Source organism: Kitasatospora cinereorecta, from assembly GCF_024172095.1.
GTDB lineage: Bacteria > Actinomycetota > Actinomycetes > Streptomycetales > Streptomycetaceae > Kitasatospora > Kitasatospora cinereorecta.
Genome location: NZ_JAMZDX010000009.1, coordinates 279775 through 337445 on the forward strand (window position 1 = coordinate 279775; position 57671 = coordinate 337445).

52 protein-coding genes and 2 pseudogenes (2 of these 54 only partly in view) are annotated in these 57671 nt (G+C 71.9%); 26 read left to right on the forward strand and 28 right to left on the reverse strand.

Going from position 1 to position 57671, the window contains the following annotated elements:
- The 3 genes from FHR36_RS38640 to FHR36_RS38650 all read left to right on the forward strand — a co-directional run.
- A protein-coding gene (locus tag FHR36_RS38640) for a hypothetical protein (RefSeq protein WP_253804940.1) crosses the window boundary here: on the forward strand, positions 1 to 430 show its 3' portion. 35 nt of this gene lie to the left of the window's left edge; only the last 430 of its 465 coding nucleotides appear in the window; its start codon lies off the left edge, out of view; the stop codon is at positions 428 to 430.
- A 369-nt stretch (positions 431 to 799) separates the two neighbouring features.
- On the forward strand, positions 800 to 1615 hold the full coding sequence (locus tag FHR36_RS38645; protein ID WP_253804941.1) for an alpha/beta fold hydrolase: 816 nt from the start codon (positions 800 to 802) through the stop codon (positions 1613 to 1615).
- A 424-nt stretch (positions 1616 to 2039) separates the two neighbouring features.
- Positions 2040 to 2306: a hypothetical protein gene (locus FHR36_RS38650; protein ID WP_253804942.1), complete on the forward strand. Its 267-nt coding sequence runs from the start codon at positions 2040 to 2042 to the stop codon at positions 2304 to 2306.
- Positions 2307 to 2367: 61 nt separating this feature from the next.
- Here FHR36_RS38650 and FHR36_RS38655 read toward each other — a convergent pair whose 3' ends face one another.
- The gene (locus FHR36_RS38655) at positions 2368 to 3474 is read right to left on the reverse strand and encodes a trypsin-like serine peptidase (protein WP_253804943.1); all 1107 of its coding nucleotides are present in this window, start codon (positions 3472 to 3474) and stop codon (positions 2368 to 2370) included.
- A 1419-nt stretch (positions 3475 to 4893) separates the two neighbouring features.
- Here FHR36_RS38655 and FHR36_RS38660 point away from each other — a divergent pair.
- Both FHR36_RS38660 and FHR36_RS38665 read left to right on the forward strand, forming a co-directional pair.
- Positions 4894 to 5691, forward strand: a complete 798-nt coding sequence (locus FHR36_RS38660; RefSeq protein ID WP_253804944.1) for a polysaccharide deacetylase family protein — start codon at positions 4894 to 4896, stop codon at positions 5689 to 5691.
- Positions 5691 to 6932, forward strand: a complete 1242-nt coding sequence (locus FHR36_RS38665) for a YncE family protein (protein ID WP_407660899.1) — start codon at positions 5691 to 5693, stop codon at positions 6930 to 6932. The genes FHR36_RS38660 and FHR36_RS38665 overlap by 1 nt, the downstream gene beginning before the upstream one ends.
- Positions 6933 to 7095: 163 nt before the next feature.
- Here FHR36_RS38665 and FHR36_RS38670 read toward each other — a convergent pair whose 3' ends face one another.
- Positions 7096 to 7920 carry a CPBP family intramembrane glutamic endopeptidase gene (locus tag FHR36_RS38670; protein WP_253804945.1) on the reverse strand — a complete coding sequence of 275 codons (825 nt, stop codon included), beginning with the start codon at positions 7918 to 7920 and terminating at the stop codon, positions 7096 to 7098.
- A gap of 136 nt (positions 7921 to 8056) precedes the next feature.
- Here FHR36_RS38670 and FHR36_RS38675 point away from each other — a divergent pair, with 136 nt between their 5' ends.
- The 9 genes from FHR36_RS38675 to FHR36_RS38715 all read left to right on the forward strand — a co-directional run bounded on the left by FHR36_RS38675 (position 8057) and on the right by FHR36_RS38715 (position 16554).
- Positions 8057 to 9313 (forward strand): sensor histidine kinase, encoded by a 1257-nt coding sequence (locus tag FHR36_RS38675; protein ID WP_253804946.1) that lies wholly within the window; start codon positions 8057 to 8059, stop codon positions 9311 to 9313.
- On the forward strand, positions 9310 to 9981 hold the full coding sequence (locus tag FHR36_RS38680) for a response regulator (RefSeq protein ID WP_253804947.1): 672 nt from the start codon (positions 9310 to 9312) through the stop codon (positions 9979 to 9981). Before FHR36_RS38675 ends, FHR36_RS38680 begins: the two co-directional genes overlap by 4 nt.
- A 252-nt stretch (positions 9982 to 10233) precedes the next feature.
- Entirely contained in the window at positions 10234 to 10977 is a 744-nt protein-coding gene (locus FHR36_RS38685) for an ATP-binding cassette domain-containing protein (RefSeq protein ID WP_253804948.1), read from the forward strand.
- Between the two features lie 2 nt (positions 10978 to 10979).
- Positions 10980 to 12329: a DUF7224 domain-containing protein gene (locus FHR36_RS38690; protein WP_253804949.1), complete on the forward strand. Its 1350-nt coding sequence runs from the start codon at positions 10980 to 10982 to the stop codon at positions 12327 to 12329.
- A gap of 17 nt (positions 12330 to 12346) precedes the next feature.
- The gene (locus FHR36_RS38695) at positions 12347 to 12841 is read left to right on the forward strand and encodes a hypothetical protein (protein WP_253804950.1); all 495 of its coding nucleotides are present in this window, start codon (positions 12347 to 12349) and stop codon (positions 12839 to 12841) included.
- 206 nt (positions 12842 to 13047) lie between these two features.
- Positions 13048 to 13437, forward strand: coding sequence for a hypothetical protein (locus FHR36_RS38700; RefSeq protein ID WP_425557973.1), 390 nt, complete (start codon positions 13048 to 13050; stop codon positions 13435 to 13437).
- Complete coding sequence (locus FHR36_RS38705; protein WP_253804951.1) at positions 13418 to 14317, forward strand: phosphotransferase; 900 nt, start codon at positions 13418 to 13420, stop codon at positions 14315 to 14317. The genes FHR36_RS38700 and FHR36_RS38705 overlap by 20 nt, the downstream gene beginning before the upstream one ends.
- A gap of 291 nt (positions 14318 to 14608) precedes the next feature.
- Positions 14609 to 15553 carry an SDR family oxidoreductase gene (locus tag FHR36_RS38710; protein ID WP_253804952.1) on the forward strand — a complete coding sequence of 315 codons (945 nt, stop codon included), beginning with the start codon at positions 14609 to 14611 and terminating at the stop codon, positions 15551 to 15553.
- Positions 15550 to 16554: a 3-oxoacyl-ACP synthase III family protein gene (locus FHR36_RS38715; protein ID WP_253804953.1), complete on the forward strand. Its 1005-nt coding sequence runs from the start codon at positions 15550 to 15552 to the stop codon at positions 16552 to 16554. Before FHR36_RS38710 ends, FHR36_RS38715 begins: the two co-directional genes overlap by 4 nt.
- Before the next feature lie 222 nt (positions 16555 to 16776).
- Here the strand turns inward: FHR36_RS38715 and FHR36_RS38720 are convergent, their stop codons facing one another.
- Together FHR36_RS38720 and FHR36_RS38725 are read right to left on the reverse strand one after the other, a co-directional pair.
- The gene (locus FHR36_RS38720) at positions 16777 to 17022 is read right to left on the reverse strand and encodes a hypothetical protein (RefSeq protein ID WP_253804954.1); all 246 of its coding nucleotides are present in this window, start codon (positions 17020 to 17022) and stop codon (positions 16777 to 16779) included.
- A 361-nt stretch (positions 17023 to 17383) separates the two neighbouring features.
- Complete coding sequence (locus FHR36_RS38725; protein WP_253804955.1) at positions 17384 to 17803, reverse strand: hypothetical protein; 420 nt, start codon at positions 17801 to 17803, stop codon at positions 17384 to 17386.
- 440 nt (positions 17804 to 18243) lie between these two features.
- Here FHR36_RS38725 and FHR36_RS38730 point away from each other — a divergent pair, with 440 nt between their 5' ends.
- Positions 18244 to 18486, forward strand: coding sequence for a hypothetical protein (locus FHR36_RS38730; RefSeq protein WP_253804956.1), 243 nt, complete (start codon positions 18244 to 18246; stop codon positions 18484 to 18486).
- Between the two features lie 684 nt (positions 18487 to 19170).
- Here the strand turns inward: FHR36_RS38730 and FHR36_RS38735 are convergent.
- The 4 genes from FHR36_RS38735 to FHR36_RS38750 form a co-directional block, all read right to left on the reverse strand.
- Positions 19171 to 19842 (reverse strand): VC0807 family protein, encoded by a 672-nt coding sequence (locus tag FHR36_RS38735; RefSeq protein ID WP_253804957.1) that lies wholly within the window; start codon positions 19840 to 19842, stop codon positions 19171 to 19173.
- 580 nt (positions 19843 to 20422) lie between these two features.
- Entirely contained in the window at positions 20423 to 20965 is a 543-nt protein-coding gene (locus FHR36_RS38740) for a hypothetical protein (RefSeq protein WP_253804958.1), read from the reverse strand.
- 244 nt (positions 20966 to 21209) lie between these two features.
- Positions 21210 to 24830, reverse strand: a complete 3621-nt coding sequence (locus tag FHR36_RS38745) for a WGR and DUF4132 domain-containing protein (RefSeq protein ID WP_253804959.1) — start codon at positions 24828 to 24830, stop codon at positions 21210 to 21212.
- 995 nt (positions 24831 to 25825) lie between these two features.
- On the reverse strand, positions 25826 to 26995 hold the full coding sequence (locus FHR36_RS38750) for a hypothetical protein (RefSeq protein WP_253804960.1): 1170 nt from the start codon (positions 26993 to 26995) through the stop codon (positions 25826 to 25828).
- A gap of 449 nt (positions 26996 to 27444) precedes the next feature.
- Here FHR36_RS38750 and FHR36_RS38755 point away from each other — a divergent pair, with 449 nt between their 5' ends.
- The 7 genes from FHR36_RS38755 to FHR36_RS38785 all read left to right on the forward strand — a co-directional run bounded on the left by FHR36_RS38755 (position 27445) and on the right by FHR36_RS38785 (position 34690).
- Entirely contained in the window at positions 27445 to 28065 is a 621-nt protein-coding gene (locus FHR36_RS38755; RefSeq protein WP_253804961.1) for a thioredoxin domain-containing protein, read from the forward strand.
- A gap of 8 nt (positions 28066 to 28073) precedes the next feature.
- A complete protein-coding gene (locus FHR36_RS38760) occupies positions 28074 to 28646 on the forward strand; it encodes a hypothetical protein (protein WP_253804962.1) in 573 nt (190 codons plus the stop codon).
- Between the two features lie 103 nt (positions 28647 to 28749).
- On the forward strand, positions 28750 to 29280 hold the full coding sequence (locus tag FHR36_RS38765) for a hypothetical protein (RefSeq protein WP_253804963.1): 531 nt from the start codon (positions 28750 to 28752) through the stop codon (positions 29278 to 29280).
- A 159-nt stretch (positions 29281 to 29439) separates the two neighbouring features.
- Positions 29440 to 29745, forward strand: coding sequence for a hypothetical protein (locus FHR36_RS38770; RefSeq protein ID WP_253804964.1), 306 nt, complete (start codon positions 29440 to 29442; stop codon positions 29743 to 29745).
- Positions 29746 to 29935: 190 nt separating this feature from the next.
- Positions 29936 to 31834, forward strand: coding sequence for a serine/threonine-protein kinase (locus FHR36_RS38775; RefSeq protein ID WP_253804965.1), 1899 nt, complete (start codon positions 29936 to 29938; stop codon positions 31832 to 31834).
- Positions 31835 to 32450: 616 nt separating this feature from the next.
- Positions 32451 to 33062 carry a hypothetical protein gene (locus FHR36_RS38780; protein WP_253804966.1) on the forward strand — a complete coding sequence of 204 codons (612 nt, stop codon included), beginning with the start codon at positions 32451 to 32453 and terminating at the stop codon, positions 33060 to 33062.
- 356 nt (positions 33063 to 33418) lie between these two features.
- Positions 33419 to 34690 (forward strand): hypothetical protein, encoded by a 1272-nt coding sequence (locus FHR36_RS38785; RefSeq protein WP_253804967.1) that lies wholly within the window; start codon positions 33419 to 33421, stop codon positions 34688 to 34690.
- Positions 34691 to 34841: 151 nt separating this feature from the next.
- On the opposite strand, the gene FHR36_RS38790 is transcribed toward FHR36_RS38785, so the two are convergent.
- From FHR36_RS38790 to FHR36_RS38805, 5 genes and pseudogenes are all read right to left on the reverse strand, one after another.
- Positions 34842 to 35243, reverse strand: a complete 402-nt coding sequence (locus tag FHR36_RS38790) for a DUF6000 family protein (protein WP_253804968.1) — start codon at positions 35241 to 35243, stop codon at positions 34842 to 34844.
- Positions 35201 to 35620: a hypothetical protein gene (locus FHR36_RS38795; protein WP_253804969.1), complete on the reverse strand. Its 420-nt coding sequence runs from the start codon at positions 35618 to 35620 to the stop codon at positions 35201 to 35203. Before FHR36_RS38795 ends, FHR36_RS38790 begins: the two co-directional genes overlap by 43 nt.
- Positions 35617 to 35871, reverse strand: a complete 255-nt coding sequence (locus FHR36_RS38800) for a hypothetical protein (RefSeq protein ID WP_253804970.1) — start codon at positions 35869 to 35871, stop codon at positions 35617 to 35619. Before FHR36_RS38800 ends, FHR36_RS38795 begins: the two co-directional genes overlap by 4 nt.
- 172 nt (positions 35872 to 36043) lie before the next feature.
- Positions 36044 to 36316: pseudogene (locus tag FHR36_RS40490) on the reverse strand (transposase family protein); the annotation flags it as partial.
- Between the two features lie 164 nt (positions 36317 to 36480).
- Positions 36481 to 36969 (reverse strand): YfbM family protein, encoded by a 489-nt coding sequence (locus FHR36_RS38805; protein WP_253804971.1) that lies wholly within the window; start codon positions 36967 to 36969, stop codon positions 36481 to 36483.
- Between the two features lie 123 nt (positions 36970 to 37092).
- Here FHR36_RS38805 and FHR36_RS38810 point away from each other — a divergent pair, with 123 nt between their 5' ends.
- Positions 37093 to 37389 carry a hypothetical protein gene (locus FHR36_RS38810; protein ID WP_253804972.1) on the forward strand — a complete coding sequence of 99 codons (297 nt, stop codon included), beginning with the start codon at positions 37093 to 37095 and terminating at the stop codon, positions 37387 to 37389.
- A 203-nt stretch (positions 37390 to 37592) separates the two neighbouring features.
- Here FHR36_RS38810 and FHR36_RS38815 read toward each other — a convergent pair.
- Together FHR36_RS38815 and FHR36_RS38820 are read right to left on the reverse strand one after the other, a co-directional pair.
- Positions 37593 to 37790, reverse strand: a pseudogene (locus tag FHR36_RS38815) (NAD(P)-dependent dehydrogenase); the annotation flags it as partial.
- Between the two features lie 826 nt (positions 37791 to 38616).
- Complete coding sequence (locus FHR36_RS38820; RefSeq protein WP_407660900.1) at positions 38617 to 39852, reverse strand: ice-binding family protein; 1236 nt, start codon at positions 39850 to 39852, stop codon at positions 38617 to 38619.
- A gap of 584 nt (positions 39853 to 40436) precedes the next feature.
- Here FHR36_RS38820 and FHR36_RS38825 point away from each other — a divergent pair.
- The 3 genes from FHR36_RS38825 (at position 40437) to FHR36_RS38835 (ending at position 43715) form a co-directional block, all read left to right on the forward strand.
- Positions 40437 to 40901, forward strand: a complete 465-nt coding sequence (locus FHR36_RS38825) for a class F sortase (protein ID WP_253804973.1) — start codon at positions 40437 to 40439, stop codon at positions 40899 to 40901.
- 1063 nt (positions 40902 to 41964) lie between these two features.
- On the forward strand, positions 41965 to 42312 hold the full coding sequence (locus FHR36_RS38830) for a MerR family transcriptional regulator (RefSeq protein ID WP_380232999.1): 348 nt from the start codon (positions 41965 to 41967) through the stop codon (positions 42310 to 42312).
- A 680-nt stretch (positions 42313 to 42992) separates the two neighbouring features.
- Positions 42993 to 43715, forward strand: coding sequence for a phosphatase PAP2 family protein (locus FHR36_RS38835; RefSeq protein ID WP_253804974.1), 723 nt, complete (start codon positions 42993 to 42995; stop codon positions 43713 to 43715).
- Here FHR36_RS38835 and FHR36_RS38840 read toward each other — a convergent pair.
- The 13 genes from FHR36_RS38840 to FHR36_RS38900 all read right to left on the reverse strand — a co-directional run.
- Positions 43687 to 44988, reverse strand: coding sequence for a glutamate-1-semialdehyde 2,1-aminomutase (locus tag FHR36_RS38840; protein WP_253805026.1), 1302 nt, complete (start codon positions 44986 to 44988; stop codon positions 43687 to 43689). The genes FHR36_RS38835 and FHR36_RS38840 overlap by 29 nt on opposite strands.
- A gap of 71 nt (positions 44989 to 45059) precedes the next feature.
- Positions 45060 to 45617, reverse strand: a complete 558-nt coding sequence (gene rfbC / locus FHR36_RS38845) for a dTDP-4-dehydrorhamnose 3,5-epimerase (protein ID WP_253804975.1) — start codon at positions 45615 to 45617, stop codon at positions 45060 to 45062.
- Positions 45614 to 46888, reverse strand: coding sequence for a polysaccharide pyruvyl transferase family protein (locus tag FHR36_RS38850; protein ID WP_253804976.1), 1275 nt, complete (start codon positions 46886 to 46888; stop codon positions 45614 to 45616). Before FHR36_RS38850 ends, rfbC begins: the two co-directional genes overlap by 4 nt.
- Positions 46885 to 47832 carry a glycosyltransferase family 2 protein gene (locus FHR36_RS38855; RefSeq protein WP_253804977.1) on the reverse strand — a complete coding sequence of 316 codons (948 nt, stop codon included), beginning with the start codon at positions 47830 to 47832 and terminating at the stop codon, positions 46885 to 46887. Before FHR36_RS38855 ends, FHR36_RS38850 begins: the two co-directional genes overlap by 4 nt.
- A complete protein-coding gene (locus FHR36_RS38860; protein WP_407660901.1) occupies positions 47829 to 49127 on the reverse strand; it encodes an MATE family efflux transporter in 1299 nt (432 codons plus the stop codon). The genes FHR36_RS38855 and FHR36_RS38860 overlap by 4 nt, the downstream gene beginning before the upstream one ends.
- Positions 49124 to 50407, reverse strand: a complete 1284-nt coding sequence (locus FHR36_RS38865; protein WP_253804978.1) for a DUF4910 domain-containing protein — start codon at positions 50405 to 50407, stop codon at positions 49124 to 49126. The genes FHR36_RS38860 and FHR36_RS38865 overlap by 4 nt, the downstream gene beginning before the upstream one ends.
- Positions 50395 to 51420, reverse strand: coding sequence for an NAD-dependent epimerase/dehydratase family protein (locus tag FHR36_RS38870; protein ID WP_253804979.1), 1026 nt, complete (start codon positions 51418 to 51420; stop codon positions 50395 to 50397). The genes FHR36_RS38865 and FHR36_RS38870 overlap by 13 nt, the downstream gene beginning before the upstream one ends.
- Positions 51421 to 51423: 3 nt before the next feature.
- Positions 51424 to 52071: a PIG-L deacetylase family protein gene (locus tag FHR36_RS38875; RefSeq protein ID WP_253804980.1), complete on the reverse strand. Its 648-nt coding sequence runs from the start codon at positions 52069 to 52071 to the stop codon at positions 51424 to 51426.
- On the reverse strand, positions 52068 to 52892 hold the full coding sequence (locus tag FHR36_RS38880; protein WP_253804981.1) for a glycosyltransferase family protein: 825 nt from the start codon (positions 52890 to 52892) through the stop codon (positions 52068 to 52070). The genes FHR36_RS38875 and FHR36_RS38880 overlap by 4 nt, the downstream gene beginning before the upstream one ends.
- Positions 52889 to 54124, reverse strand: coding sequence for a class I SAM-dependent methyltransferase (locus FHR36_RS38885; RefSeq protein ID WP_253804982.1), 1236 nt, complete (start codon positions 54122 to 54124; stop codon positions 52889 to 52891). Before FHR36_RS38885 ends, FHR36_RS38880 begins: the two co-directional genes overlap by 4 nt.
- Complete coding sequence (locus FHR36_RS38890; RefSeq protein ID WP_253804983.1) at positions 54125 to 55396, reverse strand: glycosyltransferase; 1272 nt, start codon at positions 55394 to 55396, stop codon at positions 54125 to 54127.
- Position 55397: 1 nt separating this feature from the next.
- Positions 55398 to 56657 carry an O-antigen ligase domain-containing protein gene (locus FHR36_RS38895; protein WP_407660902.1) on the reverse strand — a complete coding sequence of 420 codons (1260 nt, stop codon included), beginning with the start codon at positions 56655 to 56657 and terminating at the stop codon, positions 55398 to 55400.
- Position 56658: 1 nt separating this feature from the next.
- Positions 56659 to 57671: the 3' portion of a right-handed parallel beta-helix repeat-containing protein gene (locus FHR36_RS38900; RefSeq protein WP_253804984.1), read on the reverse strand. The gene runs 529 nt beyond the window's last position; the window shows 1013 of its 1542 coding nt (coding positions 530–1542); its start codon lies beyond the right edge, outside the window; the stop codon is at positions 56659 to 56661.

Below are 57671 nucleotides of genomic sequence, written 5' to 3' on the forward strand. Positions count from 1 at the left end.
GGCCGCTCTGGTCGGCGCCTCGCTGATCGGATTCGCCGGATCCGCCCAGGCCGCCGGCGGTTGCCGCTACGACTACGCATCCGTGGGCTACGGATACCGGCTCGAACCCTGCATCGAGACCGGCCCCGGTGGCCCGGAGAATTTCAATGCCGAGATCAACGTCCGGGTCGACCCGTACTCCACGGATGTCCAGATCTGCGGGGAGCTGGTATCCGTTTCGGGTTGGGGCAACATCGACGGCGTGGAGCACTGCGCTCCTTTCGCCGGGACCCGGAGTGCGGGTGCCGTGTTCACCACCGCGTACACCAACAACGAGCACTGCCCGCTTCACACCGGCAACGCCTTGTACGTCTACAAGGGGTACATCAAGGAGAGCGGCCACGTGATCGGCGACATCGAGAGCCCCATCTTCACCTGCCCCGGGGTCTGAAACGGTCCGGTGGGTCGGGCTGCCGCCACCGGTGATCGGGTTGTCAGGGGATTGAGGGGCGTGCGTCTGCCCGTCCGGTAGGACGGCAGGCCGTCGAGGATGCTCGCGTCGTCGCTCCCAAGGGCATGCCGAGCCTCGCCCGCTCCGGTCCAGGCCGATGGAGCGGGCGAGGCTCGGCCGTTCGGTGCCGTCCCCCGGCGCCCCCTGAGCAGCACCGCCCCTTCCGGACCCGGCCTGACCGGGTGGCCCGGCCGGCGCGCAGACGTGACGATGAGGGGACGCGGCCGCTCCCGCAGCGGGCTGCCCGCTTCGGGCACTTTCGCCATGGCGTCGGCCCGGCGTGCGGGACGCGTGTGGAGAGGGCACCCGATGGATCCGGATCCGGCAGACGTTGCGTGGGACCTGCTCGTCTCGGGGCTGGCCGATGCCCGGCAGAGCGTCCTGCTGCTCCCGGGTGGGCTGGTCCCCGCCCGGTTGTACGCCGAGGTGATGGCCGAGCCCTCGCTCGCCCGGACCCGGCTGGTCGCCGCGACCCTGCCGGGACACTGCGGGACGGCACCGGTGGAGGACTTCGCGATCGGTACCCTGGCGCGACACGCCGCCCGGCTGGCCGACGAGCAGGCCACCGACGCGGTGGTGGGATACAGCATGGGCGCCACGGTCGCGGCCGAGATGGTTGCGACCGGCGCGTTCACCGGACCGACCGTGCTGGTGGGCATCAGCCTGTCGCCCGCCGACGAACCCGCGTTCTTCCGGGCCCTCTGCCGGCTGGGCGACGTCCTCGGCCCACTGCCCTCCGCCGCACTGCTGAAGCTCATGGGCCCCTTCTCGAAGGGCATGCGGGTGCCGCCCGAGCGCCGGGCCGAACTGCTCGGCGAGCTGCGGAACAACGATCCGCACACCGTGCGCCGGATTCTCAGCGGCTACCTGGACCACCTCGGCGCGCACGAGCAGCCGGCCGTGCGCCTGTGTGCGGCCGGCGTACCGGTCTGGGTCGTGCACGCGGAGAAGGGCGACGGCGGACTCACCGCCGACGAGCGCCGCACGTTGGAGGCCTGCCCGCACGCGACGGTGGTCACGATCCCCGGCACCAGCTTCTTCCTCCCCAACGAGGAGCCGCGCCAGATCGCGGAGGTCGTGGCGGAGGCGCTGGCGGTCGGGGGAGCGGGTCCGGACCCGGGCTGACCCGGCGTCCGCTCCACCATGGCCGCGGTTGTGCCTTGCCGAGCCGGACGACAGCACTTCGTCACCTACGCCCGAACCCGGCCTCGGTGCCGCCATGTCCGGTTCGAACGCACCGTGCCCGTCGACACCCGATCGCAGTCTTGGCCTCCCGTATCACGGTTACGACCGGCGCTGTGGTTGTCTGACCAGCGCGCCGTTCGGTGCGTCAACAGCCCGGCCACACGGATCACGTGGCCATCTGGCCCGGGTGGACACCCCGGTACTGTCAGCGTGCACCGGATCACGATGCTTCTGCTCGCCGAGCGCGGGTCGGAGGGTGCGCAGCGGGTCGGCAGGCGGTTCGCCGGTTCCGGCGGTTGCTCGGGGCGGGGAGAGCCGGTGGTCATCCGGCGATCGGTGCTAGCGTGCTTGGGGAGCACTGGAGTTGACGCTTTCGGCGACGCGAATGGGGGCTGTGATGGCGATCGGTAGGGCCGGTGCGGTGTTTCTGGCGCTGGGTGTGGTCGGGGTGGCGGTCGGCGGTGTGACGGCGATGGCCTTTGGCCGTGACTCGGGCGCGGTGGTCGTGCAGGAGGACGGTCTGGTGTCACCGGATCTGGCGCAGATCGGCAGCGATCCGGCGGCTCTGGAGGCATACCTTCGTGCGCACCCGGTGTCGACGCCCATGATGGGTGAGCAGCGCACTCGGTAGACCGCCAGGTATGGGGCTGGGGCCCACTCCCGTGTTGCGGGGAGTGGGCCCCGCGACTGGCTCAGTGGGTGTTCAGCCAGTTGATGACACCGGCAGCGTCGGAGCCGTGGTTCGAAGAGAACAGGTAGTTGTCGGTCCAGTTGCCGTTCGAGTCTGCGTGGCGGTGGCTGTTTGTCCCGATGATCTGAGAGTTGCCGCCGAGGTCGGTCACGATGGGTCCGCCGCTGGAGCCGTGTCCCATGTCGCAGTTCATCTGGAGTCGGTCATCCAGCGGGTTCCAGTTGCCGGCGTCGGTAACGTTCCCGTGGCAGTACATCATCTGTTCGCCGTCATGGACGTCGGCGCCGCTGCGGTTGTAGGCGTCTACGGGGTAGCCCAGCGAAGTGACTCCGGAGAAGTCGGTGTCGCCGTTGAACCGGTATCCGTAGGCGCCGATCCAGTCCTGAAGGTTCCCGTAGTCGGCGCTCGGGTTGGCTATGCCGCCGCCCATGTCACCCCAGGTGCTGTCGGAGTCGTTGGCCCAGTCCGATGAGACGATGACCTTGCCGAGTACCCACCATCCGTAGATTGCCTTGTGATCGTAGCCGGGAATGAAGATAAAGTTCTTGTAGAACGTTCCGCCCTTGCCCTGGTGAAGGCAGTGGCCGGCGGTCCACACCGAGTTCTTGTTCGGCGCGACGATGGCTGCTGCCGTGCAGCTCCCTTGGCGTCCATCCGAGGTGTAGAAGAGCAGCTTGCCCGCGATAGCGGTCTGCCAGGTCGGGATGTTCGATGCGAGCTCGGAGTGGGAGGTGTCGCCGATCGTGGGACCGGCCCCCGCGGCAGCGAGCGAGGCAGGTGTTGCGGTCTTCTGTAGCCGGAGGGGCGCGACGGCATCGGCCGAGAGCGGCGCGAGGCTCTTCGCGGTACGCCCGTTGCCGGCGGAGCCGGCCGTCTCGTGCGCCTTCCTGATGCTGGCGTCGGTGATATCAGGACTTGGGAGCGGGTTCGCCAGGGCACTGGCAATCCGCTCAGGCGTCCAGTGCGAGCGGACTTCGGCGTCCGACTGTGTGATCTGCATGTATGTCAATCCGTCAGGGGTTGTTCCGATGACAGGCTGCGGCTCTGCGGGGGTTGCCTGGGCGAGGCCGGCGCCGGAAAGGGCGAGCAGTGCTGCCGTCGCCGCCACGATGGCTCGTCGAAGTATCAACTCAACTCCGTAGTGCGGGAGTCCGTGAGTGGCCTGTGCACTCAGTGGGCGGACAGTCGCAGAACGTACGAGCATCTCGCCAGCATGTTCGATCGAACACGGAGTTGTGGCTTGGACGGAGCATCGTTCGTCTGGAAACCGATTGGCGATTTCACAGGATGCCGCCGCAATCGGGACCTTCCGCGTGTCCTGGCGCGTAGCAGCACCTATCCCCGCACATCAGCTCGCAGATCTCGACCAGGGACGCCGATGGATGCGGCGCGGCCACTGGGGCGCGGTGCCGGTGATGACCTGCTTGCTGTACACGCTGGTCTTCGTGCCCGCCGCGGTGGCCCTGCGGCAGGGCGACGGCGCCGCTGAGGGAGGTCTCCGCTTTTTCGGCCGCGGCCGGCTCGCCACCCTTGGCGGGTCACCCTCCCGCTCACCCGGCCCGCGCCGGCCGGATTCTGCCTGCCCGCCCTCGTGCTGGTAGCGCTGGCCCTGCCGCTCGCTGGGCCGGCCGCCGGGCGCGTCACCCGGCGCGGCGCCCCCACCCCGCGCCCCACCGCCCGTTCTGCTCGGCGGCTGGACAGTCCCGGCGCTCGGTGCCCTGGTCGTCCTGGTCGGCGTCTCGCTCGGGGTGCCGCTGTGCGCGCCGGCGTACTGGCTGATCAAGGGCAGCTCCACCACCCTGCCCTCCGCCTCCGTCTTCGGCGCCACCCTCGGGTATGCCCTTGGCTCCGCCGTCCCCGACGCCCCTGTACGGCCGGACGCGCGGCACCCGGCCGCCACCCGCCGACAACGCGCGTCGGTGCCCGTCAGCCTCACAATGGCGGGCGGCGGAGGCGGCTGGAGGTTGACTGGGGGTCACCCCTGGGAGAAGGGCGCAGGAGCCGCCCACGGGGCCGGCGAGCCGGCCGACGATGAGCAGGGGCAGGTGCAGCGCCCCGCTGGCAGGGGCTTCAGTGCCCAGGCGGCCGCTGTCGCCGAGCCCAGGTCGCAGCGCGTCGCGGGCGTGGGGGTCGACCACGTGTGGCGTGTCGCCCAGGGAGCGGGCCTGACGGCGGATCCGGGCGTCCGGCGGGCCCGGACGGGCTCCTGCCCGGTCGTGGTCACGTGGGTCGGAATGCTCATGCCGCCCTCCGAAAGCCGTTGGCCTGGTGCCGGTCGCGAACGTGGACGTCCACCGGACGCCGGCGTGTTCGGCCGGGACCTCGGTGGGACGGCCGATCAGGTCGTCCGGCCGTCCTGTCGTCCACGCTAGTGGCGGCGAATCGGCCGACCGTGGTACCGCGGGCGCGACCCCGGCGGTGGAGCGGCACCTCGGTACTACGCCGGACGGGGGAGCGGGGCGCCGTAGTTGCCCGCAGACAACCGGCGTCGCGTTGCGTCCGCCGGAATATGGCATAGCTTCCGCATGTGACATCTGTCGACCGGCGCAGCGTTCTCCGTGCAGCTGCCCTCGGCGCCGGCGCCGCGGCCGTCGCAGCCTGCGGCGCCGATGTTCGGCCGCCCGTACCCGGCGTCGTCGTCCCGCCGTCGTCGGAGCCCCCCACCCCCACCGCCCGCTCCGCCGACCCCTCCGCGGGCGGGCCGCTTGTGCCGCTGCCGGCCGGTCTGCCGTTCCAGCTCACCTCCGGCCCGCCCGACCGGGACCGGGTGGCCCTCACCTTCCACGGCCAGGGGAGTCCGGAGATCGCGACCGCGCTGCTCGGCGAGGTGGCCTCGGCGGGTGCCCGGATCACCGTGCTGGCGGTGGGGACCTGGCTGGACGAGCAGCCGCAGCTCGCCCGCCGGATCCTCGACGGCGGCCACGAGCTGGGGAACCACACCCTGAACCACGGCGACATGTCGGCGCTGGACCCGGAGCGGGCCTACGCCGAGATCGCCGGCTGCGCGGAGCGGCTGGAGAGGCTCACCGGGTCGAAGGGCCGCTGGTTCCGCCCCTCCCGCGCCCGCGACTGCACCCCCACGGTCGCCGCCCAGGCCCTCCGGGCCGGCTACGAGCACTGCCTCGGCTACGACCTGGACTCGCGCGACTTCACCGACCCCGGCGCGTCCGCCGTCCGCGACACCGTGCTGGGCCGGGTCCGGCCCGGCTCGATCGTGAGCCTGCACTTCGGGCATCAGGGGACGGTCGCGGCGCTTCCCGCCATTCTCGACGGACTGACCGCGCGCAACCTGCGCCCGGTCACGGCAACGGAGTTGTTCAGCTGATGGCCATCACCCAGCATGCCCGCGCAGGGAAGACCCTGGCGGCCCTGTCCCTGGCGGCGTGCTGCGCGCTCGCCCCGGCCGCCTGCGGCGCGCCGCCGGCCGCACCGTCCGGGGCGCCCTCCGTCGCCGGGGCGCCCTCCGCCCCCGAGGGGTCCGCCGGGGGCTCGGCGGCCGGGTCGCCCACCGGGTCGCCTGCCGCCGCGGCGCCCGCCGGACTTCCCGGCATGCCGGCGCCGCTGGACCCCGGCGACCTGTACGCCGCCGACCGCCCGGGCCTGCTGTCACCCGTCGTGCAGTCCTTCCCGTCCAGGGTCTACGTGCCCAACACCGAGTCCGACACCGTCAGCGTGATCGACCCGGCGACGTACCAGGTGGTCGAAACCCTGCACGTCGGACGGCAGCCGCAGCACGTCGTGCCGTCCTGGGACCTCAGGACCCTGTGGGTCAACAACGACCTCGGCAACAGCCTCACCCCGATCGACCCGGCCACCGGAGCGGCCGGCCGGCCGGTCGACGTGCACGACCCGTACAACCTGTACTTCACACCGGACGGCAAGTACGCCGTCGTGATGGCCTCCAAGGACCGGCAGCTGGTCTTCAGGGACGCCCACACCATGGCGGTCGTCAAGTCCGTCCCGGTGGATTGCGCGGGCGTCAACCACGCCGATTTCTCTCCGGACGGCCGCTACTTCGTGGTGTCCTGCGAGTTCTCCGGCGACCTGCTCAAGGTGGACACCGCCTCGATGACGGTCCTCGCCGAGCAGAAGCTCCCGATGGACGGTGCCATGCCGCAGGACGTCAAGATCGCACCGGACGGCCGCACCTGGTACATCGCCGACATGATGGCCAACGGCCTGTGGGTGCTGAACGGCGACACCTTCGCCACCCCGACCCTGCTGCCCACCGGCAAGGGCGCGCACGGACTGTACGTCAGCCGGGACTCCAAGAAGATGTACGTCTCCAACCGGGGCGAGGGCTCCATCTCGCTCCTCGACTTCGCCACGGGCACGGCCGATGTGAAGTGGCGGATCCCCGGCGGCGGCAGCCCCGACATGGGCGGGGTCTCGGCCGACGGCAAGGTGCTGTGGCTCAGCGGCCGCTACAACGCCGAGGTGTACGCGCTGTCGACCGACGACGGGCACCTGCTGGCCAGGATCCCGGTCGGCTCCGGCCCGCACGGGCTGTGCGTGTACCCGCAGCCGGGGCGCTACTCCCTGGGCCACACCGGCGTCTTCCGCTGACCCGGGCCGGCACCCGAGGCCGTCACCCCGAGGGGATCACGAAGGTCGACGAACCCATCCGCCACCGGCCCCGGCCGCCCGCCCGCCGTGGCGGGGCGGCTGGTGGGGTCTCAGTGTCGGCGGAATGCAAGGACGCCCCGCGTCGCTTCGCTGCGTGGGACCGCTACGCGGTGGCCCCGGCGACGGTCGAGCGCCGCAGTCCGCGCAGGGTGGCGTAGGCGGCCACGACGAGTACGGGGACGGGTAGCAGGGTGAGGGTGACATCGTCCAGGCCGCGGGAGCCGAGCAGCACGCCGACCAGCAGCGAGAGCACCAGGTTGTTGCCCGCGTGGGCCAGCGCGGCCGGCCAGATGCTGCCGCTGCGAGCGCGCAGCCAGGCGAGCAGGTACTCCTGGCAGAGCATGGAGGCCGTCCACGCCAGCAGCCCGGCGGCCAGGTGGGGGAAGTGCAGGTAGCCGAGCAGCGCCAGTGGGTAGTGCCAGCCGGCCCAGATCAGTCCGGTGAGCAGGACCGACAGCAGCGGCCGGTCGGGCAGCAGCCGCAACCGCAGGTAGCCGGTCCATCCGAACTCCTCGCCCCAGTAGAGCGGTGTCAGCACGCCGGCCAGCACGGTCAGCAGCAGCGGGACCGACCAGCCCGGCAAACCCGGTGCCAGGTCGGCCAGTCGGCCGAGGTCCGGACGGAGTCCGAGCAGTGCGGCCAGTCCGAGGGCCGCACCGGCGAGCAGCAGCGGGGTGAGCCAGGCGGCCAGGTAGTAGGGCCAGGCCCGGCGCAGCCGTAGGGCCAGCCCGGCGTCCCGGAAGCCCTCGTGGGTGACCCAGCGGCGTACCACCACCGCGGCGACGGCCGGCAGTACGGCGAACGGCAGTTGGGCCAGCGGGTTCACCAGGGAGAGCCGCAGTATCAGCCGGGCCAGCAGCAGCCAGGCCCAGCCACCGCCGAAGGTGATGGCCAGGAACACGGCCACACCCTTGGTGCGAGAGTTCATCGAGCTGTCCTTCCGTCAGGTCGTTTCGGCACGATCCTGGTTCGCGAACGCGCGGACGACATCACGGAATGGCGGGAGAATCCGGTCCCCCGATCGGGGGAGGTGTGCTGCCCGGGCCGCGACGATACTGGCTTTCATGGTGAGGGGAATCCGTATTCCAGGGGTGGGGGCGCTGCTGCACGGCACCTGCACGGGAGCACTGTTCGCGATGGTCGCCGTGCCGGCGGGCATTCCGCTGATGATTCCGGCGCTGGTTCCGGTCCTGGCCTGGCACCACGGGCCGGACGCCGTGAAGGCGCTGGTCCTCCTTGTGTCGTGGGCGGTGCTCCTCGGTGTGCTCGGACTGGCCGACACCACGCGGCGGGTGCTGATCGGGGCCGGGCGGCGGCTGCTGGGTGTGCCGCTGCCGCCCCCGGCGGGCCGGCCGCGCGGGGCGAACCGCTGGCGCACCCCGCTCTGGGTGCTGCTGCACACTGCGCTGGGCTGGGCGACCGCCCTGCCGGCCGGGATGCTGCTGCTGGCCGGACTGGTGCCGGTCGGCGTCTGGCTCGACCTGCTGGGCAAGCCGGTCAGCAGCGAGCGACTGGTCTGGTTCGGCCTGGTGGTGCGGGTGCACCAGGGCTGGCCGGGGGCCTGGGTCTGGGCCGTGGCCGCGGGCTGCGTCTCGCTGGCCCTGGTGGTCTGCGCCGTTTCGGCGGCGGTGCTGCGGCTGCTGGCACCTCGGTTGCTCGGGCCCTCGGCGGCGGAGCGGCTGGCCGCGGCGGAGCAGCGGGAGCTGTTGCTGGCCGGCCGCAACCGCCTGGCGCAGGAACTGCACGACTCGATCGGCCACACCCTGACCGCCGCGACCATCCAGGCGGCGGTGGCCGGTGAACTCATGTCGGCGGATCCGGCGGCGGCGCGGGCGGCGATGCTCGGCATCGAGCAGTCGGCGCGTACCGCATTGGACGATCTGGACTACGTGCTGGGCGTGCTGCGGGCCGAGGCCGCCGGGACGGCGCCGGCGCGCGGGCTGGCCGACCTGCCCGCGCTGCTGGACCGGTTGCGCCACACCGGAGTCGTGGTGGAGTCGGAACTGTCGGGGGAGTGGGCGCAGTTGCCGTCGACCTTGTCCCGCGAGGCGTACCGGATCCTGCAGGAGGGCCTGACCAACGCGCTGCGGCACGGCGGCGGCGGACCGATCGCGGTGCGGGTGGCGGCCGGGCGAGCCGAGTTGGAGCTGACCGTGGTCAACTCGCCCTCCGGCACACGTGGCCCGAGCGGCCGACGCGAGAGACGTGGCCTGATCGGGCTGCGGGAGCGGGTGCGGCTGCTGCAGGGCGAGGTGACGGCCGGCCCGCACGGTTCGCAGTGGCGGCTGGCGGTCCGGCTGCCGGTACGGTGGTCGGCGTGACCGATCGCCCCGTCTCCCTGCTGATCGCCGACGACGACGAGGTGACCCGCAGCGGGCTGGGCACCCTGCTGGCCGCCCAGCCCGGCATCACCGTGGCAGGCTCGGCGTCCGACGGGGTCGAGGCCGTCGAGCTGGCCCGACTACTGTGCCCCGACGTGGTCCTGATGGATGTTCGGATGCCACGCCGGAACGGCATCGAGGCCACCCGGCTGCTGCTCAGGGCCGACGGCGCGGTGCCGAAGGTTGTGGTGATCACCACGTTCGAGAACGACGACTACGTCACCGCCGCGCTGAGTGCCGGGGCGAGCGGCTTCGTTCTCAAGCGGCTACCGGTTCCGCAGATCGCCGAGGCGATTCGGGTGGTCGCCGCCGGCGAGGCGATCCTCTTCCCGGCAGCGCTGCGGCGCATGGTCACCGCCCGCCCGCTCTCCTCGGCCGACGCCCTGCCGCGGGCGACGCTCACCGGCCGGGAGGAGGAGGTGCTGCGGTTGATGGCCACCGGGCTGTCCAACCCGGAGATCGCGCAGCGCCTGGTGGTGAGCATGGAGACCGTCAAGACACATGTCGGGAACGTACTCGCGAAGTTGGGGGCGCAGAACCGCACCCACGCCGTGGTGCTGGCGTACGAGTCGGGCTTCGTGGTGCCGGGGCTCGCGGACCGGCTCTGACGGCGACCGCGCGAAGCGGCTCCGATCAGTACTCCGGATCACCGGCGTAACCGGCCCACGGTCGGCAACGGATGTTCCGCAAGTCTCCGCAGGGGACGTGATCGTGAGGCATGATCGGATACGAACTCTCGTGGCGGAGCCGGTGGCGCCGCTCCCAAGAAGGGCACCTCTGCAGATCAACGCGTGCGCCACCGTCGTCGCTCGCCCGGTGCGCTCGCGAGCCTGTCTGTCCTGCGAAGTGGATCACGAACCATGCCTGTTCACATAACCGATTGCTCCTTCAGCTACCGGCGGGGCTCCCACGTTCTCAAGGACTTCAGCCTTCGCCTCGACAAGGGCTGCAGCGTGCTGCTCGGCCCCAACGGCGCCGGCAAGTCGACCCTTCTGGGACTGATCGCCTCTGCGCTCCGGCCCGAAAGCGGCCGAATCACCCTCGACGGACTCGACACCCGCAGCACCAAGGACCTCAAGGCCTATCGACGCAGGGTCGGCTGGCTTCCCCAGCAGGTACCTCCGGTCCCGGGCCTGCGGGTCAGGGAGCAAGCGGCCTACGCGGGCTGGCTGAAGGGCATGTCCCGCAGCGAGGCGTGGGAGCGGTCGCGGCACGCCATCGACAAGGTGGGGCTCTCCAGCCTTGCAGACCGGCGCAGTTCGGAACTCTCCGGTGGCCAGCTGCGCCGCCTCGGCATCGCGCAGACTCTGGTGCACGACGCGGAACTGGTGCTCTTGGACGAACCCACCGCAGGGCTGGACCCGGTCCAGCGCGGTGTCTTCCGCGAGCTGATCGCCGGACTGCGCCACCTCACCACCTTCGTCGTCTCCACCCACCAGACCGAGGACCTGGCCGAGATCTACGACACGGTCGTCCTGCTGGACCGGGGGCAGGTGCGCCACCAAGGACCGATCGACTCCTTTCTCGCGCTCGCACCCCACGACGCCCCGCCGGAACGGCGTGCCGATGCCGCCTACGCCGGCATCGTCACCGGGGAGGTCTGACCGTGCACTGGCGCACCATCGTCCGGACCTCCGCAGCACTGCGCGCCGCACCGGTCGCCCTGGTCTGGATCCTGATGTACAGCGGCCGGATGACCGGCTGGATCACCGACGGCTACTGGCCTTCCGTCGCCGCCCAGAGCAGCTTCCTGCTGAGCTTCACCGCACCCGCCGTCGCCGCCTGCGGGGCCTGGGAAGGCCTGAAGGTTCGCCGGTCCGACGTCCTCGGCACCGCACCCGCCCGCTCCACCACCGCCATCGCGCTGTCCGTACTGGCCCCGGTCCTCACCCTCGGCACCGTGTCGGTCCTGGCGGCCCTCGCGATCTTCGTCCCGCAGGCCGGCGGCACCCCGGGCTGGCCGACCGCCGCCATCATCGCCGTCGAACTGCTGGTCGTCCTCGCCCACACCGCGGCCGGCTACGCCCTCGGACTCACCCTTCCCCGCCTGCTCGCCGTACCGTTCGCTCTCGTCGCCAGCTTCCTGTGGATGGCCTTCCCCTCGACCCTGGACGCCTTCTGGGTACGCCAGCTCAACGGCCGCAACCTCACCGAATGCTGCGCCCTGGACGAGGTTCCGGCCCTGCGGGCCGTGGCGGCGCCGACCGTGGCCGTACTCGGGCTGCTCGCGGCCGCCTGGATCTGGACGACGCTACGCGACCGGCGTCGGCTGCTCGCCGTCGTGACGCTGGCGGCAACCACTGCCGCAGGAGCGTGGATTGCCGCACCGCTCGGCTACCGTGCGGCCACGGCCCGTCCGGCGAGCGAGCAGACCTGTACCGCGACCACCACACCACGGGTGTGTCTGTGGCCCGAGCAGAAGGCCGACGCCTCGAACATCACCGAGTGGGCCACGCAGGCACAGCAGCGTCTCGATGCCGCCGGTCTCACGGATTCCGCCACCGTGTCGCCGTTCTCCAGCCGTCCCGGCCAGGACGAGGTCCGATCGTTGGTCGCCCTGGGCCACATCCCCGACCGGCCCCCGCAGTGCGCAAGGGAACGCGGCGGACGTTGGCTTGGCGCCGAGGCTGTCGGCCCGCTGTCGTCCTGGCTGAAGCTGACTGCCGGCGTCACTCCTCTTACGGTGCAGGGCCGTTATCGTGAGCAGGAGCTACGAATCGCGAGCCAGGTCATGGCACTCCCACGCGACGAACAGCTCGCCTGGTTCAGGTCCAACGCCGACACGTTGACCCGGTGTGACGCCAAGCCGGCCCTGGATCCCGCCCAGTGCCACCACCCCGGTACCCCCTCGTTCGAGGCAGCCCGACGATCTGGTGGCTCCGGATCAGATTCGTTCCTGCCGTCGCTGCCAGCCTGGTCGCCTGCATCCTGCTGGGCGGCGCCGCGAACTCGGTGACCGTCCCCATCCCCGTCATGATCGGTGGGCTGACGTTCGACCTGCCCATGTCCTCGCTCCTCCCGCTGATCCCCGTCTGTCTCATCCTGGAAGGGCAGGCCCGCGCCGACCGGCTCGCCGAACGCGTCGCCGTCCGGGCTGTCGACAGATGGGATGCGGGCTTCATGGCCCTGTGCGTCCTGACCGGCATCCTGGCCGCCGCCGGCGTCGCCATCGCGGACGCCGGCACCGCAGCCACCGCCATGGCCCGCGACTTCACCGGCTACCTCGGCCTCGCCCTCGTCCTCCGATGGCTCGGAGGAGCACGCCTGGCCTCCGTGGCCACCGCAGTGTTCCCCTTCTTCTGCGTCTCCTTCGGCCTCGTGCACAACCGGCCCGGCATCTGGGCCTGGCCACTGCACGACGCCAACTCGGTTGCCGCAGCCGCCCAGGCGCTGCTCCTCCTCACCGTCGGCGGCGCCACGCTGCTGCTCCCCCCGCTCCGCAGACAGGGCGACAGCGACGACGAATAGGCCGTGTTGCTTGCGAAAGCCGGCGAGCCGGGTGCACCCCAGACTTCGCCGTCGAGCAGCGCCATTCCCAGTACGGGTCACGCCTTCCGCCTGCGGCGGTGCGGCCGCGTGATGTTCACCTCGCTGCGTAAGCTGTTGGCTCGTGTGCCTGTCTGTGATGTCAACGTGCACGCTGACGGGTTCCCGTTCGACCGAAGGACCGAGCCGTGCCCGACCGACCTGAGATTGTCTGCATCTGCGGCTCTACCCGGTTCGTGGACGAGATGCGTGCGGCGAACCGTGATCTGACCTTCGCAGGTGTCATCGTCGTCGCGCCAGGCGAAGCAGACGAGCTGATCACCCACGAGCAGAAGACCGCGCTCGACGCCCTCCACCTGCGCAAGATCGACCTGGCTGACCGGGTTCTGGTCGTCAACCCCGGCGGGTATATCGGCGAGTCCACGAGCAGGGAGATCGCATATGCCCACGCCACCGGCAAGCCGATCTCGTTCACCGATCAGTGCCTTGCCGCCACACTCCACTGGGTCCAGACCTTTGGCAACACGGATCCGCCTGGCTCAACTACTCTGACTCCTCATGATCGAATCCGGGATTGAGGTCAGTGAAGGTCTGGTCCGCGCCCTGTTGCGGGAACAGCATCCCGACTTGGCCGAGCTGTCCATCCGTGAGGTGGCGGGCGGCTGGGGCAATCAGATGTGGCGGCTGGGGGAGGAGTTGGCCGTCCGGATGCAGCGGATGGACAACTCGTCCGATCTTCAGCTCAAGGAGCGTCGCTGGCTGCCGCTGCTGGCCTCGCGTCTGCCGCTGCCGATCCCGACGCCCGTACGGGACGGTGCACCGTCCGAGCGGTTCCCCAAGATCTGGACCGTCATGACATGGGTCGACGGCACGCCGCTCGACCACGGCTCCATCACCCGTACTGACCACGCGGCCGACACGCTGGCGGCCTTCCTCAAGGCGCTGCATGCGCAGGCGCCCGCCGACGCGCCGGACGCCTCGGATTTCGGCGCTCACCCCAGGGACTGCACGGACGGTTTCGAGCACTTCCTCCAGGCCGTGGACCTCGACCACGTCGGCGAGGACGCCATACGGGCCGTCTGGGACGACGCCGTCGCGGCTCCCCAGTGGGAGGGCCCGCGGGTGTGGGTGCACGGTGACCTGCATCCCGCGAACGTCGTCGTCGCGGACGGGACCCTGGCGGGCGTCGTCGACTTCGGCGCGCTCTTCGCCGGCGACCCGGCATGGGACCTCGCCGCTGCCTGGCTGCTGCTCCCCGCGGGCGGTGCCTCACGGTTCTTCGACCGCTACGCACAGGCGGACGAGGCGGCGGTACGGCGGGCGCGCGGGCTGGCCGTGATGAAGAGCCTGTTCTTGATGCTGATGGGTCAGAACGGTGACCGGGGCCTGCCCGGCGGCAAGCCGGAGTGGGGGCCCGCAGGCCGGTCGGCACTTGACCGCGTCCTGAAGGGCGTCTGAGCTGCAACGCGTGCGTGGCGAGGTCGAGCCTGTGCGCGATGATGCCGATCTCCCGGACGGGAACGGCACGTTCAGCGGGGGCGGTCCCGGACGTTCCGGGTGATGGGTCGGGTCCGGGGCCGCCTCGTCCGGCTGCGCATCCTGTGGCGGGGAGCGGTCGTTGTGCCGCCTGGGGCCGCGCGGCGTGGCCCCAGGGAAGGCGAGAAGCGGATCGTGAAGAGCGGAAAGAGCAGTACGAGCGGTGCAAGGAGCAGGAGCGGTGCTGCGGGAGGCCGCGGGCGTGGTGTGCTGGTGACCGGCGCGACCGGGGGGATCGGCCGGGTCACGGTCCTGCGCCTGGCGTCCCGGGGGTGGGACGTGATCGCCGGGGCGCGGGATCCGGTGAAGGCGGCCGCGCTGGTGGCACAGGCCGAGCAGGCGGGGGTACGGCTGCGCACCGTGGTCCTGGACGTTGCCGATCCGGCCTCGTGCCGGCGGGCGGTGGACCAGGCCGGGGAGATGGCTGCGGGCGGGCTGTGGGCGCTGGTGAACAACGCCGGTGTGCCGCAGGCCGGGGCCGTGGCCGATGTCGGCGACGAGCAGGCCCGCCACGTGCTGGAGGTGAACCTCCTCGGCGCGGCGCGCCTGTGCCGCCTGGTTCTGCCCGCGATGCACCGCCAGGGCGGCGGACGGATCGTCAACATCTCCTCCGGGCTGGGCCGGGTGCCGTGGCCGATGGGCGGCTGGTACAGCGCCGCCAAGCACGGCCTGTCGGCGCTCACCCACTGCCTGCGCGTCGAAGCCGCCCACCTGGGCGTGCGGGTGTGCCTGGTGGAGCCCGGCGCGTTCGCCACCCCGATGCTCACCACCGCCCTCGCCGACCTCACCGCAGCCCGTACCCCCGACGCCCCGGGCTACGACCGCACCGCCGCGCTGTTCAACGCCGTAGACCGCCACGTACCCGGCCCCGAGCCCGTCGCCCGCACCGTCGAGAAGTGCCTGACCGCCACCCGCCCGCGGCCCCGGTACACCGTCGGCCGTGACGCCCGCCTGCTCGTGCCCCTCCACGGCGTCCTCCCGCTGCGCGTGACCGACCTGCTCAAGCACGCCGTGTGCGGCCTGCCCCGCACCCCGACCCCCGGCCCGCACCCGGGCAGCCCTGACGGCGGTACGGCGGTCCGCCCGCCGGGGCCCGAGACCACGGGCACCGCCGCCGCCCCCGGCGTCGCGTCGCCGACGGAAGGCGCCCGCCCGTGACCGGCTACAGCCGCATCACCCATGCCACCGTCCACCTGCCCGACGACCGCCAGAACACCCACCAGATCGAGGAACGGCTGCGCCGCCACAGCCCCGGGCTGCGCATCCCCGACGGCCTCATCGAACGGACCTTCGGCCTGCGCGAACGCACCCTCGCCCGCCCTGACGACCTGCCCTCCGACCTCGCCGCCCGCGCCGCGACCACTCTCCTCCGCCAGGCCGGCCTCGACCCCGCCGACATCGACCTGCTGCTGTTCGCCGCCGTCAGCGCGGACGTCCGCGAACCCGCCAACGCCCACATCGTGGCCGCCAAGACCCGCCTCGCCTGCCCCGCCTTCGACGTCTCCAACGCCTGCAACGGCGTCCTCAACGCCCTCCAGGTGGCCGACGCCCTCATCCGCACCGGCCGGCACCACCGCGTCCTCATCACCTGCGGCGAGACCCTCTCCCGCCTGTCCCGCTGGCACCTCACCCGTGCCACGCTGCGCACGGGCCTGACGTCGCTGACGGGGGCGGACGTGGGGGCGGCCGTGCTGGTGGAGGCCTCCGAAGTACCGGGCATCAGGGCGTCGGCGTTCTGGGCCAACTCGGCCGGCTGGCCGGCGGCGACGCTGTTCGACCCGCAGCACGCCCCTCACCGGCCTCGGGGTCTGCACGTCGACTCCGACCGGCTGCTCGCCTCGTTCCTCGGTCTGGACGAGCCGGTGCGGCTGTGGCTCAAGGAGCGGCTCAACGAGCAGCGTGCGGACGTCGGAGCGTTGGACCTGGTGGGCGTCCACCAGCCGTCGGTGCCGTTCGCGGACACGTTCTGCCGTCGGATGGGCGTCGAGGCGGGCCAGGTGGTCACCACCTTCCCGACGGTCGGGAACGCCGCCGCGGCGAGCCTGCCGCTGCAACTGGCCCTCGCCGCAGAGCAGGGACGCCTCGCCCCCGGCGCCGAGATTGCCCTGTTCGGACTGGCCAGCGGCGCCAGCGCGGGTGTGATGCTGATCCGGTGGTGAGCAACCGGCCGGCGTGATCGCGTTTCGCAGCCGGTACGGCATGGGCGTCCGGAGCAACGGCTGGGCGGACGAGGGGACCGGCGGACGGTGCGCCCTCATGCCGGCGAGGTCCCGAACGCCTCGCCACGCCGCACCTGCCCGCCCGGCTCCCGGGTGCGGTTGGCGTACTGAGCGGCGGCGCTCAGAGGAGCAGCGCTTCGCCGAGCAGCTCGGGTGCGGCGGTCAGTGACTGCTCGCCACCGTGCGTGTGCCGTCTGCGGCCGTGGTGACCTGCACGCAGAACCGGGCGTTGATCTTCGAATAGCCGTCCTTGCTCTTGTACTCGGTGGTGGAGCCGTCGGCCTTGTCGCACACGCCGGTGGTCGAGGGCTCCGTCAAGGGAGCCGCGTGGGCGAGGGGAGCGGTCGACACCAGGGCGAATGCGGCGACTGCGGCAAGTGCGGTCACGGGGCCGGTGCGCTGGGGCACGGGTGCCTTCCTCTCGGGAGGTGACAGATCATTTGGTAAGTACCAACACGATCCGGCCGCCCCGGGTAACGGCACTTTTCGGGCGGTGATATGGCGTGATATGTGCTCTCTGTGCGTACCGTAGGGGGAGGGGTGAGCATGCCGATTCTCAGCAGACATCCCGCCCCGACGGGATCGGTCGTTCAGTCGGAAGACTGCCGAAGCGGTACCGGACACCGGTGTGGTCCGAATGGTGAAGGCCGGCACCCCAGGGGTGCCGGCCTTCCCTCGCCTTCCCTCGCCTTCTCGGAGCCCCGGCAGAGTACTGCGCCGGAACGGCGCTCGCTCGGGTGGCTTCGTCGGGCGCCGGTCTGCGGGTGGTTCAGCGCTGGGTGCGTCGGCGTCGGACGGCGGTCAGGAGGCCGATGCCGAGGGCGGGAAGGGCGACGCTTGATGCGGCGAGCAGGCCGGCGGAGACGGCGTCAGGCAGGGCGAGGGTCGGGGAGGACGCCTCGGACGCCGGCCTGCCGGCGTTGGCGAACTCCGCCCCGGTCTCGGTGCTCGAGCCGGCGGCCGGCGTGAGCGGCCGGGCTTGGGCGAAGTCCGCGGTCGGAGCACCGGTTTGGTGCCGCTGCTGGGCCTCGATCGAGATGATCGGGTTGGCCGCCTTGTAGGGGCCCTCGTACGCCCAGGCGGGGCCGGTGGTGAGGAACTGGACGCCGCCCGCGAGCGCGGCGGTGACGGTGACGGCGGCGAACAGGCGGGCATTCTTCGCGGATAAGGTGATAACGGACGTGCGCATGGTGTGACCCCCCGAGGTCTTGGTGCTGACGATGCGGTTGAAGGCCGCCCGGCCCCCTCGTGCCGGGTCCGGCGGTGGCGCCCCCCGGTTCCTGCCGGTCTCGCTTGCCGTCGCCCTTCACCCGTACAGACGTCCGTCCCGGTGGGAGGTTGCAGGCTGGTTCGGAGATTTCCGAGAGTCTCCGAGTGGCCCTCGAGTGGCCTGTCCGGCTCTCGACGACGACGTGACGATGCGTGCACCAGAGCGCGCACACGAGGTGTAAGTCGCGTGTGAGTGCGGCGTAAGCGCCTCCTGGCAGCGTGGCTGTGCCGGACGAGGACGGGCTCCGAGAGCCGAGGTCGTCCGTGTCCGCGGGGTGCACCACCCGGCCCCGCCGAGTCCACGCACGGGGAGTGCCCGGCCCGACCGGGCGCCCCGTCCATGCAAGGAGGTACCTCATCATGCGCACCATCGCCAAGCGCGCCGTCCAGGGCGTGGTCGCCGGGGCGCTCGCGCTCACCGGCATCGCCGCCACCAGTGGCACCGCCAGCGCCTTGACGGCCGGGAACGAGTACGTGTTCCGCAACCAGAACACGGGCCGCTGCCTGGACGACTCCGGCGACGGCAACCACGACCTGATGCGCGGCTACCCCTGCAACGGCAGCTCCCAGGACGGCGGCTGGCAGGGCTGGACCCTCTGGTAGGAACCGCCGTCCGGCACCGAGCAGCTTCGCTCGGACGGCTGTCCGCCGCCTCCGTCCCGGACCACCGGCGGGGGCGGCGGGCCCGCGCCGAAACCGACGGTGGACCGGGACGAGCCGCAGCCTCATCGAGGCCACCACGCGAACGGTGCCAGACCTGTCGGACCGCCCGTCCCCGGCCGCTCGGCAGGGCCGCCTCACCCCGGCCGACTACCGTGCGGCATGCCAGCCCGGCGGGTGCCCCGTTCTCCCAGCATTCGCCTGCACGCGCTCGCCGCCCTCGGGTCCGGGACCGGTTGTGAGTGGAGCGCCCGCAGAGGCGCGACCAGGGGAGTGCTGTGCTGCGGACAGTGCCGCCGGTGGTGTTCAACCATGCCACCGTCGAGGGCGTCGCGGTGGACGTGGTGGCGACCGTACGGGATGCCGCGGCACGGTTGCACGCGGTCGGCAACGGTGCTGTCGAGCAGGTCACCGCTGTCGCCGCCACGGAACTTGGAGGATGCGGCAGCACCGTGAACACCGTCTCGCTGGGCGTGGCCGACCCCGACCTGCTGTACGCCGGCAACGCTCCCGAGGCTGTTCCCACCGTGCCTCAGCGAGGGGCTGTCCGGTGCGGAATGTGTCCTGGGGCCCTGGGGGCCAGGTCTGCGGGCTCCTGGCGTGGGTGGGAGTGGGGTCGGCGGGCGCTCAGCCGTCCGCCGGGCGCGCGGCCGCGCCGGAGGTCAGCCGCCAGAGCCCGGCCACCTCGTAGTAGACGCCGTTCACCACCTGCAACAGCAGCAGCGTGACCGGCCAGAGCAGAGCGCCGAGGCCGGGCACCAGGTCCACCGGCAGACAGTAGGCCATCACGACCCGCGCGGCGGCGTCGATCAGCATCGCCACGCCCCAGATCGCGGTCGAGACCCGCCAGATCCGCCGGAAGGCCGGCTCGCGTTCCCACAACACGTCCCAGGAGGTGCCGTCGGAGCGGAACCGACCCTCCAGCAGGGGGCGGCCGCCGTGGAAGAGCAGCGGGCGCCTGGCCCTGATCGAGATCAGGAACCAGAGCCCGGCCACGCCGGTCAGCCAACCGTCCTTGGCCAGCAGGAACCGGGGGCTGCCGCTGACCAGCGCGGCTGCAACGCCCAGCAGCATGGTCCCGGCGACGAATCCCGCCATGCCCTCCAGGCTGCGCGTGCGCAGCCACTGCACCACCGTGGTGAGTGCCGGCAGGAAGGCGCCGGCCAGCAGCGCGACGAAGACGCTGACGCCGGCGGCGCGCAGGCCGTAGTACAACGCGATCGGGACCGCGACGTCCCACACGACACCGAGCAGCAGACGTCGCCCGCTCGGCCGCGGCTGTGCCTCGGGGGTCGTCACCGCCGGCACCTCCGGGTGGTCATGACATCCTCCGGGTCGCGAGAAGGGCCAGGGTGGTGATCTCACGGACGCGGTCGCCTACGCTCGGACAGGGCGGCTGTGTCATACGTACGATCGCGGACTCCAGGGTGAGTGATACGAGGGTGATGTCGAACGCCCGGAACTGCCCGATCTGTTGGCCGGCCCGCCGAATTGGTTCCTCGATCCAGGTGGTGAGCCGCCCTCGTCCGTCCGTAGTCGCTCTCGGCCGGCACCTGGACGGCGGCCGCGATGATCGGCCGCGGCGTGCGATCGATCCCGTCGATCGCTGCATGCCGCGACCGCCCCTGCTACCTGCACAGGTAGCTACTTCCTTGCTGAACAGCGGTCAAACCTTAGGCCGCGTCCGGCGGCTCGCGGATGCCCGGACGATGCAATCCGGCTGATCGAGGCGGCTCTGGCGAGGAGGGTGCGGGTGACTCCTCCACTGCCCTCACCGGATCGGTGCGGGCCGACTCCGCTGCGGCGGCCTGCGCGTCGTACACCGGGTCGCCCCGCGGATGCACGGGGGTGGACGGCCCGCAGGCCGCTACCGGGCAGCTCAGAACGGGCGACCGTCGTGCCACGGGCCGTAGGCCAGGGCAGTGGGCCTCCGGGGCCTGGGCCGTTGGAGGACCGCCAGGGCGTCGTCGATGCGGCCGAGGTCGATGAGGTAGCCGGCCAGGGCGCGACTGTCGGTGTGGCCGTGCTGCCGGAGGACGGTGACGGCCTCCTCGGCGCGCCCGGCGTCGGCGAGCAGCCGGGCGATGGCGGAGGCCGCGTAGGAGTCGGCACCTCCGGGATGGTTCCGGGCGTGGACGATCGCTTCCTCGATCCGGCCCCAGCCCTCCAACAGCTCGGCGGTGGCTACGACGGCCCTCCACCAGCCGGTCGCCAGGTACGGGGCGAGAACCCCCAATGCGTCGGCCTGCCGGCCCTGCGCACCCGCCAACCGCGCCCATGCGAGCGCGCAGAACCATTCCCCGCGCCGCGCCTGCACCTCCACGACGTCTACATGGCCTCGTTCGAGCAGCCGCGAGGCGAGCTCCGGCGGGATGCATCCGGACCGCGTCCGGGCCCGGTAGTCAAGATCGGAAGCGTCCACGGCCACGGACCGTAGCGCTTGCCCCTGACAGCCTCGAAGACAGCACTGCTGGGTGGATCGTACGGTAACCGGCTGCTGGCACGTCATCACTACCTCGGTCACCGCCCGGTTTTCCGGCCGCGGTCCCAGCCCGGCCGCCTGGAGTACGGCCGGGCCGGGGCCGCGGCCCCGGCGGCACAGCCGACCGCGCCGGCGCCGTCGGTACCGCTGCCGGGACACTGGAGCGGACGCTCCCCGAGGGGGATCACAAGGCCGTCATCTCCTCGAGGTCGGCGAGGAGCTCGGAGACGGCGACGGGGTCGAGGTCGCCGAAGCGCAGCGGGTACTCACGGCTCGACCAGTGGTCGCCGGGGGCGGTGTCCAGCCAGACGGTCTCGAAGGTCTGGTCGGGGAACTCGCTGACCACGCCCACCCAGATGCCCTCGTCGAGCTGGATCACCAGGTGGCAGCCGTCGGCTATTCGCTTGGAGAACCAGCGCTCGATACCCGCGTCCTGAGGTGCGCCGCGCTCCCAGCCCTTCTTGGTCATGCCGAGCAGTCGGCCCACCGGGACGGTGACGCCCTCGTAGCGCGGCAGCCGGTTGGCGGCGGCGTCCCGCGCCGTCAGTCGGTGCACCGGGCGGCCGAGCTGCGGGAAGGGCTGCAGGATCTCGTAGTCCGCGAACAGCTCCGACCAGGCCGACAGTTCGGCGCCGAGGTGCAGCGGGTGGGCCAGGCGCACGCTCGCACCCTCGGGGAGGGCGTACTCCTGGTCGGAGGCGTCGGCGAAGGTGCGGTCCTCGGCGACCCGGAAAGCGGTGGTCGGTGCGCCGGCCGCATCCGCCAGCCAGACCAGACGGCGCGCCAGGTGCCAGACCAGCGGGTGGCGCAGGAACAGCTCGTCGAACTCCGCCGCTGACCAGGACCGGCCGGAGACCATCGCCGTCTCCAGTCGGCGGATCTGGTCGGTGGCCACCGCGCGGACGTCCTTCTTCAGCGCGGCGAACCGCTTGCGCTCCGCCGGGGCCAGCTCCTGGTCGTCGCGGACACCCGGCGCCGGCAGGTCCTTGCGCCGTTTGCCATCGGCGTCCAGCACGTACGGTCGCAGCTGCTCGTCGAAGCCCACGGTGAACCGGCGCGGACCGTAGTCGACGACCGTGGTGCCGTCGGCGTCCAGGCCGAGATCGGGCACCAGCCGGTCGGACAGTTGGTCTCCGGTCAGCCCCAGCCCCTTCGCGACCTCGGCGATCTTCTCCTGGGCGCGCAGCTTCAGTGCCTTGAACTTCACCCGCTGGGCGATTGTGTGCAGATGGAGCAGCGCGACGTCGGTGCCGATCTCGGCCAGGACGCCCAGCCCCTCCACCGCGCGGTGGTGGGCGCCCTCGCCCGGCCAGTCGCGGACGATGGGGGTGAGCCGGCGGACCGTCCCGTCGTCGCCCAGCACCCCGAGGGCGGGCAGCACCCAGCTCTCCTTGGCGGGCATCGCGGCCTGCCGCCACTGCTCGAACAGCGCCCAGCCGAATGCCGCCAGTGAGTCGGCCCGGCACGCGTCGATGGCCACGGCGAGGCCCGGGTACGGGGCGCCCGGCTTCGACAGGGCCAGCATCATCAGCACATGCTCGGTAGCGCTGTCCGGCAGCGCCTCGCCGGAGGCGAGCAGCAGCTGCGGCAGGACGGCGGGTCGCAGCCAGGCGGGCAGCACCGGCATCCGGGCAGGCAGCGCGGTCTCCAACGGATCCGCGCCCAGCGCCTCGGCGACGATCCCGGCCGCCTCCGCGCCGTAGCGGTCGGCCGCGGCGGCCCGTACGGACTCGGCGCCCTCGGCTGCGGCGACCACCCGCAGCGCCTGCTCGGCCGCCCGGCGGCCCGGACCGTCCGGACCCACCGCGTCCGGCACCAGCAGCAGCGCGGCCGGTATGCCGTGTCGGGCGAACCACGAACGCGCGGTCGGCTGCACCGACTTGAGCCGGACCAGGCCGTCCGCCATCACCCGTGCCGCGGTGATGTCCAGCACCGGCAGCAAGAGCGGCGCCAGGTTCGCCGGCTGCGACCGGGCGGCGAAGACCGCCATCGGCACCGCCGCCGAGCCATACTTGGCGAGGACAGGGCGCAGGTGCTCCAGCCCGTTCCACAGGTCGTCCGGCTGCCAATTCTCCACGTACGGGGAGAGCACACCCATCGGTCCCTGAGCGAGCAGCCGACAGGCGTACCAGAGGCCCTGGCTCCCGTTGAGCGCCTGCTCGGCGGTGACCGCCCAGTCGGTGTCCGGCGGGTACTGGTAGCCGGTGAACTCTGTGCGGGCCCAGCGTTCCTGCTCGCCGTCGTCCCAGAGCAGCGCCGAGGCGCTGTCCGGCTGCAGGCCGCTCAGCACGCGCGGCATGCGAGAGGTGCGCCTGCGGGTCCACGGCGGCGACACCAGCAGCGGCGGCAGCGCATCCGCGGAGGCCTCGGCGATCCGCTCGGCGGCGGCGTCCAGGGCGCGGACCAACCCCGCCGTGGAGGAGTCGAGTTGCGGCAGGATCTCGGGCAGGTGGGTGCGGTGCAGCCGGACATGGCTGTCGAGCAGCTGCCGGGCGGCGGGCGCGTTCTTGCCGGAGTCGGCTGCGGCCGCGGCGAGCAGCCGGACGGCCCGGACCGGATACCGGGTCATGGCCTTCTGCAATGCGGGCCGGGAGTGCTTGTCGTCCAGGGCGGAGAGCAGGAAGCGGAAGGCGTCGTCGGTGGGGAACACCGTCGCCGCGTCGGTGATGGCCCGCGTGTGGTCGGAGCCGTAGCCCCGCCTGAGCGCCTCGCCCAACAGCCGGGCGCAGGCCGGCCCGAGCGCGTCGGCGAGGGTGGCGAACAAGTCCACCGTCCACGCGTTCCAGAGGATCTCGGGCGAGGGGCCGAGGCGGAGCAGCTGGGCGGGATCGTCCAGCGCCTGCATCAGCATCGTCCGCATCCACGGGCCGCCGTCGCCGTAGGGCTCGTCCGCCAGGCAGTCGTCCGCCCAGCCCGGCGTTCCCGGGGCGAGGAAGGCGGCGACGACCCGACGCTCGGGAGTGGTCCGGCACACCGCGAGCGCCTCCACCACCTCCCGGTAGGAAGCCTCGTCGGTGACGGCGAGCAGGGCGCGGACCCGGGCTGCCAGACCGCGCTCGTAGTGCCGGGTGCTGCTGTACTGGTACCCCTGGGGGACGTGTCGGCGCACCATCACATCGGTACGGTGGTAGCCGGTCTGCTGGTAGGTGGTCGCTACCTCGAACGTGTGCACCGTCGCCCGGGCGGCGAAGGCCGGCCCGTGCTGGGCGATCCACCGGTCGGCGATCGGCGACCGCTTCAGGAAGGTGTCCCCCATCCCGGCGAACAGCATGCTCGCCACCGCGGCCGCGCCGAGCGCGTCCGGCTCGCCGGCCAGGTAGGACTGCGCGGCGCGCACCAGCTCGGGGTCGGAGGCCGGCGCGGTGAGTACCTGGGCGATCCAGTGCTGCTCGTCGGCGAGTTCGGCCGGCCCGAGCTCCCGGACGGCGGGCGCGGCCGACGTGCCGGCGGGCACGGCGGTGCCGGAGCGACGGGGAAGGACCTTGGTACGCCACTCGGCGGGCAGTACGAAGGAGTGCTCGTCGGGCAGCCCGGCAGGCTCCTCGACCGGCGGCGCAGCCGTCTCTGCCGTCGGCTCGGGGGAAGCCTGCGCAATCTGCGGACCGGTCTCGATGTAACCCTTGCGCTGCTTCTCCGCGACCAGCCTGGCGAGGTGCGCCCTGGCCGCCTCGTCCGAGGCCAGCTCCTTGAGCTGCTCGCGGCCGGGAGTGCCGATCCGCCCGTACCGGACCCGCACCAGGGCGCCCTCGGCCGCCGCCTCCCAGAACTTCGCCGAACCGTCCCCGACCAGCTCCCAGCGCCGCACCGTTCCTCCTCCACGCCGTGGGTGATCAACGCCGAAACCCTAGCGATCGCCTCGGACAGTCCGCTGACGCCCTGTCCGGGCGGCGTTCCTGGCCCCGCCCCGCCCCGTCGTCCCTGTCTGTCCGGCACCAGTTGTCCCGGGTCGGGCGGTGTCGTCACCGGCAGTACGGGCGTACCGCTGGAGGGCCACCCGCTGCTGCGTTCGTCCGGGCAAAGGGCGTGAGCAGATGTCGGGTTCGGTGGCAATGCCGGTCGCCCGCTGAGTTCTCGGCCGCCCCGGGGTTGCCGGCTTGGTCTGCTCGACGGCGGTGTTCGGGTGCGCCGACAACGGCTCGGGGCAGTCCGGGACATCGTCGCCGGCTTTTGGTGCCGGTGCCGGTGCCGGGCGGGGGCCTCCTGGCGTGGCAGCCCGATTCTGCGCCGTCCCTGTCCGGCCTGACGTGGTCAGGATGGTTGCGCCCTTGGCTGCTTGCTGCCAGGTCGGCTGCGCCGTGTGGCGGGCACTTCCTGTCGGCCGGGTGGGGCACGGCCTGGTCTGCGCTGACAAGGCACCAGGCCCGCCCTCGGCGGGGCGACCTCCGCCTGCGCGGCGGCGGCGGGCAGTGGGAGCAGCGCCGATGTCCCGCCCACGGCGCGGTGGACCTTCCCGGAGCCTGTGGGACGCCGATCCGCGATCGTGGAGTTCACCCTGGCGGACGTCGTGACCGTCCCCAGCTGCGAATTCCGGCTCACAGTGTCCGAGTCGTCGGCCCGGTCCGATGGCTCAGCGAAGTGAGTCCGGAGAAGTCGGTGTCGCCGTCGGCCTGAGCAGCGGCCGGCCGGTCGGGTGCCGGAGGGTGATGGACAGGCCCGGTCGAGTCACGCCCGCGACCCGGGGCAGCCCACACGTGCGCGGCTGCCCAGCCCCACCTTCCCGGCACGGGCAGCCGCCCATCGGTGCGGCCCCACCTGACCCCTGACGGTGGTGGCGGCCAGGGTCCGTGGGCTGCTCTGTCGTCAGCTGCCCCGGCCCGCTGCTCCGGCGCGCACACGCAGCATGTGGTCGATGTCGGAGAGGCGGCCCCAACCCTGGCTGCGGCTGTTCCTGATGCCGGAGCGGATGTCGTCGAGGACTGCTCGGCCGCGCTCGTCGTCGCGCAGGGCGAGCCCGGCGGCGGCCTCGATCCTGGCATCGAAGTACGGGTCCGCCAGGTGCGCGGCAAAGACGGCACTCAGCGCCGGGGTGTCGACGTCGGACATGGCGAGCCTGTGGAGCGCCTTCGCCCTGGTCACGGGTATGGGGTCCTCAGCCAGGCGCATCAGGGCGGCGAGGGCTTCCTGATACCTGTCGGTGTTGAGGTGGAGGATCGTGGAGACACACGCCCGGACACGTGGATCCGAGTGCTCGGCGTGGACCAGGATCGCCGCGATCGCATCGTCGGAGCAGTAGGAGGTGAAGGAGGCGATGACGATCGCGAGGGAGCGGGGATCCTGCTCGCTTTCCAGCAGCGGGCGGAGGAACTCTTCCGCCTCACGCCTGAACGGGAGTTCGGCGTCGTCGTCCTGATCGATGTCGAGGCTGAACCCGATTGCCAGGAAGTTCATCGTGTCGAGCCCGAAGCGCCTGCGATCAGGGCAGTGCGCGTCCTGGGCGGCCTCGAGTGCCCAGTCGAAGGTCGCCCGGTCGGTCCGGCTTCCCAGATGGAAGACCGAGGCGAACCAGTCGTCGTGGTCGGGGTCGGCGTGGACGAGGGCGCGGGCCATCAGTTCGTCCGGTGAGCGGTGGATGCCGAGTTCGGCCTCCAGGTCGGTGATGATCGCCCGATGAGCGGGAGGCGGATCGATTCCGGGGCCGACTCCGGTGGCGATTGCGTCCTGCGCCGCACGAAGCGCTCGCCGATGCGGGCTGTCGCTGCTCAGCGGGTCGCGGCTGCGGGACAGCAGGGCTCGCAGGACCAGGTACATACCGCTCTCGGCTGCCCACGTCACGGGATCGACACCGCTGGCCCAGGGGCGGGTCACATCGACGTCCCACACGACCAACCAGTTGACGACCTCGTGGCGTCCGGCCCTCGAGGCGGCGGCGAGCACGGTCACGGCGTCGTCGCCGGCGAGCTCGTCTGCGGTGGCGTCACTCAGGAGTTCGAGCGCCGCGATGTCGTCTCCGCGCTCGACAGCGGCCAGCACCAGGGGGAGGTCCATCTGCTGATTCTGTCCACGAGTGGGACAACGGGCGAGCGAATTTCCGGCGGGCCCTGGCAGTGGCTTCGGCTGTGGCGTTTTCGAACTGCTCTCGCGTATCGAGGACCTCGCCGAGGGGTCGATGGAGAGTGATCACGGCCTCGGCGTCGGCGGGGCGGGCGATGCGAGGCCGCTGCGGAACCTCGCCCTGCGGGTATGTGGTCAGGTCGGCTCCTCGCGCGTCCTCGATGGCCGGCGCGAACCGATCGGCCGCGTGCTGCCGGACGGGTCGGGCCGGGTTCCGGGCGGGCGGCCGGGGGCATCGCGGCGTTACGACCAGCCAGTCGGCTGCTGCGGCCGTACTGATGAACACCCTGCCAGGGCTCGGTCCGCGCCGCCTTGCAGCATCGGCTATATTCCAGTCCCCCTGGTGATCTTCGTGGAGGGACTCATTCATGCCCAAGCGCGCCGCCGGATTGTCCGCGCGACTCGGTCTCGTGGCCACGGTGGTCTCCCTGGCTGCCACGGCATGCTCAACCAGTGGCTCCGGTAAGCCCGTCGGGCCGGTGGCCGCCCCGCCACCGGTGACCACGGCGACACCGCTGGTGACCACCGCGGCACCGGAGGCGACCCCGAGCCCCGCGATACCCTCGCCCAGCCCCAGCGCAGCGAGGATCAACCTTCCGCCGGAGTTCGACCCGACTCGGGGCGCATGGCGGGACATCGACGAGGCCCTGAAGCAGGCGGCAGTCGATCACAAGCCGGTCCTCCTCGACTTCGGCGCCACCTGGTGCCCTGCCTGCAAGGAGCTCGAGCAGTCGTTCCAGGATCCCAAGGTCCGGGCGCTGCTCGGGTCGGTACACCGCGTGCGGGTCGACACCGGGCCCAGGTCGGCGTGGACCAACACGGACATCGCGGTGGCCTACCGGCTCCACCTGAACAAGACCGGTCTGCCGGGCCTGGTCCTCCTGTCTGCGCAGGGCGACCTCGTGGCGAACACCGATGACGGCCTGTTCGACAACGACCAGCCGAACAGCCCGAGCGTGATCATCGGTTTCCTGAAGCCCCACCTGTGATGCCCGTCATGCCTGCTTCGAACGTCTCATCGGGCCGCACCGCCGCACGGCTGATGGCCGCGGCAGTACTGCTCCTCTGCGCGACAGCGCCCGTGACCGGGTGCTCCCGCGAACGCTCGCCGTCCGCTGGCCGCGCCGCTTCCGACCCCGCCACCTCTGACCCCGCCACCTCCGACCAGGCCACCGCCGGCGCGGCCCAGAACGGCGTGCAGGTGACCGTGGTGGTCTCGGCCGACGCGGTCCGGGCCACGTTCCGGCCGGAGCGGCCCGGCTTCCACCTCTACAGCATCGGCCTGCCGGTCGACGGCATCGACGGGGTGGGCGTACCGACGGAGCTCGCGGTGAAGGGCGGGCTGCGCGCCACCGCGGCCCCGACGTCCGACCAGCCGGTCCGACAACTGAACATTCCCGGGGTGGCCGGAGCACTGCCCGTCTACCCCGACGGGCCGGTCACGCTCACGATGCCGGTCGCCCGTACCGGGTCGCCCGACGCCCAGGTCGTCGTGTCGTACGGCGCGTGCAGCACCACAACCTGCCTGCTCCCGGTCTCGGGACTGGTCATCCCGGTCCGACTGCGCTGATCGCCGACCAGGCCCGCCGGGATCGAATGCAGCGGAATCCGGCGGGTTCTATGGGTTTCCGGGCGGGCTGACAGGTGTCACCTCCGGCGTCTACCGTGGACGGATGGGGGCTGAGGGCGGGGGCACTGCGCGGCGGATCGGTCTGCTGTACGTCGCGCTGAACGTGGTGGCGGTCGGGCTCTGGGCGCTCGTGCACTTCGGGTCCGAGACGCTGGCCGGCGCCGGGCTGGTGGGCGAGCGCGGCACGCTGAAGGTGACGAGCTGCCAGGATCGCGCGTACTCCACCGATCACGGCGGCAGCGGCACGACCCACCACTGCTACGGCGACTTCCGCCCCGACAACGGCGGGCCGGAGGTTGAGGGCGTCGAGCTGAGGGGCGGTTCGGGTGATGCGTACCTGACGCCGAACTCGTGCAAGGGCAGCCGGTCGGACAAGCCCTGGTGGTGCGGGGGCGAGCATCCGGACTCGGTGCGCGCCCGCTACGTCCACGGCGACGCCTGGATCTGGGGGAGTGGCGCGGCCCTCCCGACCGGGGGCGCCCTGCTGGGGGCCGCCGTGGTCGGCGCGGGCTTGCTGATCGCCTCCCGCACCCTCAAGAAGCCCCGCCCGCGCCGGCTGGGCGGGTCCCCGTAGCGCTCCGGGAGTCCGTGAGCGTCGGGTTTGCGCCGACCACGCCGGCCCTGGTGGTGGAGGGAGCGGCGCCGGCTGCAGGTGTTGATGGGTTCCGGCGTCGACCTCCGACCATGTCGGTGGCTTGTCGCCGACATTCTCACGGCCGGGACGGACGGACGGGTGCTGCTCGCGCGCCTCGACAGGCGGGCCCGCAGGCCCGTCCGGGAGGCGGCCGAGGACGGGGCGCGAGCTCGGCTGGGAGGTACTCGGCTACACGACCACGGACTGCTCCACAGCCGGCTCTGCAACGACCTGTACGAGGACGGCCTGCTGGAGCTCGGCGTGGAAACCGACGAACGCGGCCTGTCGCCTGGCCGGGAGGCTGCCGTACGGGGCGCCGTCCGGGCCAACGCGCGTGGTGACACCGAGCCGGTGACCTGGTTCCGTGGTTCGCCGCCGCTGCGGACCCCGAAGGGGCCGTGCTGACGGCTCCTGATGCTCTGCTCACCGCGTGGGGATCGAAGTCAGGACCGATGGTTCGAAGCCGAGCAGTACGACGCCGGGGTGGGCCGCGTCGAGGCGGGGGTGTCCGAGCGTATGCCGCGCCATGTGGCACATCTGGCAGACTTCGTGTCCGACTGACGGTGTGTCAGCCGGAGATCGCGGCGGGGGCGGTATGTGGGGGCAGGGGACCGTGCTCGGCGGGCGCTACACGTTGGTGGAGCGGCTCGGGGGCGGTGCGATGGGCGACGTCTGGCAGGCCACCGACGGGGTGCTGGAGCGGCGGGTCGCGGTGAAGATCCTGCTGCCGACGCTGCTGGACGACCCGCGGTTCGCCAGGCGGTTCCGCCGCGAGGCGACGATCGTGGCCGGGCTGAGCCACCCAGGCATCGTGGACGTGTACGACTACGGTGAGGCGGAGATCGAGACCGAGACCGGTTCCGGCAGCCGGGTGGCGTACATCGTCATGGAGCTGATCGACGGTCGGCCGCTGAACGAGGTGCTCGCCGAGCGCGGGCCGCTGCCCGTGGCGGAGACGCTGGAGCTCGCCGCCCAGGTGGCGGATGCCTTGCACACCGCTCACCGGGCCGGCGTGGTGCACCGCGACCTGAAGCCGGCCAACCTGATGCTGCGCCGGGACGGCCGGATTGCCGTCACCGACTTCGGCATCGCGCGGTCCGCCTCGGGCACCAGGATCACCGCCACCCACGCCGTGATGGGCACGGCTCTGTACGTCGCACCGGAGCAGGTGGAGAACGGCGAGATCACCGCCGCCTGCGACCTGTACTCGCTGGGCGTGGTCTGCTTCGAGATGCTCACCGGCGCGCCTCCGTTCACGGGTGGCGCCGTGCTGGAGGTCGTCCTCAAGCACGTACGCGAGCCGGCGCCGCCGCTGCCGGACTCCTTCTCGGTGGCAGTACGGGAGTTCGTGGCGCAGGCACTGGCCAAGCGGCCGGTGGACCGTTTTCCGGACGCCACGGTCATGGCGGCCGAGGCGCGGGCTGCGCTGGCCGCCGGTGGCGGCGGATCGGACCGGACCCTGCGGTTGGGCGCGCCGGTGGTCGCGGAGGCGTCGGCGGCTGCGGAGGTGCCGGCCGTCGGGCCGGACTCGGCGTCCGCGGTCGAGCCCGTGCCTCCGCCGGTCGCGGCCGAACCGAAGGCCGAGCCCGGCGGAGCCGTAGGGGCGACGGCGCCGGACGGGAAGCGATCGCGGTGGCGCGGGCGGCGGGTGCTGGTGCCGCTGATCGTGCCGGTGGTGATCTCCGTCGGGGCGGGCACGGTGTGGTTGGTCCAGACCTTGCCGTACCGCTTCGACGGATCGGGCCCGCGGGCGGGCGCTTCCGCACCGGCGTCGGGGGTGGGGCCGGGGGGAGCAGCGGCGTCACCGGGTGGACCGGGCGGGAGTGGCACCGCGTCGCCCCTGGTGTCCGGGCAGCCGACGGCCTCGGTCGGAGCGGGCGCGGACGCCGGCCAGAGTGCGGGCACAAACCCTGCCGGTGACACGGCGGTCGGTGGCGCGAGCGGCGGCGGAGCGGCTCAGGGGGCTTCGGTCGGCGGGGGCAGCGGCGGCGGGACCGCCCCCGGTCCGGGTCCCGGCCAGACCCGGACCACGGCGACGCCCACACCTGCGCCTGCCACCACTTCTCCGGGTGAGTCACATCCGGCCGACTGCGGCGGCGGCCGCTGGGGATACCTGGTGAACGTGGGCGACGGTCTGAAGGTCGGCCTGGCCGCCGACAGCCTTGCCGACGGTACCGCCGTTGTGATGGGCGGCCGTACCGCGTACGGCTGGGTCCGCGGTCCGTCGGACGGCGTCGACATGTTCAGCGCCTGCAAGGCGGGCGCGCCCCGTCTGGGGAAGGTCGGCGTCGGGAGCGGGGAGGGCACGGTGGCCCTGGGCAGCGCCTACCCGTACGCGTGGGACTGGAAGGTGGTCGATGCGGGCGGTGGTGCCTCGTACCTCGAGGACTACCTCGGTCAGAACTGCCTGACCGACAACGGCGCCGGGAGGCAGCTCACCGTCACGCCCTGCGCGCAGGGCGACAACCGGCAGCTGTTCCGCGTGCCCGCGTGACGACTCTCGGCCACGGGTGGTGGGGCTCATCTTGTGACTGCGCTTCATATGAGTGGCGGGTTCCGACACCGGCCGCAGCACGAGCGCTTCCCGCAGCGAACGACAAGCAACGTGCCCCTGCGTACCCGCGGATGTCCCCGCCGCGCCGGCCACCGTGTCGGTTGCTTCTGCGGTTGTGTCTCGGGGTTTGCTACTCCCGGTTGCGTCAGCCCCTGCCGCAGGAGAGGGCCTTTCCCGCAGTTCAAAGTCTATTTGTCCATAGGCTGGCGGGAGTCGCGCGCCGACCGCGTGGTGGTTGTCCGTCGCGCGGTGGCCCGGTGGCACCGGGCAGCGGGCCACGGCCCGGTAAGGGCTGGTGGGGGAGAGGGTCGGGCGGGGAGGTCGGTGCTCGGCCGCGTGCTCCACGGATGCCCCTCGTGCGTCGCCCACCGTGTTGACTGAGCAGATGCGGTGTCTCGGTTTCGGCCTGCGACTGGCCGCCGAGGGACAGCCGATGGGTGCCGGATCGTGTGGCCCGCCACGAGCCCGGAGGCCGCGACCGGGACCTGCTCCAGCGGCGCACCCGCGCCGATAGGGTGTGTGCCGATCGTCCGGAAGTGCTGAGTCAGGGGGAGCCGTGGGGCTGTTCGACATACCCGCAGAATCGCTGCGGCCCGACGAGAGTGAGGCGGGGCCGCTGCCGCCGCGCTCACGTAGCGGGCTGTGGTGGCAGTTCTGGTTCCAGTGGGCGTACTTGCTGGTCGGGTCCGTACTGATCCTCGCCGTGGTCGGTCTGCTGCTCTGGGCCTCGGCGGCCGGTGGCAGTGACGTCGGTGGACTCGGCGGTGGCGGCGGGGGCTCTCGGATCAGGATCGGCGGATATGTCGTGCTGACCCGTCGCCAGTACCGGCTGGAGCGCGACGGCGGTCGCGACGCCTGGGCGAAGCGGGTCCAGGAGGCGCTGCGCGAGGGCAGCGAGAGGGCAGACAAGAAGCGCGCTGCTGAGGCGAAGAGCCGCGCGAAGGCCGAGACCAAGGCCACCGCCAAGGGCAAGCAGCTTGAGCCTGCGCCGGTTCTGTCCGACCAACTCGAACTGACCCCGCCCGTCTACCGCGGCGCCGGCTTCGGCCTCGTCGAGGAGCTGGCCGCGCCGCTCGGCTGGGAGCTCGACTGGAAGCGGACCCGGGCGTCGAAGCTGGAGACCGCCTATCTGACGCGCCGTCCGAGCACCGGGCCGGCAGTGGCCTGACCTCCGCGCGACGACAGCCGCCGTGGCCCGGTGAGCCTCCTTCGCGGTGCCACCGGTCGAGAGGGGGTGTTGACGAGTAGGCCTGGGCTGCGGTTTTGGGGGCGGCCGGAGATCGCCACCGCAAATCCCGCGAGCGCCCGGGTCTGGAAGTGCTCGCGAGCACCGGGGCCAGCACCACTGCCGTTCAGTGGGAAATTGCTGGGTACCATCAGGGCCGCCAAAGTGCTGTCGTGACTGACTTGAGCTGCCCTCCCTGCTCCCGGTGGCCCTTGTTGCGCTTCGGCACCCGGGCAAGGCCATCGTCAAACAGCATTACAATCACGATCTTCTGATGAAGCATCTGACGGGGGATGGTCATGCAGTTCACGCATCGGACGCCCGCCTTCGCAGCGGCGGCGGCGCTCGCGCTGCCGCTGCTGGCGGGCTGCGCCAGCAGCGGCGCGACAGGGACGACAGGGGCGGCCGGGACCGTGTCGCCGAGCAGCGTGACACCGGCAGGCCGGGACGCGGCCGGCGGGAGTACCGGCGACTCGACGTTCCGTGGCAAGGACCTGGTGATCAGCGCCGGCTGCACCGTGCCCGCCTCCCGGCCCGCCACGGTGTGGGTCCAGGGCTTCGACCCGTCCACCTGGAAGAAGGTGGTGTCGGTCGAGTTCACCCTGCCCGCGCAGGTGGTGATCGACAAGCGGGACCACGAGGCGCTGAGCGCCCTCTACTCGCTGTGCGCGAATGACCTGCCGCACGAGGAACCGGCCGGCGGGGCAGCCACCTCGGACGCGGCGTTCGGCCCGCGGGTCCGGCAACTCTTCGACCGTGACTTCACCAAACTCGCGGTCGTCACCGCCGACGACCGGACCGGCGCGCGCCACGTCGGATACGTCGACCGTGCCGGCAAGTTCACCGACCTCACCGGGGACGGCAACGGCTTCGCCACCACCCCGAAGGAACAGGACGCCCTGCTCGCGCCCGACGGCGGGAGCGTCTGGTTCACGTACCTCGACGCCGCCCGCCGGCAGCACATCGCCAGCCGCTCGACCTCCGGCAGCCACGAGATCACCGAGCAGTGGGCCGGCGAGCCGCCCGCCACCCGCGACAACATCCTGCTGCTCGGCGGCTCTCCGCTGCGCGGCCTGCTCGGCCCCAGCCCGCGGTTCAGCCCCGACGGCACGCGTGTCTCCGATTTCGTCCTCGGCAGCGGCCGCAGCGTCACCTCCGTCACCGCGAGCGGCCCGTTGGCGACCAAGGGCGCCCTCGCGCTCCCCGACCACGAATGCGAGCCGTCCGGCTGGGTGGACAAGCACACCCTGCTCTGCGCGCACCGCGACTCGGGCCCCAACCCCAAGCACCTCAACAACTTCTGGACCATCGACGTCGACCGGCTGCAACCCGAAGCGTCGCGCCAGACCACGGACGGCGCCGGTCCCGACCTGCTGCCGATGACCGACCGTACGAACCTCCCCGTCGCCGTCTCGCCGGACGGCAAGCGCCTGCTCTTCCGTTCCGTCCAGGGCAAGGTCGAGCAGCCGTACGTCAGCGCCCTCACCCCGGGGGCCCAACCTCAGCAGATCAGCGGTCAGGACGCTGCCACCGCACTCGGTTACGGCGACGTCGTCCTCGAGTGGCGTTGATGCCACGCGGTACGGAATCAGCAGTGATTCACCCTGCCGCAGAAGCGCCAGGGTGAATCACTGCGTGCAGGTTGCGCCGGTCTGTCGGCGTACATCTCGAAGTGCTCGGCCCCGTCCGGTTGGACGTGCTCTGTCGCTGATCTTGTGACGTCTACCTGAGCGAGTCCGTCAGTGCGCACAGTTCATCCATGAACCGGCTCGGCGGCGAGGGCCTGTACTGGGCGTCATTCCACTGGTGCCACAGGCCTTCGGGGACGAGGAGGCGGCTGGCGTGTTCGGTTCCAGCCTGACTGTCGATGTGGAGGAGCGCGCTGATGGCCCAGTGCTGGTCGTACTGGCAGTCAGGCTGTTGGAGATAGCGTTCCAGGTAGGCCGTCAGGTGCAGGGCGTCTTCCTCCGTGCAGAAGCGTGCGAGAGCGAAGCAGTAGCCCTGTCCGGAGAAGCACAGCTGGCTGGCGAGAAGCAGGTCACCCAGAACGTCTCGGAAGTGCTGACGGCGGTCCGCACCGATCAGCCAGGCGGCGGTGAGGCGGGAGCGCCATTCGCTCTCCAAGAGGACTTGGTTGTGGGCTTGACGTAGCGCTCGATGCCGTAAGCCGCGCCTGACCGTCCGCACGAGGTGGTCCGGGTCGGCGCGCAGTGCCGGTGCGTACGCGGCAGGTGTCCTCGTGCCTGTTCGGCCGAGAGGCCAGTGACGGCGTAGACGCGATCGAGGGTGACCTTGCAGGTGGCGACGGTGCGGCGGTGCCGCGCGATCTGCACAGCCTGCACGGCGTGGGGGAAGCCCAGGTCGGCCACGGTGGCGGTCTTGACCCGGCGGATCCCATCCCTGCCGTGCGCGGTGGTGCGGCTCTTGCCCAGCAGTGGCATGTCCCGCCAGGGCAGGCGTTTGAGGCGCTGGTGCAGCAGCGGTTGGTTCGCTTTGATCACGGCGATGTAGTGGGCATCCTTGTCCTCGACCAGGAAGCGCGCGTGCGCGGTCTGGGAGTGCAGGCGTCAAAGGTGACCACGGTGTCAGTCAGGTCGACGTCGGCGAGCATGGGCCGGAAGACAGTGATTTCGTTGGTCTTGCCGCCCACCGCGCGCTGGGCGGTGACCAGGCCGGCGGCGGTCATCGCGGCGAGCTGGTGGACCTGGGTGCCGTCGGAGCGGCGGGCGCCTCGCGCTGTCTTGCCGTCCACGGTCAGGGAACGGCGCGGGGCTGTGCGAGCGGATCCTGACCGGATGGCGGGCGGTCGGGGTCGCGGGGCGGCGAGCAAGGAGCCGATCGCTGTGTCGAGCGCGTCGCCGTCGATGCGTTGCAGGACCCGGCGTACGGTGGGCCTCGGCCGGGGCGGTCGGGCCGCTTGGTTCACGGCTCGGTCCGCCGAGGGCGGTGAGCACGGTGGTCGGCGCGTCCGCGGCCCACTCTGCGATCGCGGTCAGAGATCTCGCGCCGGCCAGGACCGGGCAGGCGGTCAGGGCGAGGACAAAGGGGAGGGGATGGCGACGGCCCTTGGCCTGGCGCGGATCGGGCACCGTGGCAAGACAGTCCAGCAGGCCGGAGTGTCCCTCGGCGGCGGAAAGCCGGGCAACAGCGAGCTGGCCCAGACCGGCAGGGATGGGCGATGATGAGCGGCCAGTCACGGTCTTCCGTTGCGGTGATCAGGGACTCGACACCTCGTGATCACCCGGAGGGCGTGCCTGCTTCCGGTCCGGCTCGATCCGGGGACATCGCAGCCGGCTCTTGCGCATGAGCTGCCATCAAGTCGGCAGAGCAACTGAACGACGCCGCCCTGGCCCCGGAGCCTCTACTGGCCGACCGTAAAGATCACGTGGCTTCCTGCGTCCGCTGCCTGCCGGAAGAAGACGACCAGGTCAGTGAAGTTCGCCCAGGTGTAGGCAAAGTCCTCGTGGCCGAAGTTCGGCCCGTAGTCCTCGATGTCGATGCAGTCGTAGCCTGCTTTCAGTGCCTCGCGGCCGACATCGGTCATGGCATCGGCGACATCGCGCACCCGATCCGGCGTGAGCAGGCTGACGATGTAATCGTCCCCTTCGTAAAGCTGTACGCCGCCCAGGATCACAGCGTTCAGCGGGTAGATGCCGTTGTCGTAGCCAAGGTAACCGTCGGTCAGGCTGCGATGGATGGCGTCCCATGCCTTGTCGGTGTCACAGTGGCCGACACCGATGCTTTCTTCCTCAATCTCCTCGACGAGCGCGGCAACCTCATCGTCGTCAGCGGTCGCGAGCAGGCGATCGGCGGTCTCTGCATCGATGGCAAAGTGGACTCCCAGGCTCATACGGCACACCGTACAGGGGCGGCAAGACTCGTCACGTCGAGCTGATCACGGTCGGCCGCGCACGTCTGTCGGCCCAAGTCCCCGCTCGGCGGCCCCAAGCCGACCGAGACCCGGAAGTTCGAGATGACCGACGGCGGGGGGCTCGGCCAGGAGGGCTACCAGTCGTCGGTCCGGCACCCGCTCACCGACACCATTCCCGGGCCGGTCGACCAACTGAGCTTCAAGTCGGCTTTCTGCGACGGGAATCTGCGCCTGACGGTCGATGTCGACTACAGCGCGGGTTCGGGGATGTCCGCGGACTACCCGCGAGCGCTCGACAAGGCGGAGGAGGCGTCGCGGAAGAAGGCCGCCGAACTGCTCAAGCGGGCGCGGGAGAAGCTGTACGAGCGTGCGATGAGCCCGCAGCCGACGGCTTCGTGACGGGCAGGCGCCCCGACTGGGGGCCATACCGTTGCCCCAGACGGGCCGGCTCGTCGGCTGTCGTCCTCATCGCCGACCTGGCCGTCGCGCAGCACGGCGTCCGCTTCAGCGCCGGCACCGCCGACCAGGGCGGCGACGCCTGTTCGAGCTCGCGGCTGGGACATCTGGTAGGCGGCGTTGTTCACCAGGATGTCGAGGCCGCCGAGTTCGCCGACGCAGTACGTGACGAGGCGGTTGCAGAACTCCTCGTCGCGCTGGTCGCCGGCGATCGGCAGGGCGCGTCGCCCGGCGCCCTCGATGAGTATGGTGGTGGTGTCGGCGTCGCCGGCTTCCTCCGGGAGGTGGCAGAAGGCGATGTCGGCGCCCTCACGGGCGAATGCCAGGGCGACCGCGCGGCCGATGTGGCGGCTGGAGCCGGACTGGAACCGCTCCTACCGCCGCCTGCTCGCCTACCTCGCGGCCGGCGGCACTGTGGACGGCCCGGCCAACCGCACCGGCGGCAAAGTGGACCCGTCGTTCCGGCCCGGTACATGGCTGCGCAGCAGGACAAGGCCCGCACCGAACGGAAGCTGACCGAGCAGCAGACCGCGTTCCTGGATGCGCTCCACCGGCACGCCGAGGCCGTCGCTGGCTGACCCGCCCAGGAACCGCCACCTGCACCCCCGCCGTCCCAGCCCACCGATGCCGGGACGGCCGCCTGTACCCCGCTCCCGACTCCCGGAGGCACCCTGCGATGACCGACACCAGCCACCCTGCCCCGGACCCCGCCGCCGCGCCCGCCGACCGGGACCCGGGCCGGCCGGCCATGGCCACGCGCAGGCCCGGCGACGGTGAGCCGGGCAGGCTGGCGAGCGGTGGGAGCAGGCCGGCACGGGTGGGACGGCGGGAGATCAATCCTGTGTCGACGCCGGACGGTCCAGTGTCGAGCAGGTGCTCGCGCCTGTGCCGCACCGCCGGCTTCTCCGAACCGGGCACCGGCGCAGAAGACGGAGAAGGGCCGCCTCGACCATCAGCGCCTGCTGCGCCACGCCCGGACTGTGGAGGCCGAGTCCAAGGCCGCCTGGTAGGCGCCGCCGTACCAGTGGCGGTCCTGGTCGATGGTGCTCATCGTTTTCGCTTGATCGGCTCGCACCTCGCGCCTTCCCGTCCGCTTGCTCACCGTGATGTGTCGTGATGTCCCGACGCCAACCTCTCGCGCGGGGACATCACCACAGGTGTGTCGTGCGCTCAGGACGCGGTCAGCGCGCGTCGTCGGACGACGAGGAAGCCGATGCCGATCAGCGAGAGTCCGACGAGAACGGCGCCGATCGTGACCTCGGTCGCGCTCGGTCCATGCGCGGCACCACCGACACCAGTACCCACGCCGCCGACCGGAGGACGGCCGCCGGAGCTTCCACCGCCCGACGCGGCTCCGCCAGCCGTGGTGCCTGCTGTGGTGCCCGCGGTGGTCCCAGTGGTGGTGCCGGTCGTGGTGCCTGCTGTGGTGCCTGCTGTGGTGCCCGCGGTGGTGCCGGTCGTGGTGCCTGCGGTGGTCCCGGTCGTGGTGCCCGCGGTGGTGCCGGTCGTGGTGCCCGCGGTGGTGCCCGCGGTGGTCCCGGTCGTGGTGCCCGCGGTGGTGCCAGCCGTAGTCCCACCCGTCGAGCAGGTCTCCCGCGTGATGGTGTTGGTGTCCAGGGTGACCGACCCGTTGCGCGCGAGTGCGCGCCCGTCGATGGTCGCCCCGGTGGTGGCGGAGATCGACGTCAGCGCCAGGATGTTGCCCACGAAGGTGGAGTTGGTGCCGATCGTGGCGGAGCTGCCGACCTTCCAGAAGACGTTGCACGGCGCAGCACCGTTGACCAGGAGAACCCGGCTTGCGGAGGCCGTTGTCAGCGTCGACCCGACCTGGAAGATCCAGACCGCGTTGGGGTCCCCGTGGGCGTCGAGCGTGAGGGTGCCGGTGAGCCCGATGGACGAGGAGGCGGTGTAGACGCCCGGATTCAGCGTCAGGCCGCCGAGATCACCCGAAATACTGGCGTCCGAGGCCTGGCCGGCCGCGTTGTTGTATGCGACGGTCAGATCGGTCTGCGCCTGCAGAGCAACGGCGTCGGCCGAGTGGATGACTCCGTTCACCGTGCCTGGGGGGAAACCGGTCACCGAGGTCCCCGGACTCACCCCGACATCGCCATTGATGGTGCTGGGACCGGTGTTCGTGACGGACTGGCCGGCCAGGACGGCGAAGCTGGACGCGGTTCCGAGGGGTACGGCGACCCCGATCGCGTAGGCGGAAGTCGGAAGCACCGCCATCCCCACAGCGGTGAGGGCGAGCGTGAGGGCCGCGGAAACGCGGGTGGCGAATCCACGCCGACGAGGCACGACCAAGGTGTTCGAGTTCATCAGGGCGCCAAGCTCCTTCGAGGAGATCCGACGGAGGGGAGTGCTATGGATCGGTGAGATTCGAGCGCTCGTCCCCTGGGGCTGCACGAGGAGATGGAGCAGCAGAATCTGTCCTGACCCAGCCCTTGAGGGGAGTTCGTGTGCAAATACAATAGGTTTGCCTCAGCCTCGCCCCCCGCTGCGCCGCCCCGCGCATCCGGATGATTCGCGCAGGGCCGCCAGGCACCACCCCGTCACGATCGTGACACCCCGCCAGATGACTCCGGCGGCAACGGCAGTGGGATTCGCACTCAGTACACAATCACTCATTCAGCCCGGTGACGGCTGACGAGGCCCGCGCGCGTCCGATGGCACGATTTACCGAATCTCGGACTGTGGCCCCGCGCCGACGGCCGGAGTCCGCCGCGTTCCCCGGCCCCGCACTGTCGGCGCTCCTCTCCGGACACCACGGCGAGATCGGCCGGAGCCCAGCAAAGGAGGCGGCAGTGCACGGATTCAGAAGGCCGCGGCCGGCCGTCATCGGCGCCGTCCTGGCCTTGGTTCTGGTCATCGGCGTGTGGCTCCTCCACGACGGACGCCGAACGAGTCTTCCTCCCCAGCCCACAGCCCAGGCGTTGTCCAGGGGCGGTGGCAGCGGCAGTCCGCCGGATACAAAGTCCGAGATTCCAGGCATGAGCGCTTCGCCACCGACTCGGATCCGCATCCGTGCCATCCGGGTCGAGGCCCGGGTCATCCCTATCAAGCTGGACGTCGCCGGGCACCTTCAACCACCTCCGCCGGACGACAGCAACGTCGTCGGCTGGTATCAGGGCGGCGTCACGCCGGGCCAGAACGGCAACGCCATCATGGCGGGACACGTGGACAACAAGCGCGGGCTCTCCGTCTTTTACAGCCTGGGCCGCCTGCGCCCGGGAGCCGAGGTCGAGATCGAGCGGAGGGACCGCACGACCGCCGTCTTCACTGTCGATGCCGTCGAGGTCCACCCCAAGGACCACTACCCGGACGACAAAGTCTACGGGGCGACCAGCCGATCGGAGCTTCGACTGATCACCTGCGGCGGTCGCTTCTCCAAGAAGACCGGCTACCCGGACAACGTGGTCGCGTACGCCCACCTGACGCGCACCAAGCATGCTTGAACAGCTGTCCACGCGACACTTGAAGCGATAGCGCCCGTACGGCACCTGGACCCTCCGCCCCCAAGGTCGCTGCTACCCCCGCCACGGCTCGCCGGGCAACCACCGGCCAGCGCCGCCGCGCCACCACGATCTCCGGACAGCCGGCGACGTCGAGATGCTCCAAGCCATGGCCGCCACCAGCGCCCAGCAACCACCGCTGGTGGCGCAGACAGGCCCGCTGTGACCCCTCGCAGTACCGCACAGCGGCCGCCCGCTGACCGGCCCGCCGGGCAGTACACAGCCCGCACGCGTACGCGACCGGTCCGCGCACCTCCGAGCCCGGTGATCGCCTCGATCAAGGCCGCCTGCCCGTCCCGGACCGTCTCCGATGCCACGGGCGCAGCGTGTTCCACTGTCGCCTCCCTGCGCGGTGTCGCTGGGTAACTCGGGCGCGCGGCGGCGGCTCGGGGGGTTGCCGCCGACGCGCAGCGGGAGACTACCTCACACACGGGCACGGCAAAATCTGTGCTCGCCGGAGTAGACATTGCTCGTGGGTGGGTCTAACGTTTCTCCCGTAGACAGCAGTCGGCGATACCGGCCAGACACGAACTGGCCGGGGTTGTTGGACAGAAGTTCGCAGTTCGGTCCGGCAGTGGAGTTCCGAAGCCAGGCAGGTTCAGGACGGCGACGGGGCTGGCTGCCGGACCGGGCGGCCCGCAGGCATCAGGGGCCGCCACCGGCGGTACCAAGCAGTACGCAGTCCAGTGAGTGCAGTACCGGCAGTACGCAAAGTGACAGGTCAGTACAGAGGATGAACGGAGGGTGCAAGCACCATCAGGATCGCCCGGCCCGTGAGGCAGCAGTTTTCCGTCCGGGCGGACACCGCAGACCTCCCTCAAGGACACGAAGGACGGTGGTTTCCGGTCACGCATACGCGATCCCCGCACACCCCATCCCCCGGGGCAGTGCGGACGTAACAGGACCGGCCGAGGCCGGTAGATGGTGTTGTTCCCCTTCGGGGCCCCGGAGCCGATACGGCGCCGGGGCCCCTCGACGCGTTCTCCCCGAGAACCAGAGAGGTGCAGTGACTACCACGGCCAGCCCCGACACACCCGACAAGCTCGACGACGACGATTACCCCGCCTACACCATGGGCCGCGCCGCCGAGATGACAGGCACCACCCCCGGCTTCCTGCGAGCCCTCGGCGAGCACCGCCTCATCACCCCACTGCGCTCCGACGGCGGGCACCGCCGCTACTCCCGCTACCAACTACGCATCGCCATGCGCGCCCGCGACCTCGTCGACCAGGGCACCCCCGTCGAGGCCGCCTGCCGCATCGTCATCCTCGAAGACCAACTCGAGGAAGCCCTGCGCCTCAACGAAGAGCTCCGCCGCTCCCGGCACGGCCAGGAGCCAGAAGCCGACACCTGACCCACTCCACGCCCGCTCCGGCCGCCTTGGTCGGCGGGACCGGTCCGCGGTGGGTGGCATCCGCTCACCGCAGGCCGCCGGCGAGGCGGGGACCGTGCCGGCCCTGCCGCTTCCGAGCGCGAGCCGCAGTTGTCCGGTGGTCCGGCATAGCGGCGGCGTGGTACCACGCCCGCCCGGCCGGCCGCGACGACCCGCCGCAGGGCTGGAGTTCACGCCCGGGGAGTTCATCCACTACCGCTCTGCCCGGGTCATGACGCGTGCCCCGCGGCGTCGGCCCGCGCCCACAAAGACTGCCTGCCGCACGCCTGAGCTGCAAGAAGTTACTCCGCGGCACCTTGCGCTACACGCTGACGTCCGACTCGGTCCGGGCGGGGTGTTCTTCGTGAACGGCTGTCGGCGCCGGTGGGCCGCTGACATACTCGGCCCATGCCTGAAGAGGTGGAGCCTGGGCGGACATCGGAGCAGCAGCCGGTCCCGGTGGCCCGCCCGCGCCCGCCGTCGGGAGCGTCGATGGCCGACCCGATGTCCGCCGCCGTCCCGGTCCCACGGGCGAGCGCGGTTCGCGACAGCGTCGCCGACATGCGTAGTTCCGCCCGTTGGACTGCCGGTGCGCTCGGGGCGGTCGGCAGCCTGGTACTCGGGGCCTGCCGCTCGGCGGGCCGACCGGACGCGGTGGGCGGGTGACCGGCCGGCCGGCGCCCGTGGTGCTGCCCCCGTCGCTGCGTGTGGGGCTCGGGCTGGTCGCGGCCTTCGCCGCGCTGGTGGTGGTCGTGCTCGGGATCCGGTATGCCGGCGAGGGCGGGCCCGGCACGGTGGACGTGCGGATCCGGGAACTGGTGGAGGGTACGGGTCCGTCGTGGCGGTACGTCGCGTTGGCGATGGACGCCTTGGGGGAGCCGGTGGGAGCCGCGACGCTGGTCGTGCCCGCAGTGACGAGCTGCCTGCTGTTCGGGCGTCCTCGCGCGGCGGTGTTCGTCGTTGCCGGCGTCGGCATCAGCGTGGGGTCGACGGAGGTGCTCAAGCACGTGGTTGGACGCACCATCCACGGTGGGCACCTGTCCTACCCGAGCGGGCACACCGCCTTCGCCACCGCGCTCGCTCTCGTGGTGGCGATGTTGGCGAATCGCCGCCGAGGCCGGGACGGGGTCGGCCTCGGCGGGACGGCCCGCACCGTGCTCGTGCTCGCGGCGGCCCTGGTTGCGGGCGCCGTCATGGGCTGGGCGCAGGTCGCTCTGAGCGCGCACTACCCGACCGACGTCCTCGGCGGCTGGTGCACCGCGCTGGCGGTGGTGCCGGCGACCGCGTGGCTGGTCGATCGGATGGCCGGCGTCGGTCGGCGGGAGTGTCGCCGAGGTCAGGTCAGGTCGGGTGAGGTCAGGCCAGGCGGCGGAACACGGGTTTGACCGGCCGCCCGGCGAGCCAAGGGGTGGGGTCGGAGGCGTCCAGCGCCTTCCGGTACACGGCACAGGCCCGGGCGACCACGTCGACGGTGTGGTCGATGTCGGCGTCGCCGAGCGCGCTGCTCACCACGAACGACGGGGCCAGTACCCCGCCGGTGAGGAGCCGGCGCAGGAACAGGGTGCGGTACTGCTGCGAGGGTTGCCGGTTCTCGTCGAGGGTGGCGAAGACCAGGTTACTGGCCCGCCCCCGGAGGACGAGGTGGTCTCCGACGCCCGCGGAGGCGGCGGCCTCGCGGACACCGGCGGCCAATCGCTCGCCGAGGGCGTGCAGCCGGGCGGTGATGCCCTCCTCAGCGTAGGTGGTCTGTACGGCCATCGCGGCGGCCAGCGAGTGCGTCTCCGCACCGTGCGTGGTGGACAGCAGGAACACCCGGTCGCCGGAGTGGCGCAGCCCGCCGCGTTCCATCAGGTCCCGGCGCCCCGCCAGCGCGGAGACGGCGAACCCGTTGCCCAGCGCCTTGCCGAACGTCGAGAGGTCGGGGACGACGCCGTACAGGCCCTGGGCGCCCGCCTCGGACCAGCGGAAGCCGGTGATCATCTCGTCGAAGACCAGGACGCAGCCGTGCCGGTCGGCCAGCTCGCGCAGGCCGGCGAGGTACCCGGGCGGGGGCTCGGTGTGGGCGGGTTCGAGGATCAGGCAGGCGACCTCGTCCCGGTACCGGGTGAGCAGTTCCTCCGTGGCGGCCAGATCCCCGTAGGGGAACGCCACGGTGAGTTCGGTGGTCGCGGCGGGGATGCCGGTGGACATCGGCGTGGTGCCGATGAACCAGTCGTCGACGGAGAAGAACGGGTGGTCGCCGCAGATGGCCACCCGCGGCCGCCCGGTGACGGCACGGGCCAGTCGCACCGCGGCGGTGGTGACGTCGGACCCGTTCTTCGCGAACTTCACCATCTCGGCGGTCGGCACCGTGGCCAGGAAGCGTTCCGCGGCCTCGACCTCCACGACGGACGGCCGGACGAAGTTGCTGCCGCGGTCGAGTTCCCGCCGCACCGCCTCGACCACGCGCGGGTGGGCGTGGCCGAGGCTGACCGACCGCAGGCCGGAGCCGTACTCGATGTAGCGGTTGCCGTCGACGTCCCACACGTGGGCGCCGCGGCCGTGGCTGATGACCGGGGCCAGGTTCTCGGGGTACTGGTCGTCGCCCTTGGCGTAGGTGTGGGCGCCCCCGGGGACGAGCGCGTGCAGCCGCTCGTTCGCCCGCCGCGACCGGGGCAGGCTGAACCCATCGGCGTCCTGAGGGCCTCGGGGGGCTCGGGCGTCCCGAGCGTCCTGGGTGTCCTCGGTGTTCACGCCGGCTGCCCCTCGTGCCGCAGGACCTCGGCGAGGCTCGGTGCCTTCCGGTCCCGCTCGGACACCGACACGGCCGGCAGCGGCCAGGGGATGGCGAGTTCAGGGTCGTCGAAGGCGATCGTCACGTCCTCGGCCGGGTCGTGCGGGCGGTCGATCCGGTACGAGACGTCGGCGGTGTCGGTCAGCGCCTGGAACCCGTGGGCGCAGCCCGCCGGGATGTACACGCTCAGCTGCGTCTCGCCGCTCAGCTCGAAGAAGGCCCGGCTGCGGTAGGTCGGGGAGCCGGGCCGCAGGTCCACGACGACGTCGAAGACCCTTCCGTACGAGCAGCGCACCAGCTTGGCCTCACCGGCGCCGGAGCGCAGGTGCAGGCCGCGCAGAACGCCGCGGACCGAGCGGGACACGCTGTGCTGGACGAAGGCGTTCGGGTCGAGGCCGACCGAGCGGACCACCTCGGCGTCGAACGTGCGGCAGAAGAAGCCGCGCTCGTCGGCGTAGGGCGTCGGTTCGAAGAGGTATGCGCCGTTGATCGCCGGGACTTCGGTCGCCTTCATGGAGCCTCCCGTGGGGCGCGGTCGTGGGTGTGGTCGTGTGCGTGAGTGCGGTCGTGCGAGTGGGCGTGGCCGGCCGCCGGGAAGAGCGCCGCGGTCAAGGCGCTGAACTGCTGCTCGAGCTCCCGGCGGGCGGCCAGGTTCCGCTCGGCGAGGGTCCGCCGCAGCTCCGGCGACTGCTTCTCCAGCGCCCGGAACTGCTCGAGCAGCCGGTCGGCGTCGACCTCGCGCGCCGGGTGGCAGTACTCGTCCAGCCCCATCCGGGCCATCAGCGCCTCGGTCTTCGCCGCGTAGCTCAGGGCGAGCGTCGGCGTGCCGACCATCAGTGCGCAGATCAGGTTGTGGTAGCGGGTCGCCACCACGGTGTCTGCGGCGGCCGTCTCCCGCATCAGGTCGGCCAGTGAGGCCGGCGCGGCGGCGGTGAGCAGCGGCGAGTTCACCGCGTCCAGGATCGCGGCGGCCACCGGCCGGTCGACGTCGTCGCCCATGAGCAGCCGGACCTGTCTGCCGTCCTCGACCAGCGTGCGGACGAAGCGGGTCGTCCCGTCGAGGTAGCGCCGGTGGATCTCCTCCGCCCGGGCGCGGTCGTCGTTCCCGCCGTGGAAGGCCATGACGCCGACGCAGACCGGGCCCGGCGGGCCGTCGGGCGTGCCCGGCGGCGGCGTCGGCAGGGAGAAGGCGAGGTCCGGGTAGACCTCGTCCCGCGCGGTGTCCACGCCCATCGACCGCATCGCCTCGCGGGACGGCGAGTCCCGGTACGACCGGTACGCGGCGAGCCGCGCCGACCAGCGCACCAGGGCCCGGGTGGGCCGGCTGCCGATCGCGGCGGCGCCGACGCTGACCAGCGCCACCCGGGTGCCGAACAGCCGGCCGGCCGCGCAGAGCAGGAACAGTGCGTACGGGAAGCCCCACGGCCGCAGCGGCAGCGTGGCCTCCAGGACGCCCATGCCCGGCACGATCACCACGTCGTGCCGGCGCACCCAGACGGCGGTGCGGACGGCGTCGACGAGCTTGCCCAGGCCCTTCGCCGCGATCGCGCCCGCCCGCGACGCGGTCCGGTACTCGGCGCGGTTCCAGTGCAGCCGCGTGGCGGGGATCCGGAACCGGGCCGTCACGGCCTCGGGCCCGCCGCACAGCGCGTCCACGGCCGCCTCCGGGTGTGCGGCGCGCAGGTATCCGAGCAGGGCCTCCAACGACCCGTCGTTGCCGAGATTGCCGGAGCCGAGCAGCCCGAACACCCCGACCCGTACCGGCTTCCGGTCCGTGGACGTCACGCCGTCCTCCCTTCGCGGCCGGCCACCAGGGCGTCGACGGACACGGTGAGCAGGGCCGGGTCGACCGGGTCGCGGTCCTCGACCCGCTCGCCGGCACCCGGCCTGGCCCGGCTGGTCAGCCACGCGGCCAGGTGGCCGAAACACGCCCGCCGGTCGGCCGGGGACAACGGCGCCCGTCGGACCGCCGAGACGAAGCCCCAGACGTACTCGGCGAGCAGCCGGGGCGTCGGGTGCAGCGGACCCGCCCGGCGCGGGTCCAGGTTGACGCACCGGGAACGCTTGGACGGGTTCGCCCGCTCGGCGCGGGTGGGGTGGTCGCGTCGGAAGTACAGCAGCTCCGGCACCTGGTGGAAGGGCCCGTGCAGGGCGATCTCGGCGACGAACGTGCGGTCGGCGTGGTGGTAGCTGTCCATCGGTCTCACCCGGCGCAGCACGTCGGCCCGCAGCACCCCGTAGAAGTCGTCGCCGCCGGGCTCGAACAGCATGCTGCGGAAGCGCTCCGGCGCGTGCGGCGAGGCGGTGGCGAGCCCGTACTCGTAGGGGACCTTCAGCTGCCCGTCGCCGTCGATGACCGCCTGGTCGGCGTGCGCGAGGATCACCTCGGGCCGCTCGTCCAGCGCCTCCACGCAGCGCAGCAGCAGGTCCCGGCCGTACAGGTCGTCGTGCGAGGCCCACTTGAACAGCTCGCCGCGGGACCGGGCGAACACGAGGTTGTGGTTCGGTGTGGCGCCGATGTTCCGGGGCAGCCGGAAGTACCGGATGCGCGAGTCCTTCGCGGCGTACGTGCGGCAGATCTCCGCGGTCCCGTCGGTCGAGGCGTTGTCGGAGACGATCAGCTCGAAGTCCTCGTAGGTCTGGCCGAGCAGGGCGTCGAGCGACTCGGCCAGGTACTCCTCGCCGTTGTACACGGGCAGGCCGATGCTCAGCCTGGGTCGGGCGGTCATGAGGTCCTCACTTCGGGGATGGGGTTCTGGTTGTGCTCGCGCAGGGCGGACCTCAGCTGCAGCCACCACACGGCCGAGCTGCTGACGGTCGCGGCGGCGACGCCCCAGGCCGAGCCGGCCGTGCCGGCCACAGCCGCCCCGCCGAGTCCGCCGCCGACGTAACAGGCGGAGGCGAACAGCTGGCAGCGCAGGCTGCGCCGGGCTGCGCCGAGCGCGCGCAGCCCGGCCGCCGCTCCGGTGCCGAGGCCGGCGCCCGCGACGCCGAGGGTGAGCGGCACGACGAGCTGCGAGGCCGATTGCCAGACGTCACCGAGCACCAGCTCACCGAGCCGGTCCGGCACCGGCAGCAGCGCCCCGCCCCAGAGCAGCGCGGCGACGGCCTGCCCGCCGCCCAGCAGGAGGCAGAACGAGCCCAGCCGGTGCGGGGCCTGCCGCAGCACCCGTGCCGCCTCCGGGACGGTGACCAGCGACAGCCCCATCAGCACGGCGAGGAACGGGCCGAGCAGCAGCTCGGCGCCCCGCACCGCACCCACCGCGCCGACCCCGGCGATCGCGCCGAGCCCGTACGCCCGCAGCTGGCTCGCGCCGCTGAGGCTGACGTTCTCGACCAGGTAGCGGTAGCCGAGATCGCGCTGCTCGCGAAGCCACCCGCGCGCCCCGGTCATCCGCGGCCGGATGCCGGACTGGAGACGGCCGTAGGCAGCGGCCGCCGCGCCTGACGCGCCCCACGCGAGCACGAACGCGGCCACGCTGCCCACGCGGGCCGCCACGACCATGGCCGGGACGAGCGCGACGCCCCAGACCAGGTCGTTGACGAACGCCTTCCGCCCGGCGCCGGCGGCGAAGAACGAGAACCGCCAGGCATCCTGCAGCAGCAGCCCCGGCAGCATGACGCCGAGGCAGGCGAACGCGGGCCCCACACGGCCGCCGAGACCGAGCCCGACCAACAGACACACCGCGCCGAGAACCGCGCCGACGCCGAGGGCGGTGCCCGTCGACCGGGCCACCGCCCCACGCCAGGATGCCTCCGGCACACCGCTGAAGCGCACCACAAGCGGATCGGTGGCCAGCCCGCGGGAGACGTTGAGCACCACGCCGTACGTCACCCAGGCGAGGCTGAACACGCCGAACGCGGTCACCCCCAGCGAGCGGGCCACGTAGATGCCCACCACGAAGTTGGACATGCTGGAGGCCGCCTGGTCGGCCAGTCCCCAGGACAGCCGGCCGACCAGGGCCCGCTTGGCGGACCCGGCCGATGCCGTCGCCTTCGCCGCCTCGGTGGTCATCGGCGTCATGCCTTGATCAGCCCGGCGCTGCACAGGGCGTCGGCCGCGGCGGCGACGGCGTCGAACGGCAGTCCGGACCGCTCGGCGACGTCCAGCAGACCGTGTTCGCCGTCGGAGAGGCTGAGCACCCAGAGCATGGCCAGCTGGGCCTCCTTTGCGTCGCTGCGGCCTCCGAGCGAGTCGTACAACCCGCGCCGGCCGAGCTGCGGTTCGCCGTACGGGCTGAGGTTGACGTAGCGCCGGTTGCGGTCGAGGACGGCGAACGCCTCGCGGCAGACCGCGAGGGTGTCCGCCATCGCCTCCGAGGAGACGAAGTCCGGGTTGTCCGCCGAGGTGTGGTACTCGGGGTACCCGGCATACGGGGTCCGGCTGAGCGAGCCGACGCCGAGGTCGAACCCGGGCGAGCAGTACTGCCGCTCGTCGTAGCCGTACGGCGTGAACTCGGTGACGTGGTGCGGCCGTTCGGAGGTGCGCAGGACGTGCCGCAGCACCCGGTCGATCTCCGCGTCGCCGCGCCTGCTCTGCTTGTACGTCAGCCGGCCCCGGTCGCCGGCGCAGGCCAGCACCAGGCCGTGCTTGACCCGTTCCACCCGCTCGGCATTGCGGGCCAGCCAGGTGATCGCCCCGATGGTGCCGGGCGCGAAGATGAACCGGTAGGTGTAGTACGGCGTCCGCTCCGCCAGCTCCCGGGCGAGGAAGGTCGCCACCGCGACGCCCGCCAGGTTGTCGTTGGCCAGCGACGGGTGGCAGACGTGGCAGGAGACGATCACCTCGTCGGTGACCTGCCCGGGGACGACGTGCTCGGCGTAGGTGAGGTGGCCGTCGGCGAGCGTGGAGTCGATGCGCACCTCGTACTCGCCGTCCGGCAGCGCGTCCAAGGTCTCCTGGGCCAGGCAGAACCCCCACTCCGGCGTGTAGTAGCTGGTGCGGTACGGCACCCAGGACGGGTGGTCGGGCAGGGTGTGCAGGTGTCCGCGCAGCTCGGCCAGCGGCATGGTCGCCGCCACCGGGACGCTGTAGCCGAGCACATGCAGGCTGGACGCGGCGAAGTCGACGACCCGCTTGCCCGCGGCGTCGGCGATGTACGCGTCCCGGATGTTCCACTCCTGCGGCACCGTCCAGTCGAGCACCTGCGTCCCGGTCGGCACCTCGTGCACCTGCAGCGGGACGTACTCGCCGACGATGTCCAGGGTGGCGCGCACGCCGTCGCCGGTGATGCTCCGGCAGAGCGGGTACAGCCGCTCCACCAGTGCGTGCATCCGGTCGCCCATCGCGGTCATCGGCGCCACCGCAGGGTGTCGTCGACGGTGCCGGCGTCGGACGCCGCGCGCAGCACGGCCAGCCGGGTGAAGCGCTGCTCGAAGTCGTCCCGGCCCATCCCGAACTTCCGGTAGGCGTCGGCGAGTTCGAGCGCGCCGCGCTTCACCGTCCACGCGCAGTCGAAGCCGGGGACCGCGGCTCGGAACCGAGAGAAGTCCACCCGGTAGGAGCGCGGGTCGGCCCCGGCCTCCCCGGTGATCCGTACCTTCGAGCCCTCCACCGCCTCGGCGACCTGCTCGGCGATCTCGGCGACGGTGACGTTGTTGGTCTCGCTGCCGATGTTGAACGCCTCGTCGTGCACCGCCTCCCGCGGCGCGACCAGCGCGGCCGCGAAGGCCCGGGCGATGTCGGCGGCGTGAACCAGCGGGCGACAGGGGGTGCCGTCGGAGAGCACCAGCACCTCGCCGGACAGCAGCGCGTGGCCCACCAGGTTGTTCAGCACGATGTCGGCGCGCAGCCGGGGCGAGTAGCCGAAGGCGGTGGCGTTGCGCATGAACACCGGGCTGAAGTCGCCGTCGGCCAGGTCGTGCAGGTCGTCCTCCACCCGCACCTTGGACTCCGCGTACGGCGTCACCGGGCGCAGCGGGGCATCCTCGGCGACCAGGTCTTCGCCGCCGGCGGCGCCGTAGACCGAGCAGGTGGACGCGTACAGGAAGCGCCGCACCCCGGCGTCGCGGGCCAGCTTCGCCAGCTTCACGGAGGCGTGGTGGTTGATGTCGTAGGTGAGGTCCGGCGCCAGCGAGCCCAGCGGGTCGTTGGACAGCGCGGCCAGGTGGATCACGGCGTCCACCCCGGCCACGTGCTCGGCCGTGACGTCGCGCAGGTCCACCCGGTGCCCCGGCGGGTCGGCGGGCGTCGGGCCGAGGACGCAGTCCGCGAACAGGCCGGCGTCCAGCCCCACGACCTCGTGCCCGGCCTCGGCGAGGACGGGGGCCATCACGGTGCCGAGGTAGCCCTGGTGACCGGTCAGCAGTACGCGCAAGGTTCATCCCTCCAGATCGAGAACGAGCTTGGTGACGGCGAACGCCTCGGCGTAGCGCGTGTGGCATTCGATGCCGCGGATCCGGGCCAGCCCGAGGAAGGCCTCCCGGTCGTACCAGGGCCGGTGCCGCTGCGAGGGGTAGTGCTCCTGCAACAGCCGCACCTTCTCCTCGGCGACCTCCGGGGACAGCGGCTGGTACGCCGTCGGGCGGCCGAGGTCGCCGTCCCACTTGACGATCTCGTAGCCGAGCGCCAGGTGGTCGCGGAAGGCGGTGGTCACCAGCTGCGCCAGGCCGCGGTGGTCCTGGTGCGCGTCCTCGGTACGCGGTGCGAGGACCAGCTCCGGCTCGGTGCGCCCGCGCAGCTCCTCGACCGCGGCCTTGGCCTCGTCCCAGTGCGCGGGCAGCCGGCCGTCCGGCAGCTTGAGCACGGTCAGGTGCAGGTCGGCGCCCGGGCAGCAGGCGTCGAGCGCTGCCTCCTCCTCCAGCTCCCGCTCGCTGCCACCGCCGGAGAGCACCAGCGCGTCGACCCGCAGGCCCGGCCGCGCGAGGCACATCGTCAGCAGCGTGCCGCCGGCGCCGATGGCGATGTCGTCGCAGTGCGCCCCCACCGCGACGATCCGGTCCAGGCGCCCGGCTCCGAGCCGGATCACGCGGTCCTCGCCATGGCGCCGTCCCCGCTGCCGGGCGTCCCCGCGCCGTCCCGTTCCCACACGGCCCACGGTCGGTCGCCCCGGGCGTAGGCGGCGTCGAGCGCGGCCCGCTCCTTCACGGTGTCGGTCGGCTTCCAGAAGCCGCGGTGCTGGTGCGCCACCAACCGGCCGCGCTTGGCCAGTCCGGCGCACCCGTCGGCGACCAGGTCCCCGTCCTCGGGGATGTGGTCGAAGACCTCCTGGCGGAGCACGAAGTAGCCGCCGTTCTCCCACAGCGGCAGTTCGCTCACCGCGGTGATGCCCCCCACCAGGCCGTCCTCGCCCAGCTCCACGCAGTGGAACGACTGCTGCGGCGGCACCACCATCATCGACGCGCCGGCGTCGCGCCGGGCGAACCGGTCGATCATCTCCGGCAGCGGGGCGTCGGTGAGCACGTCGGCGTAGTTGGCGAGGAACATCTCGTCGCCGGCCAGGTGGTGCCGCACCCGGCGCAGCCGCTCCCCGATCGGCGAGTCGATGCCGGTCTGCGCGAATGTGATCGTCCAGGAGGCGATGTCGGTGGACAGCAGCTCGGTCCGCCCGCCCCGCAGCACGAAGTCGTTGGACGTCGTCTCCTCGTAGTTGAGGAAGAAGTCCTTGATGTGGTGTGCCCCGTACCCGAGGCACAGGATGAACTCCGTGTGCCCGAAGTACGCGTAGTAGCGCATGACGTGCCAGATCAGCGGCCGCGGCCCGACCATCGCCATCGGCTTGGGCACGTCGTCGGACGCTCCGCTGCGCATCCGCAGCCCGTAACCGCCACAGAACAGGACGACCTTCACGGCTTCACCTCGACGATGCTCAGTTCCGGGATGGGGAAGACCAGCCGGCCGCCCCACTCGTGCAGATAGGACAACTGCTCGACCAGCTCGGCCCGCAGGTTCCAGGGGAGGACGAGGACGTAGTCCGGCCGGTCGGCGGCGATCTGCTCGGTCGGCAGGATCGGGATGCGGGTGCCCGGGGTGAACCTGCCGTGCTTGTAGGGGTTCCGGTCGACCGTGTACGGGAGCAGGTCGGGCCGGATGCCGCAGTGGTTGAGCAGGGTGTTCCCCTTGCCCGGGGCGCCGTAGCCGACGACCGTCTCGCCGCGCTCGGCCGCCTCGACCAGGAAGCGCAGGAGGTCCCGGCGCACCTTGGCCACCCGGGCGGAGAACTCGGTGTACCCGGACAGGTCCTGGAGCCCGGCGGCCTTCTCCCGGTCCAGCACCTCGGCCACCACCCGGGTCGGCTCGCCGGCCACCTCGGCCGGCCGGGCCCACAGCCGGATGGAGCCGCCGTGCGTGGGCAGCAGCTCGACGTCCACGAGGGTGAGTCCGCCGCCGGCCAGCGCCCGGGCCGCGGAGGCGACGGTGTAGTACTGGAAGTGCTCGTGGTAGATCGTGTCGTACTGGTTCTCCTCGATCAGGGTCAGCAGGTGCTGCACCTCGATGGAGACCCAGCCGTCGTCGGCCACCAGGGCGCGCAGCCCCCGGGTGAACCCGACCACGTCGGGGATGTGCGCGTACACGTTGTTCGCCACGACCAGGTCCGCCGGGCCGTGCTCGGCGCGGACGGCCGCGCCGGTGGCCGGGTCCAGGAACTCGGTGAGCGTCGGCACGCCCTTCTCCCGGGCCGCGGCTCCGACGTTCACCGACGGTTCGATGCCGAGACAGCGGATCCCCCGCTCCACCACGTGCCCGAGCAGGTAGCCGTCGTTGCTCGCGACCTCGACCACGAAGGCGTCCGGGCCGAGCTCCAGCCGCTCGACGGCCCCGGCCACGAAGGTGCGCGCGTGGTCCACCCAGGAGGTCGAGTAGGAGGAGAAGTACGCGTACTGCGTGAACGTCTCCTCCGGCGTGATCAGCGGAGGGATCTGCGCGAGCCAGCAGTCGGTGCAGACCCGCAGGTGCAGCGGGTACGTCGGCTCCGGCCGGTCCAGTTCGTCGGCCGCGAGGAAGCTCTCGCACGGCGGGGTCGCCCCCAGGTCGACGACGCTCCCCAGCGCCGTCGAGCCGCACAGTCGGCATCGTGTCATCTACTGCCCCCATTCCCGCCCGCGCGGGGTGCCCCGTCGCGAGCCAGCGTTTCCGTTCCCCACCGGCGGCGCGCCGTCCGCGCCGCCGGACCGCCCCGCCATCGCGGTGCGGTACCCCTCCACCAGGCGCTCCAGCCCGACGGCCGGGCTGAAGCCCTGCTCGTACCGGCGCCGGGCCGCCCGGCCCATCTCCCGGTTGCCGTCCGGATCGGCGGTGATCCGGCGCAGGCAGGACGCGAGCGAGGCCGCCTCGCCCGGCCGGTGCAGCAGCCCGGTCACCCCGTCCTCGACGAGTTCGACGAAGGCGCCGTGCCCGGCGGCGACGGCCGGGACCCCGGACGCCATCGCCTCCACGACCACCAGGCCGAACGCCTCCAGCCACGTCGAGGGGGCCACCACGGCGACCGACCGGGCGACGGCCTGCCGGCACCGGTCCCGGTCGTACAGGCCGACGTACCGCACGTCGTCCCGGCCGGCCGCCCAGGCGGTCACCTCCCGCTCCAGCGGGCCCGCACCGGCGACCACGAGCGGTACGCCCACCCCGCCGTCCGCGGCGATCTGGTCCCACGCGGCCATCAGCAGCCGTACGCCCTTGGCCTCCGCGAGTCGGCCGAGGTAGAGCAGGTGCTCGCCGGCGCCCGTGCGACGGACGCCGGGTTCGGGTACGAAGTTGTGCTTCACCGCCAGCCGTTCGGCCGGCAGACCGGCCCGCGCCAGGACGTCGCGCTGCGCCGCCGAGATGCAGAAGAACCGCTCCACGCCGGACCACCACCGCCGCCGGTTGACCGCCAGGCCGACCGCGAGCGGCACCGTCGCCAGCCGGGAGTTCCGGTAGCAGCCGTGCCGGACGGCGGGCAGCGGCGTGGCCCCGACGCACTCGGTGCACGACCGGCCGTCCCGCTGCAGCGTGCCCGGCGGGCAGACCTGGGTGTAGTTGTGCAGCGTGGCGACGGCGGGCACGCCGGCGTCGGCGCAGGCGGCCAGCACCGAGGGCGACAGGAGCGGGAAGACGTTGTGGATGTGCACCACGTCCGGCCGCTCGGCGCGCAGCCGGGCCGCCAACTCGGTGCGGACCGCAGGGTTCCACGGCACCAGCAGCGGCACCGCCACCTTGCCCGGCAGCGACCGCCGGGCGATGTCGTCGCTGCGTCGCTCGAACACCTCGACCCGGTGGCCGGCCTCCCGCAGCAGGGCCACCTCCTGGTCGACGACCTTGTTCTCCCCGCTCGGCTGCGCCGAGGCGTAGCGGTTGTGCACCACGAGGACGTGCATGTCAGGTGAGCTCCGTTCGCTGGGCCCGGGGCGCGGTGCGCCGCCGGGGGACAGCAGGCGTCGGAAGGACGGCGGACACGGTCGGCGCCGCCAGCAGCGAGGCGGCCACGGTCAGGTGCAGCAGGTAGGGCGAGGCGTCGCCCAGCCCGGCCTCGGTGTACGAGGCGATCGCGCAGTAGCTGATCAGGAAGATCGCGGCGGCCCGCTCCGGCGACGGCGGCCGTAGCAGCGCCACGCCACCCAGCACGACGAAGACCACCGCCACCACGGCGACCCCGGCCAGACCCTGCTCGTTGTAGACCGCCAGCCAGCTGTTGTCGATCGGCAGCCCGCCGAACGACTTGTCGCCCAGCCCCACCCCGAACACCTGCTCCGTGGTCGTCCGGGGCGCCGCCAGCAGAGCGTCCCAGACCTTGGCCCGGCCGGTCAGGTTGGAGAAGTTCTCCTGGCTCTGGCCGCGCAGGAACCAGGCCTGGAGCAGCGAGCTCAGGCCCACCCCGACCACGGTGGCCAGCAGCACCGCCCAACTGAAGAACCGGCGGGCGGCGGCGCTGGTCATGACGAGCGAGCCGATCGCCAGCGCCAGGCCGATGATCAGGCCCAGAGTGGCCGTCCGGGTGTGGGTCAGCGCGAGCAGGACGAGCGAGGGCACGATGATCGTCGCCGCGCTCGCCCCGGTGGTCCGGCGGTCCAGCAGGAGCAGCACGGTGAGCCCGATGATCACCGCAGCGTACTGTCCGATCTGTGGCGGGGTGAGCGGCCACAGCGCGCCGACCAGCCGTCCGCCGTAGAGGTCGGGCATGGCCGCGCCCGGTGAGGCGACCAGTCCGGCGGCCACCGACACGAGCACGCCGAAGTACATCCGGATGTGGAACCGGACGAACGTCGGGCTGCCGTCCCACCAGCGGCTGAGCAGCCACAACGTGCTGACGAAGAGTGTCAGCCGGAAGCAGCGGAACAGCGCGCCGAACCCGGACTCGAGGTTCGCGCTGGAGATCACGCTCAGCACCAGCAGCAGGGTGAGCAGGAACAGGAAGGCACTGGCCCGGACGCGCAGCCGGAGGTTGAGGACGAGCGCCAGCGCGAACGCGGTGGCCAGCGCGCCCATGGTGGCCATCTGGATGAGAGAGCGGGGGAGCGGGACGATGGTCCGCGCCCCGGCCGAGCCGAGCGTGTTGAGGATCAGCAGCCCCCAGATCATCTCGACGGTCCTCGGCGGCCCGGCGGGGCCCGGTCCGGCGCGGGTCAGGTCATGTCCCATCTCAACCACCGGTCCGCGGCTGGAAGGTGCTGCCCGCGTCCTGCCGGTACGGAGCGCCCTGCCACTGCCCGAAGTCGAGCGTCCGGCCCGGGTCGTGGGCGACGAAGCTCCACGGCCCGACGTAGGTGTTGTCGTGCCAGCGGTTCTGCTGCTTGCCGGTGATCGCCTCGGCCACCGGTTCGCCCTTGTACGGCGACCACTCCGGGTAGGTGCCGTAGTTCGCCAGCACCGCCATCCGGCCGCACTTCGTGGTGCAGCCGACGACGGCCGGGTTCAGCGTGAAACGGTTGTCGTGGATGTCCACCCGCTGGGTTTTCCACCGGCAGTCGGCGTAGAGCGGTGCGGTGGCGATCGCCGGCTGGGCGCAGCTGCCGGTGTTCTTCACCAGCAGCGTGCAGTCACCGGACGAGGTGTTGGCCGGGCTGTTGCAGAACCTGTCGGCGTTCTCCCACAGGGTGATCCCGGACCAGTTGTCCTCCAGCACGTTCCGGTCGATCTCGATCTTGTCGGTGCGGGCCGGGATCCGTGGTTCGCCGCCGGACTCGGACAGGTAGACGGTCGCGAACGGGAAGTTGTCGCCGCGGTCGGCGGACCTGCGGCCCTCGACCCAGTTGTTGTGCCGGATCGTGTTGTTCCGGATGACCGCGTTGTAGCTGGCCTCGTACACCAGCGCGGCACCGTCGTTGGCCTCCAGCACGTTGTCCTCGATGCGGAAGTCGTTGTTGTCGGTGTCCGCCCACAAGCCGGGTCCGCGGTTGTCGTGCACCCAGTTGCCGCGGATGTCGGCGCCGTCGACGGCCCAGAACTTGATGCCTCCGGTGCAGCCGCAGCCCGGCTGCCGTCCCTCCCAGTCGTCGGTGTTGTTGCCCACGACCTCGTTGCCCTCGACCAGCAGGCCCTTGATGGGGCCGCCGGTCTTGTACGCGTTCATTCCGTACTGTCCGTTGTCGCGGAGGCAGTTGGCGCGGACCTGCTGGCGGGCACCGGACATCAGCCCGGCGCCGGAGTTGTGCT

Excerpts from the sequence above, each read along its gene's own strand:
- FHR36_RS38675 (WP_253804946.1), top strand. The coding sequence starts at position 8,057 with ATGGTGAGGGGAATCCGTATTCCAGGGGTGGGGGCGCTGCTGCACGGC.
- FHR36_RS38890 (WP_253804983.1), bottom strand. The coding sequence starts at position 55,396 with ATGCACGTCCTCGTGGTGCACAACCGCTACGCCTCGGCGCAGCCGAGC.
- FHR36_RS38670 (WP_253804945.1), bottom strand. The coding sequence starts at position 7,920 with ATGAACTCTCGCACCAAGGGTGTGGCCGTGTTCCTGGCCATCACCTTC.
- FHR36_RS38695 (WP_253804950.1), top strand. The coding sequence starts at position 12,347 with ATGATCGGTGGGCTGACGTTCGACCTGCCCATGTCCTCGCTCCTCCCG.
- FHR36_RS38765 (WP_253804963.1), top strand. The coding sequence starts at position 28,750 with ATGGGGGCTGAGGGCGGGGGCACTGCGCGGCGGATCGGTCTGCTGTAC.
- FHR36_RS38645 (WP_253804941.1), top strand. The coding sequence starts at position 800 with ATGGATCCGGATCCGGCAGACGTTGCGTGGGACCTGCTCGTCTCGGGG.
- FHR36_RS38825 (WP_253804973.1), top strand. The coding sequence starts at position 40,437 with ATGAGCGCTTCGCCACCGACTCGGATCCGCATCCGTGCCATCCGGGTC.
- FHR36_RS38685 (WP_253804948.1), top strand. The coding sequence starts at position 10,234 with ATGCCTGTTCACATAACCGATTGCTCCTTCAGCTACCGGCGGGGCTCC.
- FHR36_RS38805 (WP_253804971.1), bottom strand. The coding sequence starts at position 36,969 with ATGAGCCTGGGAGTCCACTTTGCCATCGATGCAGAGACCGCCGATCGC.
- FHR36_RS38760 (WP_253804962.1), top strand. The coding sequence starts at position 28,074 with ATGCCTGCTTCGAACGTCTCATCGGGCCGCACCGCCGCACGGCTGATG.
- FHR36_RS38755 (WP_253804961.1), top strand. The coding sequence starts at position 27,445 with ATGCCCAAGCGCGCCGCCGGATTGTCCGCGCGACTCGGTCTCGTGGCC.
- rfbC (WP_253804975.1), bottom strand. The coding sequence starts at position 45,617 with ATGAAGGCGACCGAAGTCCCGGCGATCAACGGCGCATACCTCTTCGAA.
- FHR36_RS38725 (WP_253804955.1), bottom strand. The coding sequence starts at position 17,803 with ATGCGCACGTCCGTTATCACCTTATCCGCGAAGAATGCCCGCCTGTTC.
- FHR36_RS38665 (WP_407660899.1), top strand. The coding sequence starts at position 5,691 with ATGGCCATCACCCAGCATGCCCGCGCAGGGAAGACCCTGGCGGCCCTG.
- FHR36_RS38855 (WP_253804977.1), bottom strand. The coding sequence starts at position 47,832 with ATGACCGCCCGACCCAGGCTGAGCATCGGCCTGCCCGTGTACAACGGC.
- FHR36_RS38810 (WP_253804972.1), top strand. The coding sequence starts at position 37,093 with ATGACCGACGGCGGGGGGCTCGGCCAGGAGGGCTACCAGTCGTCGGTC.
- FHR36_RS38730 (WP_253804956.1), top strand. The coding sequence starts at position 18,244 with ATGCGCACCATCGCCAAGCGCGCCGTCCAGGGCGTGGTCGCCGGGGCG.
- FHR36_RS38885 (WP_253804982.1), bottom strand. The coding sequence starts at position 54,124 with ATGACACGATGCCGACTGTGCGGCTCGACGGCGCTGGGGAGCGTCGTC.
- FHR36_RS38705 (WP_253804951.1), top strand. The coding sequence starts at position 13,418 with ATGATCGAATCCGGGATTGAGGTCAGTGAAGGTCTGGTCCGCGCCCTG.
- FHR36_RS38895 (WP_407660902.1), bottom strand. The coding sequence starts at position 56,657 with ATGGGACATGACCTGACCCGCGCCGGACCGGGCCCCGCCGGGCCGCCG.
- FHR36_RS38775 (WP_253804965.1), top strand. The coding sequence starts at position 29,936 with ATGTGGGGGCAGGGGACCGTGCTCGGCGGGCGCTACACGTTGGTGGAG.
- FHR36_RS38860 (WP_407660901.1), bottom strand. The coding sequence starts at position 49,127 with ATGACGCCGATGACCACCGAGGCGGCGAAGGCGACGGCATCGGCCGGG.
- FHR36_RS38785 (WP_253804967.1), top strand. The coding sequence starts at position 33,419 with ATGCAGTTCACGCATCGGACGCCCGCCTTCGCAGCGGCGGCGGCGCTC.